The organism is Clostridium sp., assembly GCF_034179595.1.
Classification (GTDB): domain Bacteria; phylum Bacillota; class Clostridia; order Clostridiales; family Clostridiaceae; genus Clostridium.
This window is the reverse complement of the sequence record NZ_JAXFPT010000045.1, coordinates 57,672-115,342: the sequence shown is the minus strand read 5'-3', so window position 1 is coordinate 115,342 and position 57,671 is coordinate 57,672. Positions and strand designations below refer to the sequence as shown.

Below are 57,671 nucleotides of genomic sequence, written 5' to 3'. Positions count from 1 at the left end.
TAGTGAAGATCTTAAACATTTAATGCACGCATCAGATTATATTATTTCAAGAGCTGGTGCAAATTCAATATTTGAATTTCTTGCACTAAAAAAGCCAACTTTATTAATTCCACTTTCAAAAAATGCAAGTAGAGGAGATCAAATTTTAAATGCAAATTCATTTAAAAAAGAAGGATTCTCACTTGTAATGCAAGAAGAAGAACTTCAAAAAGAAGGAATTTTAAAAGGGATAAAAATGTTAAAAGAAAGTAAACAAGATCTTATAAATAATATGGATAAAAGTAATATGAATGATGGTGTAAAAGAAATCATAAATGTGATAAAATCTAGCATTCAAGGAATAAAATAATATAATTAATTCAATTATATTAAAACCAAAAAGTTATTATTAATAAACTTGCAAAATTAAAATAGTGTTATATAATAAAGGTGACAGTTTTCTTATAACAATATGTTTTAAGAAATGTTAAATATTATAACACTATTTTAATAGTTATGATATTGAATAAAATTATGTTTTATGGAGTTTTTTATAATATATAATTTTATTTTATATAGTCGCAAAAGTCTTTAATGACTTTTAATAAAAATTTATTTTTAATTTTTTATAATTAGAAAGAGGGGTCACGCGATGAGAAAAATGAAAACTATGGATGGTAATACCGCTGCTGCTCATATATCTTACGCATTTACAGAAGTTGCAGCTATCTATCCTATAACACCATCATCACCAATGGCAGAACACGTTGATGAATGGGTAGCCCAAGGAAGAAAAAATATATTTGGCCAACCTGTTAAGGTTATGGAAATGCAATCAGAAGCAGGTGCTGCTGGTGCAGTTCACGGATCATTACAAGCTGGTGCATTAACAACTACTTATACTGCATCACAAGGATTATTATTAATGATTCCTAACATGTATAAAATTGCAGGGGAATTACTTCCAGGAGTATTCCACGTATCAGCTAGAGCATTAGCTACTTCAGCATTAAACATCTTCGGAGATCACCAAGACGTTATGGCTGCAAGACAAACAGGTTTTGCAATGCTTGCTGAAGGATCAGTTCAAGAAGTAATGGATTTATCAGCTGTAGCTCACTTATCAGCTATAAAAGCAAGAGTTCCATTCTGTAACTTCTTCGATGGATTCAGAACTTCACACGAAATACAAAAGATCGAAGTTATTGATCAAGAAGAATTAAAACCATTAGTAGATATGGAAGCATTACAAGCATTCAGAGATAGAGCTTTAAACCCAAGCCATCCTGTAACTAGAGGTACTGCTCAAAACCCAGATATCTACTTCCAAGAAAGAGAAGCTGTTAACAAGTTCTACAATGCTGTACCAGATATCGTTGAAGGATACATGGCTGAAATAACTAAGTTAACAGGAAGAGAATACCACTGCTTCGATTACTATGGTGCAAAAGATGCAGATAGAGTAATCATAGCTATGGGATCATGTACAGATGTATGTGAAGAAACAATTGACTACTTAAATTCAAACGGACAAAAAGTTGGGGTTGTTAAAGTAAGACTTTACAGACCATTTGATGTTGAAAGATTAAAGAAAGCTATCCCATCAACAGTTAAGAAGATAGCAGTTTTAGACAAAACTAAAGAACCAGGATCAAATGGAGAACCATTATACCTAGATGTTATGAGCGCATTCTACGGAGAAGAAAATGCTCCAGTTATCATAGGTGGTAGATATGGATTAGGTTCAAAAGATCCAAATCCAGGTCACATTGCTGCAGTATATGAAAACTTAGCAAAAGACGAACCAAAGAACGGATTCACTATAGGTATAGTTGATGATGTAACAAACACTTCATTAGAAGTACACGAAGATATAGATGCTACTCCAGAAGGAACTACAGCATGTAAGTTCTGGGGATTAGGATCAGACGGTACTGTTGGTGCTAATAAGAGCGCTATCAAGATTATCGGAGACCATACAGACATGTATGCTCAAGGATACTTCTCATATGACTCAAAGAAATCTGGTGGTATAACAGTATCACACTTAAGATTTGGTAAAAAGCCAATCAAATCACCTTACTTAATAAATAAGGCAGATTTCGTAGCTTGTCACAACCAATCATATGTATATAAATACAATGTTTTAGACGGATTAAAGAAGAACGGAACATTCTTATTAAATACTATCTGGACTCCAGAAGAAGTAGAAGAACATTTACCAGCTTCATATAAGAGATATATCGCTGAAAACAACATTAAGTTCTACACTTTAAATGCTGTTAAGATAGCTCAAGAAATAGGATTAGGCGGAAGAATCAACATGATAATGCAATCAGCTTTCTTCAAGTTAGCTAACATTATCCCTGTAGAAGACGCTGTTAAATACTTAAAAGACGCTGTTGTAACTTCATACGGTAAGAAGGGTCAAAAAGTTGTTGATATGAATAATGCTGCTATCGATAAAGGAATTGATTCAATAGTAGAAATTAAAGTACCAGCAGAATGGAAAGACGCTAAGGATGAAGTTAAAGAAGAAGGAAGACCAAGACCAGAATTCGTTAAGAATATCGTTGATCCAATGAACAGACAAGAAGGATTCGAACTTCCTGTATCAGCATTCAACGGAATGGAAGATGGTACTTTCCAACAAGGTACTGCTGCATTTGAAAAGAGAGGTATCGCTATAAACGTACCAGAATGGGATAAGGATAAATGTATCCAATGTAACCAATGTTCATATGTATGTCCACACGCTACAATTAGACCATTCTTATTAAATGAAGAAGAAGCTAAGAATGCTCCAGAAGCATTAAAGCATGTTGCAGCTAGAGCATTAAAAACTGAAACTCCAATGGAATTCACAATAGCAGTAGATCCACTTGACTGTACTGGTTGTGGAAACTGTGCACAAGTTTGCCCAGCTCCAGGAAAAGCTTTAGTTATGAAACCAGCTCACACTCAAGAAGCTGAAATAGAAAACTGGGATTATGTAACTCATGAAGTTTCACATAAAGAAAACCCAATGAACAAAAATACTGTTAAAGGTAGCCAATTCGAACAACCATTATTCGAGTTCTCAGGAGCTTGTGCTGGATGTGGAGAAACTCCATATGCTAAGCTTATAACTCAATTATTCGGAGATAGAATGATGATAGCTAACGCTACTGGATGTTCATCAATCTGGGGTGGATCAGCTCCTTCAACTCCTTACACAACTAATGTTAAAGGACATGGACCAGCTTGGGCTAACTCATTATTCGAAGATAATGCTGAATTTGGATTAGGTATGTTCTTAGGAGCAAAAGCTATAAGAGAAAGATTAGTTGAAAAAGCTAACTCAGCTATCGCTTCATTAGAAGAAGGAGAAGCTAAAGAAGCTCTTAAAGATTGGGTTGCAAATGTAGAAGTTGGTGCTGGAACTAGAGATAGAGCAGATAGAGTAGTAGCTGCTTTAGAAGGTTTAGACAACGAATTTGCAAAAGATATCTTAAAAGAAAAAGACTTCTTAATCAAACCATCACAATGGATCTTTGGTGGAGACGGATGGTCATATGATATCGGATTCGGTGGAGTTGACCACGTATTAGCATCAGGAGAAGACGTAAATATATTTGTATTTGATACAGAAGTTTACTCAAATACTGGTGGTCAATCATCAAAGGCTACACCAACTGCTGCAATCGCTAAGTTCGCTGCATCAGGTAAGAAGACTAAGAAGAAAGACCTTGGAATGATAGCAATGAGCTACGGATACGTATATGTTGCTCAAGTTTCAATGGGTGCTGATAAGAACCAAACTCTTAAAGCTATAGCTGAAGCTGAAGCTTACCCAGGCCCATCATTAATCATCGGTTATGCACCATGTATTAACCACGGAATAAGATTAGGTATGGGTAACAGCCAATTAGAAGCTAAGAGAGCAGTTGAATGTGGATATTGGGGAATGTACAGATACAACCCACAATTAAAGGGAACTGATAAGAACCCATTCACTTTAGATTCAAAAGAACCAACAGCTGACTTTAAGGAATTCTTAATGGGAGAAGTTAGATACGCTTCACTTGCTAAGGCATTCCCAGAAGCTGCAGAAGCTCTATTTGAAAAGACTTACACAGATGCTATGGAAAGATTAGAAGGCTACAAGAAATTAGCTGGAAAATAGTAGTTATCTTTTATAAAACTCAGATGAGAATATCTCATCTGAGTTTTTTTATTTACAAATTTTATTAGTTGCTTAAAAATATTATGTAATTATAAAATAAATAAAAAATATATATTTTTATATAGATTTTAGTTGAATTTTATAAATATTATAAAGTATAATAAATTAGGAAATTATATATAAAATATATAAAGTAATCTTTAAAATAAAGAATAATTTTTATTAAATTTATGTAATAATGAGGTCATTATGCTAGATAAAATTTTACATTTAAATGATATAATAGATATAGATGTTTTTCAAAAGATACAAGATGATATTGCCGAAGCAACGGGAATTTCTATAATAACAGTTGATTGGAAGGGAAAGCCAGAAACTAAGCATAGTAAATGTAGCGAATTTTGCAATCTAATGAGAAAAAATGATACATATTCAAAATTATGCGAAAAATGTGATTCAAGAGGAGGTTTTGAAGCAGCTAGGCTAGAAAGTCCATATATTTATAGATGTCATAAAGGATTAATTGATTTTGCAACACCAATAATTGTCAATGGACATTATTTAGGTTCGTTAATGGCTGGACAAGTATTGACAAATAAAGAAGACAGTGACCTTGAATATATAGTATCAAATAAAAAAAATATGTTCTCTGATGTTGATGAAAAAGAGAGGGAAAAACTATTATCAGCATATAATAAACTTCCTATAGTTGGAATGGAAAAAATAAAGTCTATAGCAAATATGATGTTTCATATAAGCAATTATATAGTAGAAGAAGCTGTACTTAAAATAGCTCAAAAGGAATTAAATGAAAAAAATATTAAGTTTATTGAAGCTAAAAAAGAAAAAGCTGAATTAGAAAATGAGTATAAGGCTTGTAGATTAAAAGCATTACAATCTCAAATGAATCCTCATTTTTTATTTAATGTGTTAAATAGTATATCTTCACTTGCAATAATTGAAGAAGCACCAAAAACTCAAGAAGTTATATATGATTTATCTAATATGCTAAGATATACATTGAAAAAAGTAGATAAAATACTTCCTTTAGAAGAAGAATTAGATTATATAGAATTATATTTAAAATTACAAAAAGTAAGATTTGGGGATAGGTTAGAATATAGTATTAATATTAGTGATTCAATTAAAGATCAAAAGATACCATTTATGAGTATACAACCTTTTGTTGAGAATGCTATAATTCATGGCTTAGAAAAGAAAGAAAAATGTGGGAAAATAGAAATATTCTCTGAAGAAACAAATGATAGTTTAACTCTATTTATAAAGGATAATGGTACAGGAATAACAAGAGATGAACTAAACAATATAAGAGAAAGTTTGAAAGATAAATATAGTGATGATTTAGAAAAGATAGGCATAAATAATGTAAATAAAAGAATGGCTGATTATTATGGAAATAACTATAACATAGACATAGAAAGTAATATTAGAGAAGGGACTTTAGTTAAAATTACATTTGCAAAATAATAAGTAGCTTAGGGGTGGATAGAGATATGGCTAAGATAATGATTGTAGATGATGAGGTTTTAGAAAGAAATGCTTTAAAAGTTATACTTAAAAATTTAGAAAATATTGAGATAGTAGCTGAGGCATGTAATGGAAGAGAAGCTATAGAACTTGATAAGAAATATAATCCTGATTTGATAATAATGGATATAAAAATGCCAGGGATTGATGGGTGCAAGGCAACAGAGATAATAAAAAGTAATAATAAAGATAAAATTATAATTATGTTAAGTGCTTATGATGATTTTGATTTAGTTAGAAAAGCTTTAACATTAGGAGTTGATGAATATATTTTAAAACCATTTAATCCGCAAAAATTAAAGAACATTATCAATAATAATATTGTTAATTTAAAAATTAACAATAATAAAATAGAAAAATATATTAATAATACATATAAGGTTGATAAAGATGTAAATAAAGTTAATAACCCTATAGAAATTGCAGTTGATTATATTGATGAAAATTTTAGAGAGAATATTAATTTGAATATGATAGCATCTATATGTAATTTAAGTCCATGTTATTTTAGTAAACTATTTAAAAAGAAAATGGGCATTAATTATAATACTTACATAAATAATAAAAAAATAGATTATGCTAAAAAAATATTAGAAACTACAGATACTCCAATTTTAAACTTATCAATGGATTTAGGATTCGAAGATTGTGGGTACTTTATAAGAGTATTTAAAAAATTAGAAGGAGTTACTCCTAAGAAATATAGAGAAATAAATATTTAATATAAAAATATCCTAAAAATAAAAGATTATTATGATTTTTTATTTTTAGGATATTTTTTTATAACAAATTAATCATATGTAATCGTATAAGTTTAAATTTATTGTTATGTAGATATATTATTGTAGAAATTTGCACAAAGATTCACATAATTAACTTTTTGAACAAAAAAGTGCAATTTTACTTGATAAAAATTAAACAATATAATCCTAGAAGAAAACAATTTATTTTAATGGAATTTAATGAGTTTTGAATTAAAATGTATACATAGATAAGAAAATAACAAACATTACTGAAAATAAATTAAACTTATTTTAAGGGAGGAACTAAAAATGAAATCAAAAAGATTTGAAGTTTTAGCAAAACGTCCTATAAACCAAGATGGTCTTATTGGTGAATGGCCAGAAGAAGGATTAATTGCAATGCAAAGTCCAAACGATCCTAAATCTTCTATAAAGATAGAAAATGGTGTGGTTGTAGAACTAGATAGCAAAAAAAGAGAAGACTTTGATATGATTGATAGATTTATAGCAGATTATGCAATTAATTTAGATTATGCAGAAGAAGCTATGAAATTAGATTCATTAGAAATAGCAAAAAAATTAGTAGATGTAAATGTAGGAAGAGATGAAATTATTAAAATAACAACAGCGATTACTCCTGCAAAAGCAGTAGAAGTTATGACACATATGAATGTTGTTGAAATGATGATGGCACTTCAAAAGATGAGAGCTAGAAAAACTCCATCAAATCAATGTCACGTAACAAACTTAAAAGATAATCCAGTACAAATTGCAGCAGATGCAGCAGAAGCTGGTATAAGAGGTTTCTCAGAACAAGAAACAACAGTAGGTATAGTTAGATATGCTCCATTTAATGCATTAGCAATACTTATAGGTTCACAAGTAGGAAGACCTGGAGTATTAACTCAATGTTCAGTTGAAGAAGCTACAGAACTTGATCTTGGTATGAGAGGACTTACAAGTTATGCAGAAACAGTTTCAGTATACGGAACTGAAGCAGTATTTACAGATGGAGATGATACTCCATGGTCAAAGACATTCTTAGCATCTGCATATGCTTCAAGAGGACTTAAAATGAGATATACATCAGGAACAGGTTCAGAAGCATTAATGGGATATGCAGAAGGTAAATCAATGCTTTATTTAGAATCAAGATGTATATTTATAACTAAAGGTGCTGGAGTTCAAGGACTTCAAAATGGAGCAGTTAGTTGTATAGGTATGACTGGTGCAGTTCCATCAGGTATAAGAGCAGTCCTTGGAGAAAACTTAATAGCTGCAATGCTTGATTTAGAAGTTGCTTCAGCTAATGACCAAACATTCTCACATTCAGATATAAGAAGAACAGCAAGAACATTAATGCAAATGCTTCCAGGAACAGACTTTATATTCTCAGGATATAGTGCAGTTCCAAACTATGATAATATGTTTGCTGGTTCAAATTTTGATGCAGAAGATTTTGATGATTACAATGTACTTCAAAGAGATTTAAAGGTAGATGGTGGATTAAGACCAGTATCAGAAGAAGAAACAATAGCAATAAGAAATAAGGCTGCAAGAGCTATACAAGCAGTATTTAGAGAATTAGGATTCCCTAAAATAACTGATGAAGAAGTTGAAGCTGCAACTTATGCACATGGAAGTAAAGATATGCCAGAAAGAAATGTAGTTGAAGATTTAAAAGCTACAGAAGAAATGCTTAAGAAGAGAATAACAGGATTAGATATAGTTAAAGCACTAGCTGTTAGTGGATTTGATGACGTTGCAAATAGTATATTAGGTATGCTTAAGCAAAGAGTTACAGGAGATTATCTTCAAACTTCAGCTATACTTAACAGCGATTTTGATGTTATAAGTGCTGTTAATGATATAAATGATTACAAAGGACCAGGAACTGGGTACAGAATTAGTGAAGAAAGATGGGAAGAAATTAAAAATATTCCTAATGTAATTAAGCCAGAAGATATAGAATAGAGCTCAGAGAGGTGAGAATGATGGAAAACAAAACAAATGAATTTGTTATCAAAGATCTTACTATTGAAGAAGTAGGAGAGGCTAAAATTGGAACAAGATCAGATGAGGTCGTAATAGGAATTGCACCAGCATTTGAAAAATTCCAACATAAAACTTTAGTTGATGTAAAACATACTGACATATTAAGAGAACTTATTGCAGGTATTGAAGAAGAAGGATTACATGCTAGAGTTGTTAGAATATTAAGAACTTCAGATGTTTCATTTATAGCAAATGATGCAGCAAAGCTTAGTGGATCAGGAATCGGAATCGGAATACAATCAAAGGGAACAACAGTTATAACTCAAAAAGATTTACTTCCATTAAATAATTTAGAGTTATTCCCACAAGCACCATTGATAACTTTAGAAACATATAGATTAATTGGAAAAAATGCAGCTAAATATGCAAAAGGAGAATCACCAACTCCAGTTCCTACAAAGAATGATCAGATGGTAAGACCAAAATTTATGGCAATAGCAGCATTGTTCCATATAAAAGAAACTAAACATGTAGAAGTTGGTGCAAAGCCAATAGAAATAAAAGTTAAATTCTAATTTATAAGGAGAAGATGTTATGAAGCAAAGAATGACACCTAAAGATTATCCTTTAGCAACTAAGAGACCTGGAGATATAAATACACCAACAGGTAAAAATCTACAAGAGATAACTTTAGAAAATGTTTTAAATGGAAAAATTAAACCAGAAGATGTTAGAATATCACCTGAAACTTTAGAGATGCAAGCTGAAATAGCTGAAGGTATGAATAGAAATGCTATAGCTAGAAACCTTAGAAGAGCAGCTGAACTTATAAGTGTACCAGATGAAAGAATTCTTGAAATATATAATGCATTAAGACCATATCGTTCAACTAAAGAAGAGCTTTTAAATATTGCAGATGAACTTGAAAAGGTATATAGTGCGAAAGTAAATGCAGGCTTAGTAAGAGAAGCTGCTGAAGTATATGAAAAGAGCAATAAATTAAAACAAAATTAATTTACTCTTATTAGGAGGACACCATGAAAATAATTGCAGGAGTTGACATTGGTAATGCTACTACAGAGGTAGCATTATCAAGAGTTGAAGATAAAAAGATTGAATTCCTTTCAAGTGGAATAGTTCCTACAACGGGGATAAAAGGTACTGAAGAAAACATAGAAGGCGTTTTTGATTCTTTAAAGCAAGCACTTAAAAAAGTATCTTTAGAATTAAAAGATTTAGATTTAGTTAGAATAAATGAAGCTGCACCAGTTATTGGTGATGTTGCTATGGAAACTATAACAGAGACTATAATAACTGAATCAACTATGATAGGCCATAATCCTCAAACTCCAGGTGGTATTGGTATTGGTATTGGTAAAACTATATATATAGAAGACTTAGAAAATATAGATCCAGAAGAATCTAAAGATGAAAAATTTATACCACTTATACTAAGTAGAGTTAATTTTTTAGAAGCAGCAGCTAGAATAAATCATGCTACAAAAAAAGGCATTAATATTTCAGCAGCAATAGTTCAAAGAGATGATGGAGTACTTATAAATAATAGATTAGACAAAAAAATACCTATAGTTGATGAAGTAATGCTTTTAGAAAAAGTTCCTGTAGAAATGAAAGCTGCAGTAGAAGTTGCAGCACAAGGTGATGTAGTTGAAAATCTAGCAAATCCTTTTGGAATAGCAACAGTATTTGATTTATCACCAGAAGAAACTAAGATGATAGTACCTATATCTAGAGCGCTTATTGGAAACAGATCAGCTGTAGTTATTAAAACTCCAAAAGGAGATGTTCAAGAAAAGAAAATTCCTGCTGGATGCATAAATATAGATGGATTAAAGCGTAAAGAAAGTGTTAATGTAGAACACGGTGCAGAAAAAATAATGGATGCTGTAAAATTATGTGTTCCAATACAAGATGTTAAAGGTGAGCCAGGAACTAATGCTGGAGGAATGCTTGAAAGAGTAAGACAAGTAATGGCAAATCTTACAAACCAAAAAATAAGTGATATAAAGATACAAGATTTGTTAGCTGTAGATACCTTTATACCTCAAAAGGTTAAAGGAGGTCTTGCAGAAGAATTTTCACTTGAAAATGCTGTAGGAATTGCTGCTATGGTTAAAGCAGATAAGCTTCAAATGCAAATGATTGCAGATAAACTTGAAAACAAATTAAAGGTTCCAGTAGAAGTTGGTGGAGTAGAAGCTGATATGGCAATACGTGGAGCACTTACAACTCCAGGAAGTAGCACACCACTTGCAATACTTGATATGGGAGCAGGATCAACAGATGCTTCAATAATAAATAATAAGGGTGAAATATCATCAATTCATTTAGCAGGTGCCGGAAATATGGTAACTATGCTTATAAAATCTGAACTTGGACTTGAATCATTTAATTTAGCAGAAGATATAAAGAAATATCCATTAGCTAAAGTAGAAAGTTTATTCCATATAAGACATGAAGATGGAACAGTTGAATTTTTTAAAGAACCTTTAGATCCATCAGTTTTTTCAAAGGTTGTAATAATAAAAGATGGTATGTTAGTACCTATAAATGGGCAAACTTCCATAGAAAAGATAAGAGCTATAAGAAGAGGTGCTAAAGAAAAAGTATTTGTAACTAACTGTTTAAGAGCATTAACTATAGTTTCTCCAACTGGAAATATAAGAGATATTGAATTTGTCGTGTTAGTAGGAGGATCATCTTTAGATTTTGAAGTACCTCAATTAGTTACAGATTCTCTATCACAATATGGAGTTGTAGCTGGTCGTGGAAATATAAGAGGTACAGAAGGCCCAAGAAATGCTGTTGCAACTGGATTAATATTATCTTGTGAAGGAATGGAGTAATTATTATGGCAATGGTAGTTAAAGGATATGAATATGAAATACCTTGTATATACTTATATCATTCAAATATATTAGAAGATAAATCAAGATTTAATGAAATATTATGGGGAATAGAAGAAGAAGGAATACCTTATGAAGTTGAGGCTTTAGATTGTAATATTTCAGAAGAACTTAGTCATTTAGCATCTATGAAATCTAAATTAGCAGTTGGTATAGGTATAGATTCAGAAGGAAAGATAACTGTTACTTTTAATAAATTACATAAAGATAAACCTTTATTTACTGCACATTTAGATGACAGCCTAGATGTTTTAAGAGATTTAGGAGCAAATGCAGGAAGACTTGTTAAAGGGATAGCCTTTAAATAAATTAAAGGAGGAATAAGCTATGTATAAACTTTATACAAAGACTGGAGATAAAGGAACTACTGGATTATTTGGCGGAAGTAGAGTTGATAAAGATAGTTTAAAGGTAGAAGCTTATGGAACCGTAGACGAAGTTATATCACTCTTAGGGCTTGCTTATTCTAAAATAAATTCTGATGAATTAAAAAAAGAGATTAATAGTATACAAAAAAAATTATTTACTTTAGGTGGAGAGCTTGCAAGTGATGATAAAGGCATTGGATATTTGAAAGAATTAGTAAGTGAAACTGATGTAAAGAATTTAGAACACTTAACAGATAAATATATGGAAATTACAGGTCCTATAAATGAATTTGTTATTCCAGGTAAAAATGAATCTTCAGCAGTTATTCATGTAGCTAGAACTGTAGTTAGAAGAGCTGAAAGAAGAATAACAACTCTTGCTAGAGAAGAGAAAGTAAGAAAAGAAGTTAGTATGTATATAAATCGTCTATCAGATACACTTTTTGCAATGGCAAGATTTGAAGAAGAAAAATAAGGAGGATATTATAGTCATGAAAAAATTAAATGAATTTAAAGAATTAAGTTTAGATATAGTAAAAGAAATGGCAAAGGCTGCAGAAAAAAAAGCAGCTGAAATAAATGTTCCTGTTGTATTTGCAGCAGTAGATAAAGGCGCTAACTTAATGTTAATGCATAGAATGGAAAATGCACTTTTAACAAGTGTAGATATAGCAATAAATAAAGCATATACAGCTGCATGTTTAAAGCAAGGAAGCCATGAAATTGCTGAATCTGTACAACCAGGACAAAGTCTTTATGGTTTACAACTTAGTAATAATCAAAGAATAGTACCATTTGGCGGTGGATTTCCAATCATAGTTGATGGTCAAGTTGTTGGTGCTGTTGGAGTAAGTGGTGGAACTGTAGAAGAAGATATGTCTGTAGCACAAGCTGCAGTAGATGCATTTAACAAATAATAAAAAAGCAAAATATAAATTTTAATAATATAAATATAATATAAATTTTTGGAGGAAAATGAAATGAGTGAAATGAGAATGTATGATTATTTAGTACCAAGTGTTAATTTTATGGGTGCAAATTCAATATCAGTAGTTGGTGAAAGATGTAAAATATTAGGCGGAAAAAAAGCTTTAATAGTTACAGATAAATTCTTAAGAAGTATAAAAGGTGGAGCAGTTGAATTAACTGAAAAATACTTAAAAGAAGCAGGAATAGATGTTGCTTATTATGATGGAGTTGAACCAAATCCAAAGGATACAAATGTTAGAGATGGTTTAAAAGTATTCCAAGATGAAAATTGTGATATGATAGTTACAGTTGGTGGCGGAAGCTCACATGACTGTGGTAAAGGAATAGGTATTTCAGCTACTCATGAAGGAGATCTTTATGATTATGCAGGAATAGAAACTTTAACTAATCCTCTTCCACCAATCGTTGCAGTTAATACTACAGCAGGAACAGGAAGTGAAGTTACAAGACATTGTGTTATAACAAATACAAAAACTAAAGTTAAATTTGTTATAGTTAGTTGGAGAAACTTACCATTAGTTTCAATAAATGACCCTCTATTAATGGTTGGAAAACCTGCTGGACTTACAGCTGCAACAGGAATGGATGCATTAACTCATGCTGTAGAAGCATATGTATCAAAGGATGCTAACCCTGTAACAGATGCTGCTGCAATTCAAGCAATTAAATTAATATCAAATAATTTAAGACAAGCAGTTGCTTTAGGAACTAATTTAGAAGCTAGAGAAAATATGGCATATGCTTCATTATTAGCTGGTATGGCATTTAATAATGCTAATTTAGGATACGTACATGCTATGGCTCACCAATTAGGTGGATTATATGATATGCCTCATGGAGTAGCAAATGCTATGCTTCTTCCACATGTTGAAAAGTACAACTTAATAGCTAATCCACAAAAATTTGCTGATATAGCAGAATTTATGGGAGAAAACATTGAAGGATTATCAGTTATGGATGCTGCTCAAAAAGCAATTGATGCAATGTTTAGATTAGCAAGTGATGTAGGAATTCCTGCAAGACTTAGAGATATGGGAGTTAAGGAAGAAGATTTTGAATATATGGCTGAAATGGCATTAAAAGATGGTAATGCTTTCTCAAATCCAAGAAAAGGTAATGAAAAAGATATAGTTAATATATTTAAAGCTGCATTCTAATTTGTAATATTTAAAATTTAATAAAATTATATCTTTATATCTATATGTAAGCCTCTTTAACGATTTTAAAGGGGCTTATATTATTTTATATATAAATACTTTTTTATTAAAAATAATTGATTAAGTTATAGAAAAGTTTTAAATTTATCTTTTAATTTATAGTAAATAAGGGTACAATTAGACTATAATGTTAAGTAAAGCACTTAAGTATAAGGAGGAATTAAAATGGATAAAGAAAATAAATGTGGATGCAAAAATCACGAACACGAACATAATCATGAACACGAATGCTGTGGAGGTCACGGACATCACCATGAACATGATCATGAATGTGGATGTGGAGAAGCACATGGCGAACATGATAGCTTTGTTGTAGATTTAGTAGATGATGAAGGAAACACAATTTCATGTCCTATTATAGATGCTTTTGAATTTGAAGGAAATGAATATGTTTTAGCTAGAAATATGGAAGATGATTCTGTATATCTATTTAGAGCTTCAGAAGAAACTGAAGAACTAATAGTTCCAGAAGAAGATGAATTTGAAAGAGTTTCAACATATTATAATGAAACATTAGCAGAAGAATAGAGAATAAATAAAGAGAGTGGAAAATCCACTCTCTTTTGCAAATATAAATATATGGGTATAGTCATTTTATGGGTAAAGAAGGTGTGAAATATGAAATATGCAGATTTACATATACATTCTTCCTTTTCTGATGGCAAGCTAACACCAGAACAGATATTAGAGATTGCTTGTAAGAAAGAAATAAAATATATTTCTATAACAGATCATGATTCGATAGATTCTCAATATATAACAAGAGAAGCAAATGATAAAGTTACTATAATACCTGGTATTGAGTTAAGTAGTGAAATAGATGATTTTGAAATTCATATATTAGGGTATTTTATTAATATAGATGATGATAAACTTAATGAAACAGTAAATTCTTTAAAAAAGGAAAGAATTAAGAGAGTAGAGTTAATAATTGAAAAGCTTAAAGAACAAGGCGTATATCTAAACATTGAAGATATTATGAAAAATAACTTATGCATTGGTAGAGCTCATATTGCAAATGAAATAGTAAGGTGTGGATATGAAGAAAACTTTAAAAGTGCTTTTTTGAAGTATTTAATAAAAGGAAAGCCAGCTTATGTGAAAGGTAACAAGCTTACATATAAGAAAGCATTAAAAATAATTAATGATGCAAATGGAATTGCTGTGCTTGCACATCCAGGAAAGATATATAGAAGTATGTCTATTGAAAAAATAGTGAAGGAATTAAAATGTTATGGCTTAAAAGGTATAGAAGTATATCATCCAAGCCATACAAAAGAACAGGTTAATTTATTCTATAATTTAAGTAAAAAGTATAAACTATTAATAACTGGAGGCAGCGATTTTCATGATGAATCTAATAAAGAAATGAGTATAGGTTCTGATGGTATAAATGAGGTACTATTAAATAAACTACTTAATAGTAAATGTATTAAATAAAAGGGAGAAAAGGGTTATGAAATTATCTAAAAGAGAAAATATAATATCACCGTCAATAACTTTAGAAATTACAGCTAAGGCTAAGGAACTAAGAGAAAGTGGACTAAATGTAATTAGTTTTGGGGTTGGTGAGCCAGATTTTAATACTCCTTCAAATGTGATAGAAGAAGCTTATAAAGCTATGATTGAAGGAAAGACAAAGTACACAGAAGTAGCTGGCATAAAAGAACTTAGGGAAGAAATATGCAAGAAATTTAAAAGAGACAATGATTTAAATTATTCTATAGATCAAATAATTGTTTCAAATGGAGCAAAGCAGAGTTTATATAATTCTTTTATGGCTATTTTAGATGACGGGGATGAGGTTATAGTTCCAAAACCTTATTGGGTTAGTTATCCAGAATTAATAAAATTAGTAGGTGGAGTTCCTATATATTCAGATTCTAATGAAAAAGAAAATTTTAAGTATAATATTAAAGATTTAGAATCAAAAATAACAGAAAAAACAAAAGCTATAATAATAAATAGTCCTAACAATCCAACAGGTACAGTTTATACAAAAGAAGAACTTTTAGAAATTGCAAAGTTTTGTGAAAAGCATAATCTTATAATAGTTTCAGATGAGATTTATGAAAAGTTGATTTATGACAAACAAAACCATATAAGCATAGCATCATTAACTGAGTATGCTTATAATAATACTATTGTAATAAATGGTTTATCGAAATCTTCAGCAATGACTGGCTGGAGAATTGGTTATGCAGCTTGTGCAAATAAAAGAGTTATAAAATTAATGACAAGTATACAAAGCCATACTACATCTAATATAAATTCAATATCACAATATGCAGCAATTGAGGCTATAAAAAACTCAGAAAAAGATTTAAAGATTATGGTAAAAGAATTTGATAATAGAAGAAAGTATATGATAAAAAGGTTAGATGGTATTGAAGGTATACAATATATTGTTCCAAAGGGAGCGTTTTATGTGATGGTAAATATAAATAATTTCTTTGGAAAGAAAATAAATAATACAGTTATTAAAGATTCTTTAAGTTTCTCAAAAGAATTATTAGAAGAGGAAAAGGTAGCTGTTGTTCCTGGAATTGGTTTTGGAGTTGATGATTTTATAAGATTATCTTATGCAACTTCAAAAGAAAACATAGAAGAAGGAATGGATAGGATAGAAAAGTTTATTAAAAAATTAAGCTAATAAAAAGATGATTAGTCAAAAAGGCTAGTCATCTTTTTTATATATTATAAATCTTTTATAAATTAGTAATAAAAGATTAATCAGATGATTATAGAAATTGATTGTAAGGCTAATATATAATATAATAGGTAATAAAAATTATTTGGAGGAAAAAATGACAAAATTAGCGATATTTGATGTAGATTTTACTATAACAAAAAAAGAAACATTAATGCAATTTTTTAAATATATGGTGTATAAAGATAAAAAGAATATAAAATTTTTACCAAGAGCTATTTTTTCAGGATTATTATATGGTGTTGGAATTTATGATGAAAAAAGAGTTAAGGAATCATTTTTAAAGTTTATAGATGGTATTGATGAAGAAGAGCTAAGAATATTAGCAAAAGACTTTTATAAGGATGTTTTAAGCAATATTTTATATGATGATGCCATAAAGATGATGAAAGATTTAAAAAATAAAGGCTATAAGATATATCTAATATCAGCTTCACCTGAATTTTATTTAAATGAGTTTTATGAGTGTAAAGAGATAGATAAAATAATTGGAACTAAGTTTAAGTTTAAAGATAAAAAGTTTATTAGAGAAATGGATGGATCAAATTGCAAGGGTGAGGAAAAAGTTAGAAGGCTCATGGAAGAACTAAAAAAAGATAATATAGAAGTAGATTTTAAAGATTCATATATGTTTTCAGATTCTTTATCAGATAAGCCTTTACTTGATTTAGTAGGGCATCCGTATTTAATAAATTTTAAAAAGAAAAATGATATAGAAGTACTTAAATGGAAATAATAAAACATAAAAATAAGCCATGCTAAAATAAAGCATGACTTATTTTTTTAGTTATTCATTATTGAATTAGTAAGTGGTGGTATAACTTGTTTCTTTCTTGAAAGAACTCCTGCTAAAAATGCCATTGAATCTTCAAGTTTGATATCAAATGCTTTTTCAACTAATTCTGGTTTCTTTCCAGCTACAAGTATTTGTGAACCTTCGTTTAAGATATCAGTTAATAATAACATAACCATGTCATAACCGCATTTATCAGCTTCGTTATTCATGTGTATTAACATATCGTCTTTTAAAGGCATGAATCCATCAATATCCATTGTATTAACTTGAGCAACACCTATCTTTATATCACCCATAGTAAATGGTTTAAAGTCTTGGCTGAATATTTCTTCAACTGTTTTACCAGTTAATGAAGTACCGGCTTTAAACATTTCTTTTGCAAATTCTTCTAAGTTTATTCCTGCTATTTCAGCAAGTTTAGTACAAATTTGCTTATCTTGTTCTGTGCAAGTTGGACTTCTAAATAATAATGTATCAGAAATTATTGCTCCACATAATAAACCAGCTATTTCTCTAGATGGTGTAATTCCATTTTCAAAGTAGCATTTAGCAACTATTGAAGATGTACTTCCTATTGGTTCGTTTCTAAATAGTATTGGAGCATTTGTTTGAATATCAGCAACTCTGTGGTGATCTACTATTTCTAAAATTTCTGCATCTTCAAGTCCTGGAACTGATTGAGATTTTTCATTGTGGTCAACTTGAATAACTTTTTTCTTGAAGTTTGATATTAAGTGATATCTTGAAATTGTTCCGATAACTTTTCCTTCTGAATCAATAACAGGATAGCTTCTGTATCTAGTTTCAAGCATTGTTTCTTTAACATCTTCAACTAATTCATCAGTAGAGAATGAAACTAAGTTTTCTTTAACCATAACAAATCTTACAGGTACACTTTGCATTATAAGTCTTGATGCTGTAAATGAATCATGAGGAGTTGAAATTACAGTTATTCCAGCTTCTTTAGCTTCATTTAATAATTCATCACTTAAAGTGCTTGAACATGCTAAAATCATTAAAGAAATCTTTTCGTTTATAACTTCTTTTTGTATTTCAGGTCTATCGCCAACTATTACGATATCACCTTCTTCAACATGTTGTCTTACTGAATCAGGTTGCATAGCAGCAACACATATTTTCCCAGGGAAAGTATGAACATTTTCGTTTACATAAAGAGTATTTGCAGATAATGCATCTACTATGTTTTCAATACCTGTTTCACTTTTGCTTAAAATCTTGTTATCATGGAAATCTAGACATGATTCTGCTAAGTTAGAAACTGATAATATTCCTATAAGATGATCATTTTCATCACTAACAGGAATTGATTGTATGTTCTTATCTTTCATTATGTTCCAAGCCATTTTTAAAGATATACCAGGTGATATAGCTTTTATATCATCTATTTTTAAATCTTCAACTTTTAATTTTACTGTCTCTAAAAACTCAGGCGCTTTAACATTAAAGTAATCTAAAATGAATTGAGTTTCTCTATTAACGTTTCCTAATCTAACTGGAACAGCTGGTATATTTCCTATTTTATTTTTTAATTCAGCATATGAAATAGCAGCACAGATTGAATCTGAATCTGGATTTCTATGTCCAGTAACATATACTACGTTTTTCAAAGACATTACCTCCTTTATCTTAAAAAATTACAGTATTAATTGTACGACCTAAATAAAAAAATGTAAAGTAAGTTATAGCAAAACTTTTCATAAGTTAGTAACTTTTAAATATATATATATAAGAATGCTTAAAAAGGGGGAATTATTAAAGTGATACAGGAACAAAATATGATTCCGGGACTTACAACTAAAGAAGCCGAAAAAAGGATTAAAAGTTTTGGTCTAAATGAGCTTAAACATAAAAGTAAGGCATCTCCATTTAAAATCTTTTTATCACAATTTAATGATTTTATGGTATGGGTGCTTATAGGCGCTACTATAATATCAGGATTTATGGGAGATACTGCAGATGCAATAACTATACTTATTATAGTTATAGTGAATGCACTTTTAGGATTTTTTCAAGAATTTAGAACTGAAAAATCTTTAGAAGCTTTAAAGGATATGGCAGCACCGACTTGTAAGGTATATAGAGATGGTAGAATAAGCGTAATAAATTCAAAATATCTTACAATAGGGGATATTGTTATATTAGAATCTGGAGATAGAATACCAGCAGATGGAGAATTTTTAGAAGCTTCTGGAGTAGTTGTGGATGAATCTCTTTTAACTGGAGAATCAGTTGGGGTAAGCAAGGATACTACTAAAGGACATAATTTAGGTTTCATGGGGACAAATCTTTTAAAGGGTAAAGGTCTTTTTAGAGTTGTACAAATTGGAATGAATACAGAAATGGGTAAAATTGCAGACCTTCTACAAAATATCGAAGCAGAAAAGTCACCACTTAAAGAAAAGTTAGAATCACTTGGAAAAATACTTGTAATATTATGTTTAGCTATATGCATTATAGTTACAGTTTTGGGAATAATGAGAGGAAACGAAGCTGGAGAGATGTTTATGCTAGGTGTTTCTTTAGCAGTAGCTGCAATTCCAGAAGGGTTAGCTGCTATAGTTACAGTTGCATTAGCGCTTGGAGTTTCAAAGATGTTAAAGAGAAATGCATTGGTTAGAAAGCTTCCAGCTGTTGAAACATTAGGATGTACTTCTGTAATATGTTCAGATAAAACAGGAACACTAACGCAAAATAAGATGACTGTTAAAGAGATATATATTAATGGAAAAACTATAGAGTTACAAAAAGAAAATATAAATAATATAAAAGGTATAGAAAAATTAAAGAGCGCATTTGTACATTGTAATGATTGTCAATTAGATAAAAAGAGCAATAAGATTGATAAAGCATTATTTGGTGATCCAACAGAAACAGCTTTAGTTAGAATGTTTTTTGATAAGGTAATAGATGTAAAAGAATTTACTAAAGATGTTAAGAGAGTATTTGATATACCTTTTGATTCAACTAGAAAAATGATGTCTGTAATAGTTAAGGAAAACAATAAAGAAGTATGTTATATAAAAGGAGCTCCAGAGAAAATAATTGAAAAGAGTAACTATATATATGAAGACGGCATTGTAAAACCTTTAACTTATCAAAAGAAAAAGCTTATATATAACTCTTTAGAAGCTATGTCTTCAAGGGCTTTAAGATGTATAGGAGCTGCATATAAAAGTGAAGGACTTGTAAAAAATGAAAGTCTTGAAAATGACTTGATATTTATAGGTCTTGCAGGAAGCATAGATCCTCCAAGAAAAGAGGCAAGAGATGCAGTATTAAAATGTAAACTTGCTGGTATAAAGCCTGTTATGATTACAGGAGATCATAAAAATACAGCTCTTGCAATTGCAAAATCTTTAAACATATGTAAAAGTGAAGATCAAGTTTTAATTGGAAAAGAAATAGAAGAGATGACAGATAAAGAACTTTACAATAGAGTTAGTAATGTTCGTGTATTTGCAAGAGTATCTCCTAATCATAAATTAAGAATTGTTAAAGCTTTTAAAGCAAGAGGTAATATAGTTGCAATGACTGGAGATGGTGTAAATGATGCACCAGCAATTAAAGAAGCTGATATTGGAATATCTATGGGTATATCAGGAACTGATGTAACTAAAGAAGCTTCTTCTATGATACTTATGGATGATAATTTTAGTACAATTGTAGCTGCTGTAGAAGAGGGTAGAACTATATATGATAATATAAGAAAATTTATAAGATATCTTTTATCTTGTAATTTAGGTGAAGTTTTAACAATGTTTTTAGCAACACTATTTACGTTGCCAAATCCACTTACACCTATACAAATATTATTTGTAAATTTAGCTACAGATGGACTTCCTGCAATAGCTTTAGGGGTGGACCCAGCAGATAGTGATATAATGAGGCAACAACCTAGAAATAAAAAGGAAGGTATATTTGCAAGAGGGCTTACAGAAAAAATACTTATAAGAGGAACGCTAATTGGTATATGCACTCTTCTTTCATTTATGGTAGGTAGATATTATAGAATGGACCTTGAAACATGTAGAACAATGGCACTTTCAACACTTATAATGTCACAATTATTCCATGTATTTGAATGTAGGTCAGAAAGACATTCAATATTTGAAATTAAATTATTTACTAATCCTTATTTAGTTGGAGCTGTAAGTATATCTATAACAATGCTTCTTGCAATACTATATATCCCATTTTTAAGAGGTATATTCCATACAGTTCCATTGATGATAAATCATTGGGCAATAGTAGTATTCTTCTCAGGCGTAATAGCATTTATAAATAGTGTATATTTATTTATAAAAACAAAATAGATATAAAAAAAGACTGATTTTTTATCAGTCTTTTTATCTTTGTCTCATTCTTGTTGCCGTTTGTCTAGCTTTTTTAATTTGTGAATGATCTATAGGGACTAAATCTTTTTTAGTAGTTAAGTTAAGTATGTTTTGAATTTGGATTATTTCAGAATCCTTTTTACCTTTAACTCCTTTAAGTCCCATTATTATAACTTTATGTCCTTTATTTAATTGAATAAATTCAGGTTTTTTAAACCATCTATTTCTCTTATATCTGCATTTTATAGCACTTCTACCTGCATCAGGTTTAATTATTATGTTAACTATTAATTTATGAAAAATTACATAATTTTTTTCTTCGGTCTTAACTGACATAACAGTTCCTTGAGCGCTTGTTATTCTATCGCCATATTTTTGGAAATAAGAATCTCTAAAATATTTATCAAATTTATCTTTTAATCCCATAAAAAATTCTCCTTCTAAAAAATAAGTCAGTTTTGGATAAATCCACTATAACATCTAGTATTATAACATAAATGAAAAATTAATAAAATATAAAATTATCTAAGCTATTTGTAAATAGCTTATTAAAGCAATTAAAGAATATTTTTAAATTCCATAAAGGAATAAATTTAAACTTGAAATAATAAAGAATTTATATAGAAAAGTTTGAGTAGAAGTCTTTTTAAGGAGGGGAGTAAATGCATGATTTTAACAAAATAAATATAAGCTCTAATGAATTAATAAAGATAGCAAAAGAAATGAAAAATCAAAAGAATAGGCTAGTAATAATAAACGGATATATAAATGAAGATAAAGAAAATGTTGTGTGCTATAACTTTGATATTAATGGAAAAATAGACACATATACTATAGTAGGAGAAGATAAAATACCAACAATAACGACAATATATGGGGAAGCTGCTAGATGGTGTGAAGAGGAAATAGAAGAATTAATGAAGGTAGAGTTTATGGGGCTAAATAGAAGTGGAAGATTATTTTTGCCAGAGGAATTTAAAGATGGGGAGGGGCAGATATTAGTTATGCCTTTAAAAGAGCTTAAAAAATTAAAAGAAAAATAGGAGGTGTATAAATGAGTTATATTGTACCACTTGGTCCATACCATCCATCGCTTGAAGAACCTATACATGTAAAACTATTTACTGAAGGTGAAATTATAAAAAATTCAGAAGTTTATATTGGATATAATCACAGGGGAATAGAAAAGCTTTGTGAAGAAAAAAATCACATACAAACTATAACTTTAGTAGAGAGAGTTTGTGGAATTTGCTCACATTCTCATACATTAGCGTATTGTTTAGCGCTAGAGAAGATTTTAGATATGAAGGTTCCAAAAAGAGCTGATTATATAAGAGTTATAATTTGTGAACTTGAAAGATTACATTCACATTATTTATGGCTTGGACTTGCAGCACATATAATTTCATTTGATTCATTATTTATGATGTGTTTTAAGACAAGAGAAAGAATAATGGATATATTAGAAGAAGTATCAGGAAATAGAGTAAATTATGCGATGAATGTTATTGGCGGATCTAGAAGAGATATAGATAAAGATAAAATTTCAAATATTAAGAATATGCTAGAGAAAGTAAAAGAAGAGCATAAAAAAATAACTTATATATATAGCGAAGATAAAGTTGTAAGTCTTAGGACTAAGGGAGTAGGTATACTTACTAAAGATGAGGCTATAAATTATGATGCCTGCGGACCTCATGGGAGAGCATCAGGGATTTATGATGATGCAAGAATTAAAGATCCTTATTGTTCTTATGAAGATTTTGATTTTAAAGAAATAGTATTACAAGATGGAGATGTATTTTCTAGAGTGCTTTTAAGAATACTTGAAATTGATGAAAGTATAAAAATAATAGAACAAGCACTAGAAAATTTGCCAGATACAGAAATAAATTTAGGAATTAAGATGCGAAAAATTCCTAAGGGGGAATATATGTCAAGGATTGAAGCTCCAAGGGGAGAACTGACTTATTATGTAGTATCAAATGGTGGACAAACAAATGGAAGAGTTAGTATACATGTGCCGACATTTAAAAATGCAGCAACAGTGCCTGTAATGCTAAAAGAAAATACTATTAGTGAAGCAGGTCTTATAGTAGCAAGTATTGATCCATGCTTCTCATGTTTAGATAGGTGAAAATTTATGCATGAGCTTTCAGTAACTAAAAGTATATTAAATATCTGCAAAGAACAAGCAAAAATAAGATCATTTAAAAAAATAAAAAAGATAAATTTATGTGTTGGAGAAATAACAGGTTTAGTTCCAAATTGTATAGATTATTATTTTAATATTATAAGCAAAGGTACGATTGCAGAAGGAGCTTTGATAAATATAGATAAGATAAAGCTTAGGATAAAGTGCTTAGAATGTAATTATGAAGGTGAAATGGATAAGAATGATTATGTGTGTCCAAGTTGTAGCGGTATAAATTTTAATATATTAAATGGAAATGAATTTTATTTAGAAAGTATCGAGGTGGATTAGATGGAGATAAAGGTTATAAAGCAAATAATGGATTGGAATAAAGAATGTCATGATGAATTAATAGGTAAGTTAAATGATAATAAGGTAACTATGATAAATGTTATGGGGTCTCCTGGGGCTGGAAAGACTACATTTATATTAAATCTTTTAAATGAATTTAAAAAAGAAGGTTTAAAAGTTGGTGTTATAGAGGGAGATATTGCAGGAAAGGTAGATGCTGAAAAAATTGCAAAGGAAGGCATTCAAGTGGTGCAATTAAACACAGATGGAGCATGTCATATTGAAGCAGAATCAATAAAAAATATTCTTCCAAACTTTGATTTAAAAGATTTAGATTTAATTATAGTAGAGAATATAGGTAATTTAGTTTGTCCAGCTGAATTTAATATAGGAGAACACTTAAAAATTGCCTTATTATCAGTTCCAGAAGGTGATGATAAGGTTCAAAAATATCCATTAATGTTTGCAAATTCAGATGGATTAGTGATAACAAAAAGTGATTTAAAGGATTATTTTGAATTTGATTATACTAAAATTTTTGATGATGCAATAAAGAGAAATCAAAAAATAAGAATATTTGCAGTTAATTCAAAAGTTGATGGATGTTTATCCGAAGTAAAAGAATGGATCTTAAGTAAGATGAAGAAGGCTTAGGAGGATATTATATATGAGTAAATTTAAAAAGGTAATATCTGTTTGGATTATTTTATTTTTGTTTTGGATTGGATTTACTCTTCAAGATTTTAAATTTACAGATATAAATATAACAGAAATATTAGTTGGGCTTGTAATTTCTTTGTTAGTTAGTATGGTAAGTGCTTTATATTTATTTAAGGATGTTTCGCTTAGATTTAAGAAAAAAGGTGTATTTATAGGAATAGTTAGATTTATACCAATTTATATATTAGAACTTATTAAAGCAAATATAGATGTAGCTAAAAAAGCTTTATCTATAAATATAGAAATATCACCAGGGATAGTTAAGTATAATAGTGATTTAAAGTCAGATATCGGACTATATGTATTATCAAATTCAATTACATTAACGCCTGGAACAATAACAATGGATATAGATAAAGAAGATTTTAAAAACAACCTTTATATACATTGCATAGATTTAAAAGATAAGGATAATGTCATAAAAAGCATAAAGAATAAGCTAGAAAACAATATTAGGAGGTTTTTAGATTGATAGATTCAGTAATTATAGTAATTCAGATATTGTTATGCTTATTATCTGTTCTTCTTTTATTTAAGGTTTTTAAAGGACCAACAATTATAGATAGAGTAATGTGTACTGATTGTATAGATATAATACTTGGAGTTGTTATGGTTTTACATGGAGCAAAAGAGGAAAGAGCATTATTTATAGATTTAGGACTTGTAGTAACTTTATTAGGCTTTATAGGAACAGTTTTAATATGCAAGTATTTGGAGGGAAAATTATGACTATAAATATTGTAATTATTGCATTGATTTTTATTGGAACGTTCTTTATATTTTCAGGAGTAATTGGAATATTTAGATTTAAAGATATTTTTTGTAGGCTACAATCTTCAACTAATATATCTACGTTAGGAGCAATATCAGTTTTATTAGCCATTTCTATATATGGATTTTTAGGTCATAATATATCCCTTGGTATAAAATGTATCATAATAACAATATTTTTATTAATAACAAATCCAGTTGCATCTCATGTAATGGCAAAAGCAGCTTATAAAAATAAAGCTAAATTATGTGATGAAACTATATTTGATGAGTATGGTGGAAGGAAGTAGTGTTATGAATTGGTTTAGCATATTAAATTTTATAATTATGCTTGGGATAATTATAACAGGAGTAATTATATATTTTCTTGATGAAATGCTCCCATGTATTATTGCTATGGCTGTTTTAGGAACCTTTGTAGCATTAGAATTTTTAGTATTAGGTGCTCCAGATGTTGCTATAGCAGAAGGGGCAGTTGGAGCTATACTAACTCCATTAATTTTTATTGTAACTCTTAAAAAAGTAGGAGGAGATAAAAAATGAAAAAGATCTTAACTGTTATTTCGTTTTTTATAATATCTTTTAGTTTTATGTGGGTAGCTATGGATATGAGTGGGATGAAATCAACATATGATGGAGTTGGAAAAGTTATAGTTAAAAACACTATTGAAAAAACAGGTGCTATAAATGCTGTTACAGCAACAGTATTTGATTTTAGAGGATATGATACATTAGGTGAGTCTTTTGTTCTTTTTACTGCAATTTGTGGGACAACGGTAGTTCTTAGAAAATCTTCAAAAAAAGGAGATGAATCTCATGGATAATAAAGAAAAAGATATCATTGTGAAGATATGTGCAAGTATAACACTTCCTTTAGCATTATTGCTTGGAATATATATTGTATTGCATGGTCATTTAAGTCCAGGAGGAGGTTTTCAAGGAGGCGTAATAATTGCAAGTGCTGTATTAATATTTTATATAGCATATGGAAGAGAGAAAACTTTAAATATATTTAGTAAGAGTAAGTTTAGTAAAATAGAAGAAGTTGGTGCATTGACATTTATTTTTGTTGCATCTTTAGGAATTATTTATGGGGTTTCATTTTTCTCAAATGTACTAAATAAGGGGAGTTTAGGAAATATATTTTCTTCAGGAACTATATTTTTTATGAACTTTGCAGTTGGATATAAAGTATTAGCTGGTATATCTGTTTTAATACTTGTTATGATTTCATGCTTAAAGGAAGGAGAGAAGAGAGATGGTTTTTAATTATTTAGGAAGCTTTCTTCTTATTATACTAGGATTATTAATTATAGTTTCTAAGAAGAATTTAATAAAGATAGTTATTGGTATGAGCCTTTTAGATTATGGTATAAATCTTATACTTATAAGCATTGGATATAGATTAAATGGAACAGCTCCTATATTTTTAAATGGATTAAAAGATAATAGTGTATTTGTTGATCCTGTACCACAAGCATTAACACTTACAGCTATTGTTATAGGAGCTTGTGTAACAACTCTTTCTCTTGCAATTATAATAAAGATAAAAAAACACTATAATTCAATAAATGCAGATGATATTAGGAGGCTTAGAGGATGAGTATAAATTCTAATTTACCGATTATGGCCATAATAATTCCATTTACTGCTACATTTATAATTGGACTTATAAAAGAAAAATATATAAATCTAAAAAGACTTATTTCTGTTATAGGCTGTTTTTTATCGCTTATAGTTACTTTTATGATGATAAAGCCAATCTTTATAGATAATAAGATAATTGAGTATTGGATGGGTGGATGGAAGCCGATAAGTAATATAGCATTTGGTATATCGTTAAGAGTTGATGCATTTTCATTGTTTGTTGGAATAATAATTATAATAGCATGTCTTATATCATCAATTTATTCTATTAAGTATATGGAAAATGATAATGCATTATCTAAATATTACATGTTATTTATGTTACTAACAGGTAGTATGATAGGTTTTGTATTTACTGGTGATTTATTTAACATGTACGTAATGCTTGAAATAATGACTATAGCTGCTATATCACTTACTGCATTTAGAAATGAAAAAGGCAAAACTCTTGAAGCTAGCTTTAAATATATAGTTATTGGTGGAATAGGATCATCATTTATATTGCTTGGAACTATTCTTTTATATATGGAAACACATACTTTAAATATATTAGAAATATCAGAAATTCTATTAAGAAATGGTGGAGTTTTTAGCAGTGTAAGTTTATTAGCTTTTGCTATGCTTTTAACTGGATATGCAGTTAAATCATTTATGGTACCATGTCATACTTGGCCACCAGATGCTCATATGTGTGCACCATCTTCAATTTCAATGTTATTATCAGGCATTATGAGCAAAACAGGAATCTATGCAGTTATTAGAATTTTATTTTTGATATTTTCTATTAATGGAAATAATAAAATAGCTTACTTAATAATAGGATGGGGAATTATAACAATGGTTCTTGGAGTAAGTATGGCATTACTTCAAAATGATTTTAAGAGGCTTTTAGCATTTCACTCAATATCTCAAATAGGATATATAATAGTTGGAATTGGGATTAGCTTATATTCTAGTGATTTAAATGGTGATTTAGGTCTTGTAGGTGCTTTATTTCATATGATAAATCATGCTACATTTAAAAGTTTATTATTCTTATGTGCTGGAGCAGTTCTTTTTAGGACAAATACTACTAATTTAGATGAAATATCTGGATTAGGAAAAAAGATGCCGTTTACTATGTTTGTATTTATTATAGGGGCTTTATCTATAAGCGGAATTCCGCCATTTAACGGATTTAATTCAAAATGGCTTATTTACTATTCAAGTTATAGTGCTAAAATGCCAATAGTAACAACTATATGTCTTATTGTTTCAGTTGTGACATTAGCTTCTTTTGTTAAAGTATTTTATACAATTTTTATGGGAACTCCATCAAAAAATATACTTAAAGTAAAAGAAGTACCTCTTACAATGAAATTACCTATGGGTTTTCTTGCTTTAGTTTGCTTATGTTTAGGATTATTCTCAGAAAATATAATCAAAAACTTTTTAAATAAGATTATAAATACTATAAGAGGAAACGAAATAATATTAAATTATGTTTCTCCATATAACCCTATTATGTTTTTAATATTACTTTTTATATTAATAGTATTAGTTATGCTAATTATTAATCTTAGAAAAAATAATCAAAATAAGAATGTAGAAGATGAAAAGTTTGAAGTTTTTTCTGGAGGAGAATTAAATTATAACTCTAAATTAGGTTCTCATGATATGTTTTGGGGAATAAAATATGAGTTTAGAAAATACTTTAGTATAATAGGAAATCTTCATAATGGATGTGTAAATGATTATGCACTTTGGGTAGTTTTAACATTAAGCTTTATTATTATATATTCTTTTATGTTTATGTAGAAGAGGTGATAATATGGAATTTTTAAAGTTACTATTTAATATTCTTATATTTCCAGGTGGTTTATTTTTGATATTTATATCCTTATTAATCTCAGGGATTGATAGAAAATTAGTAGCAAGAATGCAAAGAAGAATTGGACCACCTATATTACAGCCTTTTTATGACATGCTAAAACTTTTCAAAAAAGAAGTAATAATACCTAAAGATTCAAATAAAAAGATATTTAAGATTGCTCCTATAATTGGTTTATTAAGCGTTTGTATTATTCCTATATTTATTCCTATATTCAGTAACACATATATAAATTTTAATGGGGATATAATCTTTATAATATATTTACTAACTATTTCAGCAATTTCATTAATTGCATCTGGAATAAATTCATCATCAGTGTTTGGAGATATAGGTGCATCAAGAGAAGTCGTACTTCTTTCAAGCTTAGAATTACCTATGGTGATATCGATTTTAGCAGTATGTATTTTCTCAGGAAAAGTTTTAAATATAAGTGATTCATTTTTAATGAATAATATATATATTGCTCAATTAAATCAAGGCAGTTTTTTATTTACATTAAAATTGATACCAGCAGCAATAGGATTTTTTATGGTAATACCAGGAGAAACAGGTGTGCTTCCTTTTGATATGGCAGAAGGAGAGATGGAAATATGTGAAGGAGCACTTGTAGAATATTCAGGAGTGTATTTAGGAATTTTAAAACTAGTACAAATTACAAAAGGCTTTATTATGTCAGCTTTATTTGTTTCTTTATTTTTAAGTAATAACATTAGTGATTTTATGATTATTAATATTCTTGTATTTTTAATAAAAACTTTTGTAGTTATGTTTTTCTCTATAACTATAGTTAGAACTATTTTTGCTAGGCTTAGAATAAATCATGCATTAAAATTTTATTGGACAATACCAACAATATTATCATTAATTAGTTTAATATTAGTTAATTATTTTTAGGAGGAAAAATGGGGATTTTAAAAAAAGGTATTGAAAAATCGCCTTGGGTATATCATATAAATACTGGATCATGTAATGGGTGTGATATTGAGTTAGTTGCTCTTTTAGGACCTAGTTATGATATTGAAAGATACGGTGTGAAATTAGTAGGAAGTCCAAGGCATGCAGATATAGTAATAGTAACAGGCCCAGTTACATCACAATCAAAAGATAGAATGTTAAAAGTTATATCTCAAGTTCCAGATCCTAAAGTTATTGTTTCATTAGGGTCATGCCCTATGTCTTGCAATGTATTTAAAGGAAGTTATTCTGTTGATGGCCCTTTAGATAAATGGGTAGATGTAGATGTTTCTGTTGGTGGATGTGCACCAAAGCCTGAAGCTATAATTAAGGCTTTGAAAAAAGCTGTTGATATATTAAGTGAAAAAAGGAGTATGGTATAAAATGAAAGTTCCTTTTTTAAAAGAAGCATTTAAAAACTTATTTAAATCACATAATACAAAAAAAGATGAAGATACAAACGAAAATCCAGTTGGGTATAGAGGAAAAATAGAATTTGATAGTGAAAAATGTATAGGATGTGGACTTTGTACTAGAGTTTGCTCACCATGTGCTATAACAAAGACTACAAGGCGTATAGATGATGAAACTCAAGAAATAACATTATTATTTGACTTAGCAAGTTGTACTTTTTGTGGAACATGTAGTGATTTTTGTGCTAAGAATGCAATAACATTAACTAGAGATTCTGATATTGTAACTTCTGATAAAACAGAGCTTATAGTTAAAGGAAGCTTTATCAAAACTATTCCTAAAAAAGTTAAAAAATAAAATAGATTTAAAAAACTAATTCAAAAACTTGAATTAGTTTTTTGCTTTAATTAGTATAATTTTTATATTTATTTATTAATATAAAAAGAAAGGACATTTAGCCACACTATTGACATAAATAAATGGTATAATAAAAACATAAAGATTTAAGTTTGTATAATTGTTTAAAATTAAAAGAGAGGAATATTATGAATAATTTATTACATGAAATTACAAATAAAGTAATAGAAAACTATAAGTTAGTAAAGAATAAACTGAGATTTGATGGAGAATATATAAATCATTTTGCATCATTAATATTTGGAGAAGACAATAAAGAGATAGATATAAATAAGATAAAGCAAATTAGAAAATATATAAAATTAAATACTAATAAAATGTCAAGTTTTAGAGGCGATATGTTATATATGCTTTCTATACTAATAAGTAAAGAGGAAAACTATGTTGAGTTTTCAAATAGAATCATAAAGATAAGTGAAAAATTAAAAGATAACGATTTCAAAGATGGAAATATTTTAGTTCTTTCAGCCTATGCTTTAGCTAAGCATTCTAAAGATGAACAGGAAGAAACAATAATAAAAGATATGAAAAGAATTTATATTTCACTAAAAAATCAATATAGTGAATTTACTAATGAAGAAGATTATTTAATTTGTGCACTTATTGCAATTGAAGCTAATAAAAATAAAGTTAATATAGAAGACAGCAAAATGTATATACAAAATATATTTGATTATTTATCAGATTTAGATAATTATTCAAAAAATGATTTACAAGGGATAGCGGGTAGTTTGCTTTTAAACAATAATTCATCAGCACAATATGAAATTAAAAAGCTTATAAAAGTTTTTAATAATGAAGATATGAAAATTGGAGATGAAGTTTTACCCTTAATAGGAGCAGTTTCAAGAGAAGAAAATCCTTATGAATACTTAAGAAAGGTTAAGCAGGTTACAAAATATCTTTGTGAAGAAGAAGGAGAATATGCTTTTTATATGGATAAAACTTTTAGAACATTAATTTCTATAGTTATAGTGGAAATGTATGAAAGATATAATAATTTTATTTCAAATGAGTATCTAGAAGAATTATTATGTTTTACTGTGTATTCTTTTCTTGTTAGCAAGAAACAAGGATTGTTTGAAGAAGTTTTAGCCTAAAGTTTGGAGCAACTTTAATGGAAAAAATAATTTTACATGTTGATATGGATGCTTTTTTTGCAGCTGTTGAACAAAAAGATAATAAAGAACTTAAGGGTAAACCTGTAATAGTTGGAGGGCTTAGTGAAAGAGGAGTAGTTTCTACTTGTTCTTATGAAGCAAGAAAATATGGTGTACATTCAGCAATGCCAGTTTTTATAGCAAGACAAAAATGCCCAAATGCAATATTTGTTAAGCCGAGGTTTTGGAGATATAAAGAGATATCAAATAAGGTATTTGATATATTTAAAGAATTAACTCCTTTAGTTGAACCTCTTTCTATTGATGAAGCTTATTTAGATTTATCAAAAGCAAAAATAAAAGATGGTAAAGCTGCCGCATTATATATAAAAAGAAGAGTGTTTAAGGAATTAGGATTAACTTTATCTATAGGTATTTCTTATAATAAGTTTTTAGCAAAGCTTGCTTCAGATTGGAATAAACCAAATGGAATCATGGAAATTACAAAAGAGATGATACCAGATATTTTACTTAAGCTTCCTATATCGAAAATATATGGCCTTGGATCTAAATCAGTATCTAAGTTAAATAATATGGGATTTTTTTATGTAGAAGATTTATATACAGTATCTAAAGAATTTTTATATGAGTATTTAGGAAAGCAAGGCATAGATATATATGATAGGATAAGAGGGATAGATAAAAGAGAAGTCAAAGTTATAAGAGATAGAAAATCAATAGGGAAAGAAAGAACTCTTAGAAATAACACAAAAGATAAAGAAGAGCTTTTAAAATATTTACAAGAGTTTTCAAAAAGTATATCTAATCTTTTAAGAGAAAAAAATAAATCTATAAAAACTATAACTCTTAAATATAAGACTAGCTCTTTTGAAAATCATACTAGAAGTAAGACTTTAAAAGATTATGTAAATGAGGAAGAAGATATAATAAAAGTAGCTAATGAGATTTTAAATGAAGAGGAATTTTTTGAAGACATAAGACTTATAGGTCTTAGTGTATCTTCTTTTAAGGAAAACTTAGAAGAACAAATTTCGTTATTTTAATTATTATAAATATATTATTTGACAAATATAGGTGAAAAAAATTATAATTTCCTTAGATATATTATGTAAGGGGATAGAGATAATGGATAAAAAACAATTAGCAAAAATGATAGACCATACTATTTTAAAACCAGAAGCAACAAGTGAGGAAATTAAAAAGTTATGTGAAGAAGCATTAAAATATAATTTTGCGTCAGTATGTGTAAATCCTACAAGAGTTAAAGAAGCATATGAAATATTAAAAAATAGTGATGTTAAAGTTTGTACTGTTATAGGATTTCCTTTAGGAGCTACAACTACAAATGTTAAAGTGTTTGAAACTAAAGATGCTATAGAAAATGGAGCAACTGAAGTTGATATGGTTATAAACATAGGAAGACTTAAAGAAAAGGATTATGATTTTGTAAAAGAAGATATAAAAGGTGTAGTAGATGCTGCAAAAGGAAAAGCTTTAACAAAAGTTATAATTGAAACTTGTTTATTAACAGATGAAGAAAAAGTAGTTGCATGTAAGCTTGCAAAAGAAGCAGGAGCAGATTATGTTAAAACTTCAACAGGTTTTTCAACAGGTGGAGCTTTAAAAGAAGATATAAAACTTATGAGAGAAACAGTAGGACCAGAACTTGGAGTTAAGGCATCAGGTGGTGTAAGAACATTAGAAGATGCAGAGGCTATGATAGAAAATGGTGCTACAAGAATAGGTGCTTCAGCATCTATAAAAATATGTGAAGGTTAAGAAATTAATTTAATAATATATTTAAAATACCTAAGGGATTTATTTTCCTTAGGTATTTTTTATTATAAAATAATCAAACTTATTTAGATTAAATTAAAAAAGTATATCTAAAATCAAATAAATAGAATATTAATATAGTATATAAGTATAAAGGTGAGGAGGAATTAAACTAAATTTACTGATAAATGAATAAAGGTAAATTTAGAGAAATTATTATATGAAGAGAGAATTAACTCAAAATGAAATAATTTATGATGTGGAATATTTAAAAGAAGAAAAGGAAGTAAACTTTAAGGAAATTCCAGAGGTAAAAGCACCTTATAATGAGATAAAGAGAGCTCTTAATATAAAAAAATCTGGGTACAATTTATATATAATAGATTCATTTTCAAATGATAAGATAAATGGGTTAGTTAATTTCATAGATAATGAATATAAAGCATTAGAACCTCCTTCAGATATATGCTATGCAACTTTAAGAGATAGTAAAAAACCATTCCCTTTATTTATATCTAATGGAAGAGGAAAAGAACTTAAAAAAGAAATTAAAACATTAAAAGAAGAATATACTATAAATTTCTTAGAATTTTTCAATACATCTTCAAATCAGGAAAAAGATGATATATTAGAAAATATTCATATTAAAAGAAACAAATATATTGGTGAACTTGTAGAAGTTGCAAAGATAGATGGATTTGATGTAAAGGCTACTTCAGGAGGCTTTGCATTTATTCCTTTAAATGAAGGCGAGGTTATGACAGAAAAAGAATATGATGAACTAGATATAGGAGAAAGAGAAGGAATTCTTCAAAAAGCTGGTAAATTAAAACAAAGAGCAGAAGTTATATTAGATGATCTTAAAGAGTTAGAAGTAGGATCTATGGAAAGATTAAGAGTGATCTTAAAAAAATATATTGATGAACATATGGAAAACATAAAAGATGAATTATTATTAGAATTTATAAGAGATGATGATGTATACAATTATCTAGAAAATTTATATAAAAACATAGAAGAAGATTTAATTGAAAGTTATAGCATTGATTTAGATGATGAGGATACAAAAGTTAGTGAAATATTGAGCAAATATAATGTAGAAGTCTTAGTAGATAATTCAGAAAATAATCATCCAAAAGTTATATATGAAGATGATCCAAGTTTAATAAATCTATTAGGAAATATAGAATATGAAAGCCAAAATGGAAATTATACAACAGATCTTTCATATATAACTCCGGGTTCTTTATTAAAATCAAATGAAGGATGTATAGTTATTAGACTAAATAGACTTATCCAAAATCCAAATAGCTATTATCACTTAAAGAAAACATTAATGTCAGGAAAGCTTAATTTTGATAGCAATAGAAATTATTTAGAGCTTTTATCTATAAATGGGTTAAAACCAGAGCCTGTTCCAATAAAGGTAAAGGTTATATTAGTTGGAGATTATGAAAGTTACACTATACTTTATAATAATGATGACGATTTTAAAAATCTATTTCCTTTAAAATGTGAATTTAAAGATGAGATTAAAGATCCTAAAAATATAGCTAATATATTAAAGAAATTTATAATAGAAAAAGCTACAAAAAATAACTTATTAAAAATAGAAGAAGAAGGGATTAAATCTATAATAAGATATTTAGTTAGAGAAACTTCTAGTAGAGAAAAAATAAATATAGATCAATATAGAATTGATAATATATTAGTTAAAGCTGATACTGTTGCAAGAGAACAGAAAAAAGATGTTATAAGCAAAGAAGATATAGAAAATATAATATACGAAAAAGACAGCATTTTAGAAGGATATACAGATATGTATAAAGAAAATAAGATATTTATAAAAACTGAAGGGAAATTAGTTGGAAATATTAATGGACTTGCAGTTATTGATACTGGAATATTTTCATTTGGTAAGCCACTTAGAATAACTTGTTTAGCTTTAAAAGGAAGCGGAAATGTTATAGATATTCATAAAGAATCAAAGCTAAGTGGTAAGATACACGAAAAATCTATACAAACATTAACAGGCTTACTATATAATATAGTAAGTCCATATAAGAAGCTTCCGGTAGATCTTCATTTAAGCTTTGAACAAAGTTATGGAGTGATTGAAGGCGATAGTGCATCAGTAGCTGAAATGATAGCAATGTTATCTGCTATAAGCAAAAAAGGAATAAAACAAAATATTGCTGTAACAGGTTCATTAAATCAATTTGGTGAAGTTCAGGCAATTGGAGGAGTAAATGAAAAGATAGAAGGGTTCTTTAATATATGTAAGGAAACTTCAACTTATAAAGGAAAGGGAGTATTAATTCCATCTAGCAATAAAGATGAATTAGTATTATCTCCTGAAGTAGAAAAAGCAGTTAAGGCAGGAGATTTTCATATATATGAAATGGAAGTTTTAAATGATGCTATTGAAACTTTGATTTTAGAAGATAATGAAACGCTAGAAGATTTTAATAAGGCTATAAATGAAGAAATAGAAAAATATAAATAAGTATATTAAAAGCTATTGCATTTAAAATTAAAACTTATATGCAATAGCTTATTTATTTATGACTAAATAGATAACAAAAATTTCTATAAAAAATATCAACTGAATTGACTTTATGAATAAATATATGTTAAAATATGGAAGAAAATTACAGTGAAAATGGGAGGTGAATTACTCTAAAGTAAACTTTAGGGTAACTTGTATGTATCTTAAGTTTGAAAGAATTAATGAAGCTTTAGTTGTTCATTTATTAGGGGAATTAGATCATCATAGTGCAGAAGAAGTAAGAGTTAAGATTGATGATAGAATAGAAAGAGATAACATAAGAAAAGTTATATTAAATTTTAAAGGCGTAACATTTATGGATAGTTCAGGAATTGGAGTAGTTGTAGCAAGATATAGAAAAGTTATGAGTAATGGCGGAAATATTTGCGTAGCTGATGTTAATGAAAGTGTAAATAGAGTTTTTGAATTATCAGGATTATTTAAAATTATTAAAAAATTTAATACTGTAGATGAGGCAGTAAGATGCATTTAATGGAGGGGTTTTAATGTATGATAATAAAGTAAGTATTGAATTTTTAAGCAAATCTCAAAATGAGGCCTTTGCAAGAGTAGCAGTTGCAGCTTTTGTTTCACAATTAGATCCTACAATAGAAGAGATAACAGATGTAAAAACTGCAGTATCTGAAGCTGTAACAAATTCTATTATTCATGGATATGAAAATAGAGAAGATGGAAAAGTTAGAATTGATGCATCTATAATAGAAAATGAGATAGAAATAATTATATCTGATTTTGGAAGAGGAATTAAAGATATAGAAAAAGCAAAAGAGCCATTATATACTTCAAGACCAGACCTTGAAAGATCAGGTATGGGATTTACTGTTATGGAGAGTTTTATGGATAGCTTAGAAGTTTATAGTGAAGAAGGAAAAGGAACAAAGGTGGTTATAAAGAAAAAATTTGATACTGAATTAGGTTAGGGGAATATTATGAATATTGAGAATTATAAAAGAGAGGAATTTAATTATGATGATAATTCTGAGCTTTTACCTTTAGCTAAAAGTGGTGATCAAAAAGCTTTAGATAGACTTATAGAAATGAATCTTCCTTTAGTAGCATCTATTAGTAAGAAATTTTTAAATAGAGGATATGAATATGAAGATATTTATCAAATAGGTTCAATTGGGCTCGTTAAAGCTATAAAGAATTTTGATGACTCATTTAATGTTAAATTTTCAACATATGCAGTTCCAATGATAATTGGTGAGATAAAGAGATTTTTAAGAGATGACGGAATGATTAAGGTAAGCCGTAATGTCAAAACTTTAGCTAGAAAAATTCATTATTGTAAGGAAGAGCTTACAAAAAATCTTAATAGAGAACCTACAATTGATGAATTAGCAGAGTACTCTAAAATAGATAAAGAAGAGATAATTGTTGCTATTGAAGCGTCATCTAGCATGCAATATTTATATGATACTATTCATCAAGATGATGGTGCGCCTGTTCTTTTAATAGATAAGATAAGTCAAAAAGGAGAAGATGATTCTTCTATGATTGATAGAATAGCTTTAAAAGAAGCAATAGGAACATTAGATGTTAAGTCAAGGCAAATTATAATGCTTAGGTATTTTAAAGACAAAACTCAAGTTCAAGTAGCTAAGATGCTTGGAATAAGTCAAGTTCAAGTCTCTAGAATAGAGAAAAAAGTATTATTAAAAATGAAAGAAAAATTAAAAGAATAAAAAAGAAGGATTTTAAATATCCTTCTTTTTTATTAGTTTAAAATATATATATTTTCCAGTTTTTTATTTAAATTTTTACAAATACTATTTATACAGATTAGAAAGGAGTTGTAATTTTGAGCACAGAAAAAGTTAAGGTTAAAGAGGAAGCAGTAAAGAAAAGATTTAAAATTCTTTCAAAAGAAAGCGAACCTAAACCACAGCTTACAAAAAACTGTATTAGGGCTTTTTTAGTAGGTGGATTTATTTGTGATATAGGAGAATTAATATCAAATATATTTTTACAACTTGGATTTCAAAAAGATCAAGTTTCAAGTATTTCAGTAATAATAATGGTATTTTTAGGAGCATTACTAACAGGCGTAGGTATATATGATAAAATTGCAAGTTATGCAGGAGCTGGGACTGTAGTTCCTATAACTGGATTCGCAAATGCTATAGTTGCACCAGCTATAGAATTTAAGAAAGAAGGCTTTGTTTTTGGGGTAGCTGCAAAAATATTTACAATAGCAGGGCCAGTTTTAGTTTATGGTATAGGAAGTTCTGTCATCATAGGATTTATTTATTACTTGAAAAATTTGTTTTTCTAAAATGAGGAGTTGGATTTAAATGAATGAAAAGATTAAAAAAATTGGAGGGCAAACAATAAAATTAGAAAATCCTCCAAGGATAATATCTGCTTTTTCAATTGTAGGTCCAAAAGAAGGAGAAGGTCCTTTAAAAGCATATTTTGATGAGGTTTTAAGTGATGAAACTTGTGGAAAAGATAGCTATGAAAAAGCAGAAAGTGAAATGATGTATACAGCTATTTCACAAGCTATAAAGAGAGCAAATCTAGAAGAGAAAGATATAGATTATATGTTTGCAGGAGATTTATTAAATCAAATAATTTCTTCAGGGTTTGCAGCAAGAAAGCTTAATATACCGTTTTTTGGACTTTATGGAGCTTGTTCTACTATGTCTGAATCCTTAAGTCTTGCATCTTTAATAATAGATGGTGGATTTGCAAATCATGTTGTTGCAGCTACTTCATCACATTTTTGTGCAGCTGAAAGGCAGTTTAGATTTCCACTAGAATATGGTTCGCAAAGAAGTAAGACAGCTCAATGGACAGTTACAGGCTCAGGTGCTATGGTTCTTGGAAAAGAGGGAGATGAATATCCAAAGATTACACATGTTACAACTGGAGTAGTTAAAGATTATGGAATAATGGATGCAAATAATATGGGAGCTGCAATGGCACCAGCTGCGGTAGATACTTTATATAAACACTTTAAAGATACAGGAAGAGATCCTAAAAGCTACGATATAATAGCAACTGGAGATTTGGGGAAAGTAGGAAAAACTATATGCGATAAGCTTATATTAGAATATGGATATGATATAAGGGAAAATCATGTAGATTGTGGGGATATTATATTTAATAATGAAGCACAAAAAACTGACTCTGGTGGAAGTGGATGTGGATGTTCTGCTGTAGTAACTAGTGGATACATATATAAAAAGATGATGAGAAAAGAGATAAAAAGTGCTTTAATAATTTCTACAGGAGCACTTATGAGTACTACATCATCTTTACAAGGCGAAAGTATTCCAGGTATAGCTCATGCTGTATCTCTAGAAATGGATTAAAGAAAGGAAAATGTATATATGGATTATGTAAAAGCATTTGTTGTAGGTGGTATTATATGTGTTATAGCTCAAATACTTATGGATAAAACAAAGCTTACACCAGCTAGGATTTTAGTTTTATTTGTTACATTAGGTGCTATATTTGGAGCTTTTGGAATATATGATAAGCTTGTTGACTTTGCAGGAGCAGGTGCTACAATTCCCTTACCTGGATTTGGGAATACACTTGCAGTCTCAGTAATAGAAGAAGTAAACAAAGAAGGATTAATTGGTATATTTACTGGAGGAATAAAGGGTACAGCAGCTGGTATTACGGCTGCAATCTTCTTTGGGTATTTAATGGCAGTTATATTTAATCCTAAAAGTAAATAAAGGTATAATAAGTACATATATATGTCTATAATTACTTATGAGGTGATAAGGTTATGAGAGTATTTGAAATAGGAAAAGTAAAATTACCTATTTTATATATAGCTATAACATTTCTTATTAGTAGTTTGTATTATAGATATTTTGATAAAGATTTATGGCTAGCTTTTATCTTAGTTAGCCTTTTATTTTTGTGGGTATTTTTAAAAGAAGGAGCTGAATTTTTATTATTCATAATACTTATATTTGTGCTTGGAATAGCAATAAATCATAATTATTATAATTTAAATCTCAGTAATTATGAAAAAATAAAAATAGAAAAAAACTATTCTTATAGTGGTAGTGGGAAAATAAATGGTAGAAAGGTATATTTAAAAGGAAATTTAAAAGGTTTAAGAGAAGGAGAAGTCATATATGCTAATGGGAACTTTAATAAAGATATAAAGAAAGATAGGGGAACTATTGGCGAATATGAAATAAAGAAATATAAGCTTGATAAAAATAATATTTTTACTAGATTATCTAATATTAAAACAAAATTTAAAGATAAGCTAACAGAAAATATAGGAATAAGAAAAGCTTCTTTAGTTACATCTATAGTATTTGGAAGAGATAATTCTTTAGATAATGAAGATAAAGAATATATGAGTAGATTTGGAGTTATACATGCACTTAGTGTATCAGGATTGCATGTAGGAATTATATTTTTAATATTTAAAAAGCTTTTAAATGAAAAGATATCGCTTCTAATAACATTTATGTATGTAATGATGACAGGAATAGCTTTTTCAAGTCTTAGAGCATTTATCATGCTGTTATTTTCTAATTTAGGATTTATGTTAAGAAGAAGATATAATCCTATAGGGGGAATAGCTATAAGCATTATAATAATATTTTTACTTTCTCCATATTGTATTTTTAATATAGGATTTTTACTATCGTTTAGTTCGACTATAGGCATATTATTATATAGTAAAAAGATAAAGAGAAAGTTATATAAAATACCAGAATTTTTATTAGATACAATAAGCATATGTCTTGCAGCTCAAATATTTACATTTCCATTGCTTATAATATATTTCAATGAATTCTCTATTGGCTTTATAGTAGGAAATATTATATTGATTCCAATAATAAATCTAATTCTTATAATTGGAGTTATTAATATTTTGATGATAGGCTTTAGCGAGGTGTTTGATTTTTTAAGTTTTGCATTAAATATTCTTATAGATATTTTAGATTATCTAACAAATATGCTTTCAAATTTTGTGCCAGAGATACTAAATATAACTTCAGAATATGCATACTTTTATATAAGCCTTTTAATTACATATTATTTATATAATAAGGGAGTTAAAAAAATAATAGTATTACCTATTTCATATATAGTTTTTATTGCTATTAGCTTATATAGTTTTAATCCTAAGATAACCTATATAAAAAATGGGGGATTATTAATATCTTATAAAGGTAACAGAATAGTGGTTTCTAATGAAGGGGTTGATATTGATAAGTTAAAAAGCAAGACAGCAGCTTTAAAAGGGTATAAAAACTTTAATAAAATAAATATATCTAATGAAAACTCTTTAAAAAAGCAAGGCAAAGATTATATATTAAATGCTAGTGGAAATAACTATTATTTAAACATGTCTAATAAAAATAAAAAGGATTTGAAATATGATATAATAAACTTCAAAGATAATGAAGCAAGTGAGATTATTATATTAGGAAAATATTTGCTTATAAAGTAAATTACGTTTGAAAGGTGATTAATTTGATAAATTATGAAACATTAGAGAAAGACATAAAAAATCAAAAGATTAGTAATTCGTATATTTTTTGTGGAAGTGATGAAGAATTAATTAAAGAGTCTATAGATAAATTAATAAATCCATATATAGATGAAAATCTTAAGGACTTAAACTTTATTAAGTTTGATGGGGTAAAATGTACTTTTGATGAAATTATGAATGCATGTGAAACTCTGCCATTTATGGCTGATAAAAAAGTAGTTTTAGTTTATAGATGTGCATTTTTAAAAAGTAAATTAGATTCGCAAAATAGAAGCTTATATGAAAATATTAAAGAATATCTAAAAGATGTGCCACAAGATACTATATTAATTTTATATCATGTATTTGATGATAAAAGAGATAATGTAAAGAAAAATAAAAATATAATGGCATTAGATAAATTAACAACTATAGTTCAAATAGATAAGTTAAAAAGAGATAGCTTTTATAAAAGAGTTGATCATATGTTTAATGAAAATAATAAAAGTATAAATAAGATAGAGCTTAGATATCTTTGTGAAAAGCTACCTATGAATTTAGATATAGCAAAAAAAGAAGTTTCAAAAATAGTTGATTATGTTAGAGAGCGTGACATAACTAGAAAAGATATTGATTTATTAATTCCAAATAAAAGTGAAGATGATGTTTTTGATTTAGTAGATTTAATATCACAAAGAAAAATTGAAAAAGCACTTGATATATTAAATGAGCTTTTATTTAAGGCAGATCAACATATGCTTATAATTTCAACTATAGAAAATCAATTTAAAAGATTATATGATATAAAGATTGGATTGTTAAGTGGGAAAAATGTACAAGATTTTATGTCTGAATTTAGAATTCCACAATTTGTTGTTGAAAAACTAATAATGCAAAGTAAAAAATTTTCAAAAGGACAACTTGAAAAGATATTAAGGTTATGTATAGATACAGAGAAAAATCTAAAAAATAGCTCAACAGATAAAAAAGCAGATCTTGAGTTATTTCTTTTAAATATGGCGATGGTTAAAAAATAAAAGTACCTCACTAAATTCTAGTGAGGTACTTTTTTATAAGTGCCTTCAGTAAAAAACTTACTAAAAGTAAATAACCGACCATTAAGGTCGGTTTATGTTACTATGCCATAGCATTTAACTTTGCAGCTAATCTTGATTTCTTTCTAGCAGCCATGTTCTTGTGTATAACTCCTTTTGAAGCAGCCATATCTAAAGATTTAGTAGCTTTAACGAATAAAACCTTAGCTTCTTCAGCGTTGTTAGCAGCGATAGCAACTTCTAATTTCTTTATAGCAGTTTTTAAAGCTGATTTAACCATTCTATTGTTTAAAGTTTTCTTTTCAGTAACTTTAATTCTTTTCTTTGCTGATTTTATATTTGCCATTAATTTCACCCCCTCTAAATTTTATAGGGCCTCATAACAGTATTCACAGGGAATCTGTGTACGAGTTTACATTCAACAAACCATATTATAGCATTGAAGTTTATTATATTCAAGTATTAAATTTAAACAAAGAGGAAAAATAATTTAGAATAGACAGTAAAATTTGAGAAAATACGAGGTGATAATATGATAAATGTTAGAACAGACCTTGCAATTGAAGCAAAGGAGGATTATTCAAAAGTTCATGAAGATGAGATTGATGGTGTTATTGTAGATAAAGATACCATAAATGATACAAAAGTGACAAAAGTTACAATAAAAAATGAGGATGGAGCTAAAAAATTAGGAAAACCTGTAGGAAATTATATAACTATAGATATTCCGGATTATACTGTATATGATGGTGAAATAATGGAAAATGTATCTGAAGTTGTTGGAAAAACAATGAAAGCATTAGTAAATATGACACAGGATAAAACTGCTCTTGTTGTTGGACTTGGAAACTGGAAGGTTACTCCAGATGCTTTAGGACCTAAGGTTGTTGAAAAAATAATGGTAACAAGACATTTAAAAGATGTTATGCCAGAAGCTATTGATGATTCTATAATACCAGTTTGTGCTATTTCTCCAGGTGTTTTAGGAATTACTGGTATAGAAACAGGAGATGTTATAAAAGCTTTAGTAGAAAAAATAAAACCAGATTTAGTTGTATGTGTTGATGCCTTAGCATCTAGAAGGATTGATAGAGTTAATAAAACAATTCAAATAAGTGATACTGGAATATCACCAGGTGCTGGTGTTGGAAATCATAGAATGAAGATAAATGAGGAAACATTAGGGGTTAAAGTTGTAGCAGTTGGTGTACCGACAGTAGTAGATGCTGCAACAATTGCAAATGATAGTATAGACTTAGTTATGGATGAATTTATAAGTAAATCAGAAAAAGGTTCAGAATTTTATAATATGATAAAAAGCATAGATAAAAATGAAAAAGAAATTCTTATAAAAGAACTATTAAATCCATATGTTGGAGATCTTATGGTAACTCCAAAGGAAGTGGATTTAGTTATAGATTCATTATCAAAAATAATTGCAAATGGGATAAATATATCGCTTCAACCTAACTTAGATATGGATGATATAAATAAATTTATGAATTAAAAAAGTAACTTTCTAAAAGAATAATTATGTAAATCTCCTCATATAAATGAAAAAGTGAGGAGGGGATAATGTGGTATTTAAAAATAAAAGAAAAAAGATGAATAGTTCAATGGATATAGGAATCACAGTTTTACTTATTTTTATAGTCATATTCTTTGGAAGATGTATTCATATATTAAAAAATAATAATGAAAGAGGTGGGCTTGCATACGTAGAACTATTGAATTTTTCTATGCCACTAATAGAAACTCAAGTTTATAATGAAGGTGCATATTATGAAAGTAATGTATCATTAAAAAGTATAGCGTTAGAAGCTGTTGGACTTTCAGATATTAGTTTAACAAAGTTAGTAAATAATGAAGTTCCAATATTTAAATTAAATAATAAATCAGGTGATGGTTATGAAAAGGTACAATATGAAAAGGTACAAGAATATACACCATTTGAATTAAGTGATGGATCTATATTAAAGTATACAGATGATGAAAAAAGCAACCTATATAATCCAAAGCTAAAAAAAGAACTTAATAAATCAAATCCAGAAGTCTTAATATACCATACACATACAGGAGAAAATTATATTGAAACAGAAAAATCAACAAATGATCAGAGATATAATGTTGTTGGAGTTGGAAATGTAATCAAACAAGAGCTTGAAGAAAAGTATGGTATATCAGTTATACATGATAAAACTATACACGATACTTCATATAATGATAGTTATAATAGATCAAGAGAAACTGTAAAAAAATATGCAGAAAAATATAATGATAGTTTTAAGCTTGTAATTGATATTCATAGAGATGGGGTTGACCTTAAGAGAGCAACAGAAAAAACTAAAAGTTTATTTAAAACAGAGATAAATGGTGAAAGTGTAGCAAAGTTAATGTATGTAAATTCAAGAAATAGTTCTAAATTTACAGCTAATTCTAAGGTAGAACAAAAATTAACTGCAATTACTAATGAATTATATCCAGGTCTTTTAAGAAAAACATATACTTATAATCATGGTATAAATGCGTTTAACCAAGATATATTTAGTAATTCAATATTAATTGAAGTAGGAGCAAACACAAATACATCAAAAGAAGCTATGACATCAGCTAAATATCTTGCTAGAATAATTGCTGAATATATAAATGGAAAATAAGATTTGAATAAAAATAGTTAAAGTGGGTATATTTAAAGATAAAATTTTAAAGAGGTGCCCACTTTATGAAAAATAAAAGATATGCAATAATATTTTTAAGTTTAGTATCAATAGTAGTTATTTTGCAATTAACAAAGATAAATATTATAAATACAAAGGCTTTATCCCCAGTTGGAAATACAGATGATAACAAAAAACTTGTAAATACAGAGTTTGGAGAAGATTTTAATAGCTTTATTCAAGACAATTCAAACATAAAGATATATGAAAATGAGAATGAAAAAGGTTATTTAGTAACCATAAATGATAATAAAATAAAAATAAAAGAAGAATCCTATTTAGTAAATGTAATAAAAAAAGGTTTTTTATTAATAGGTAATGTTTCACATAAACTAATAAATCAAATAGAAATTCTTTTCGAAAAAATTATATATTAGAATAAATAAGCAGTTATACTAACCTATTAAATTATTGACACTTTCTACATAAAGTGTGATATAATTTAGCTTGACTTTAATATATGGGGGTGAAATAGCTGCTTTTACATATAGAAGGGCAGTTTTATATATGAAAAATGATAGACAAAAATTTATTAGAAATTTTTCAATAGTAGCACATATAGATCATGGGAAATCAACATTAGCAGATAGATTATTAGAAATTACAGGTACTTTAACAAAAAGAGAAATGGAAGAACAAGTACTTGATAATATGGAAATAGAAAGAGAAAGAGGAATAACAATTAAGTCTCAAGCTGCAAGACTTATATATAGAAGAGAAAATGGAGAAGAATATATATTAAATCTTATAGATACTCCAGGACATGTAGACTTTACATATGAAGTATCAAGAAGTTTAGCAGCTTGTGAAGGTGCAGTATTAGTTGTTGATGCAACACAAGGAATACAAGCGCAAACATTAGCAAATTGTTATTTAGCTTTAGATAATGATCTAGAAATAACTCCTGTTATAAATAAAATAGATCTTCCATCTGCAAGAGCTGATGAAGTTAAACAAGAAATTGAAGATGTAATAGGAATTCCAGCTGATGAAGCACCAATGATATCAGCTAAGACAGGATTAAATGTAGAAGATGTTTTAGAAGCTGTAGTGCGTGATATACCAGCTCCAAATGGAGATGAAAATGCTCCTCTTAAAGCATTAGTTTTCGATTCATATTATGATGCTTATAAAGGTGTTGTAAGTTATGTAAGAATCAAAGACGGTACAGTTAAAAGAGGAACTAAGATAAAGTTTATGGCAACTGATAAGGTTTATGATGTTACTGAAGTTGGAGTATTTACACCAGGACTTTTCCCAGTAAATGAATTAAAAGCAGGGGATGTTGGATATATTACTGCATCTATTAAGAATGTAAAAGATGCTAGAGTTGGTGATACAATAACTGAAAGCGGAAGGGAAACTAAAGAGCCACTTCCAGGTTATAAACCAGCTATCCCAATGGTTTATTCAGGTATATATCCAGTAGATGGAGCAAAATATGAAGAATTAAAAGAAGCACTTGAAAAGCTTCAAATAAATGATGCTGCGTTAAATTTTGAACCTGAAAGCTCAATTGCATTAGGATTTGGATTTAGATGTGGTTTCTTAGGATTATTACATATGGAAATAATTCAAGAAAGAATAGAGAGAGAATTTAATCTAGATATAATCACAACTGCACCATCTGTTATATATAAAATAAAGAAAACTGATGGAGAAGTTTTAGATATTACAAATCCAACTAACCTTCCAGAAATGAGTGAAATAGCTTATATGGAAGAACCTGTTGTTAAAGCATCTATAATAACTCCAACTGAATATGTAGGATCTGTTATGGAACTTTGCCAAGAAAGAAGAGGAACATATATTGATATGCAATATATGGAGGAAACAAGAGCTGTTATAAATTATGATATTCCTTTAAATGAAATAGTTTATGATTTCTTTGATACTTTAAAATCTAAAACAAGAGGATATGCATCATTAGATTACGAATTTAAGGGATATGAAAAAGCAGATCTTTGTAAGCTTGATATTCTTCTAAATGGAGATATAGTAGATGCACTTTCAATGATAGTTCCAAAAGAAAGAGCATACCATAAAGGTAGAGGAATAGCAGAAAAACTTAAAGAAATAATTCCAAGACAACTTTTTGAAGTGCCAATACAAGCAGCAATAGGATCAAAAATCATAGCAAGAGAAACTGTTAAAGCTATGAGAAAAGATGTTCTTGCTAAGTGTTATGGTGGGGATATATCAAGAAAGAGAAAGCTTCTTGAAAAGCAAAAAGAAGGTAAAAAGAGAATGAGACAAGTTGGATCAGTTGAAGTTCCACAAGAAGCATTTATGTCAATCTTAAAGGTAGATTAATAATTAATTAAAAGAAATCCTAAAGTTTTTAGGGTTTCTTTTTTTATATAAATATCAAGAATTAATTTACTAGTATTGAATATATATTAATATTAATAAATTAATGAGGTGTTTATTAAATGATACAAATAAATAGAAGAAATTCTAATATAAAGTGTAAAAAATTAAGAAGACAAGGTCTTATAACAGGAACATTAAGAAGACGTAATGGAGATATAATTCCTATAAGTTTAAAAGGAAGCAGTGTAGATACTTTTGTTAATAAAAATGGATTAAATGAAGAACTTATTGTTCTTTTTGAAAATAGTGAAATAAAGACAAGAATATATAAAGTTCAAAGAAATCTTATTTTTCATAATATAGATAATATAGATTTAATAGAAAAGATTTAATTTTTTATATATAAAAGGGGAATTTTATATGTTTTTGAAAGAACTTAGTCATAAAGAAGCAGTTGCATTTACGAATTTACTAAATCAATTTGCAAGTATTGATAACATAATAAACAAAAAAGAAAAGAGGCTTATACGTGATTATATAAATGAATTAGGTATAAATAATTCTAAAATAGAATCAATGTCTTATGAAGAGATAATAAATGCATTAAGAAATAGCAAAGAAAGAATAAAAAGAATAATATATTTTGAATTGATTGGCTTAGCTTTAGTTGATGGAAACTATGGGGATGTAGAAATAGATTATTTAGATAAAGTTGCAATAGACCTTGATATAAATAGATCTGAAAAGATAGCATTTGCAAACTTTTTTTATAATTTTAAAGAAATTCATGATTTTTCTGTAATAGAAACTGAGAATAAAAGATTAAAGCATCTTGAAGAAGAAGCAGAAGCTTTATTATAAAAATATAAAGAAGATTTTAATAAGTTAAGATTAGAATCTTCTTTTTTGTTATAATATTTAAAAACAAATAAGAGGTGAAGTAAGATGAAAGAAATTGCGTTATATGTACATATTCCATTTTGTAAGCAAAAATGTTTATATTGTGATTTCCCATCATATGCAGGAAAAGAAAAATTAGAAGATGATTATATAGATGCATTAATTAAAGAAATAAATATAAAGTGTAGCAAAAGTATTATAAGAAGTTTATTTATTGGAGGTGGAACTCCATCATATTTAAGTGAAAAAAATTTAGAAAAACTACTAAATACATTAAGTAAGCTAAATTATATTGATGATGCAGAAAAAACTATTGAATGTAATCCTGGTACGTTAATAGAAGAAAAACTTAAAATAATGAAAGATTATGGAATAAATAGAATAAGTTTAGGGCTTCAAACAACTCATAATAATCTACTTAAAGATATAGGTAGGATACACACAATAGAAGAATTTAATGAAAATTATAGAAAAATTAGAGATTTTGGCTTTGAAAATGTAAATATAGACATTATGTTCGGTTTGCCAAATCAAAGTGTTTTAGATTATAAAGAAACATTAAGTGACATAATTAAATTAAATCCAGAACATATATCATGCTATAGCCTAATTATTGAAGAAGGAACACCTTTTTACACTATGTATGAAAAAGGCCTTCTTGATTTGCCAAAAGAAAATGATGAAAGAGAAATGTATAAATTAACAAAGTATATTTTAGAAGCTAATGGATATCATCAATATGAAATTTCTAATTACGCAAAAGATAATATGGAATGTTACCATAATAAAGTCTATTGGAAATGTGATGAATATTTAGGGGTGGGAACATCAGCTAGTTCATATATAGATGAAAAGAGAATAAAAAATATAGATAATATATCAGAATATATAGAAAAAATACGTAATGGAGAGGAGGTATATGATGAAGTATTAGAAAATACTATAAAAGAAGATATGGAAGAATTTATGTTTTTAGGTCTTAGAATGATTAAAGGCATAAGTAAAGATGAATTTAAGAAAAGATTTAAAAAAGATATATATGATGTATATGGAAAAGTAATTCAGGATAATATAAAGAAGGGACTCTTAAAAGAAGATGAAAAAGATATTTCTTTAACAGAAAAAGGAATAGAGGTATCTAATTGGGTAATGAGTGAATTTATATTATAGATTTAAAAACAGAAGCAAATGAAAGAAAATAAGAGATAATATTGTTTAGTTTATAAAAATTAGTATAAAAAAGAAAAAAATTCTCGTTGACAAAAATAATCAACGAGAATATTATTTAAATATAGTCGTTAGCACTCGTTAATGGTGAGTGCTAATAATTAGAGGTGATGATATGGTTATTGATGATAGAAAAATAAAAATATTAGAAGCTATTATCAATGATTACATTAAAACTGGAGAGCCAGTAGGTTCTAGAACAATAGCAAAAAATCATAACTTAGGAGTTGGATCTGCAACAATCAGAAATGAAATGGCAGACCTTGAAGATATGGGTTATTTAGAGCAACCTCATACCTCTGCAGGAAGAATTCCATCAAGCAAAGGATACAGATTATATGTAGATAGCTTAATGGAAAAGTCACTTTTAAGTAAAGAAGAAGATTTAAAGATAAAAGAGTATGTTATAAACTCGGCAATGCTAGAAGTTAATAAGATAGTTAAAAATGCAAGTGCCTTACTTTCAGAGCTAACTCATCTTACATGCATTGTAAAAACACCTTCTATAAGTATGAGTTGTTTAAAATCAGTTCAAGTTATGAATCTTGATGAAAACAGTCTTTTAGCAGTAATTGTTACTGATGGAGGCCTTATTAAAAATCAAATAATTAGAATTAATAAGCCACCTTCTATAGAAGTTTTAAACAAGATAAATTACATTTTAAATAAAAGATTATTACATCTTTCAATAAATGAAATTAATTTAGAAGTTATAAACAATCTAAAATCAGATTTACAAGGATATGAAGAAGTATTTGATGCAATGCTTCCAGCATTATATCAATGTTTAAAGGAAGATGATACTTCTAGAGTATTTATGGAAGGGGCAACAAATATTTTAAACTTTCCAGAATACAATGACATAGATAAAGCGAAAGAAATATTGTCACTTCTTCATAATAAAGATTGTATTGTTGAACTTATAGAACCTGAAAATGATATAACGATAAGAATTGGTGAGGAAAATTATATTCCAGAGGCAAAAGAATGTAGCGTTATATCAGCTGAATACTCGCTAGGTGATAGTGCAAAAGGAACTATTGGCCTTATAGGGCCTAGAAGAATTGACTATTCTAAAGTAATCGCAATAATGGCGCAAGTTATGAAAGAATTAAATAAAACATTAAAAAAACAATCTAAAAGTTAAAAGAAAAGGGGTGTTTTAAAGGCATGGTAGAAAATAATGAAAACTTAGAAAATGAAATCAAAGATGATGAACAAAACATAGCTAATGAAGATGTAAAAGAAACTACAGAAAAAGAAGATGTTGAAGAAACATCAAAAGAAGAGTCTCAAGAAAATGCTGATAGCAAAAAAGAAGAGGATGAGTTAGAAATGTTTAAAAAGACTAAGGAAGAAAACAAAAAGTTAACTAACGAACTTGAGGCTTTAAAAGATAGACTTTTAAGAGTTACAGCTGAATATGAAAATTACAGAAAAAGAACAGCTAAAGAAAAAGAGGGTATTTATACAGATGCTTGTATAGATGTACTAAAAGAAATAGTACCAAATCTTGATAACTTAGAAAGAGCAGTTGAAGCTAATGGTAGTGTTGAAGACATGAAAAAAGGTGTTGAAATGACACTAAAAGGTTTCCAAACAGCTCTAGAAAAGATAGGTGTTGAAGAAATAGAAACATCAGAAGGATTTGATCCAAATCTTCATCAAGCAGTAATGCATGTTCAAGATGAAAACTTCGGCCCAAATTCAGTTGCTGAAGTATTCATGAAGGGTTATAAAAGAGGAGATAAAGTTATAAGACACTCTGTTGTTAAAGTAGCTAATTAAAAGATAATATAATTTAAATAGAAATTAATAACAAACGAGAGTTTGCAATAAGGAGGAATAAATTATGTCAAAAATAATAGGTATTGATTTAGGAACTACAAATTCATGTGTAGCAGTTATGGAAGGTGGAGAACCAGTTGTTATAACTAACTCAGAAGGTTCAAGAACAACTCCATCAGTTGTTTCATTCCAAGCAAATGGAGAAAGATTAGTAGGTCAAGTTGCTAAAAGACAAGCAATTACTAATCCAGATAAGACAATAATCTCAATAAAGAGACATATGGGAACTGATTATAAAGTTGATATAGATGGTAAACAATACACACCACAAGAAATATCAGCAATGATACTTCAAAAATTAAAAGCAGATGCGGAAAGTTATTTAGGAGAAAAGGTTACTCAAGCAGTTATAACTGTACCAGCTTACTTTAATGATGCTGAAAGACAAGCAACAAAAGATGCTGGTAAGATTGCAGGACTTGAAGTACTTAGAATAATAAACGAACCAACAGCTGCATCATTAGCATATGGTTTAGAAAAAGCAGACCACGAAGAAAAAGTATTAGTATATGACTTAGGTGGTGGTACTTTCGATGTATCTATCCTAGAACTTGGTGATGGAGTATTTGAAGTATTATCAACAAACGGAGATACAAAGCTTGGTGGAGATGACTTCGATAACAAGATAATGGATTACATTGCAGAAACATTCAAAGCTGAAAATGGAATTGATTTAAGACAAGATAAGATGGCTCTTCAAAGATTAAAAGAAGCTGCTGAAAAAGCTAAGATAGAATTATCATCATCAACACAAACAAACATCAACTTACCATTTATAACAGCTGATGCAACTGGTCCAAAGCACATAGATATGAACTTAACTAGAGCTAAGTTTAACGAATTAACTCATGATTTAGTTCAAAGATCAATTGAACCAATGAAGAAGGCAATAGCTGATGCAGGAATATCAGTAAATGATATAGATAAAGTATTATTAGTTGGTGGATCAACAAGAATACCAGCTGTTCAAGAAGCAGTTAAAAACTTCACAGGAAAAGAACCTTCAAAGGGAATAAACCCAGATGAATGTGTTGCAATCGGTGCAGCTATTCAAGCAGGTGTATTAACAGGAGAAGTTAAAGATGTATTATTACTAGATGTTACACCATTAACTCTTGGAATCGAAACTTTAGGAGGAGTTGCAACTCCACTTATAGAAAGAAATACAACTATTCCAGCTAAGAAGAGTCAAACATTCTCAACAGCTGCAGATGGTCAAACATCAGTTGAAATTCACGTAGTTCAAGGTGAAAGACAAATGGCTGCTGATAACAAGACATTAGGAAGATTCACATTATCAGGAATAGCACCAGCTCCAAGAGGAATCCCTCAAATCGAAGTAACATTTGATATAGATGCTAACGGTATTGTTAAAGTATCTGCAATGGATAAAGGAACTGGAAAAGAAGCTAACATCACAATTACTGCTTCAACAAACTTAACAGAAGACGAAGTTGAAAAGGCAGTAAAAGAAGCTGAAAAGTTCGCTGAAGAAGATAAGAAGAGAAAAGAATCAATAGAAGTTAAGAATAATGCTGATCAAGTTGTATATCAAACTGAAAAGACATTAGAAGAACTTGGAGATAAAGTTTCAGCTGACGATAAAGCAAAAGTTCAAGCTAAATTAGAAGAAGTTAAGAAGATTAAAGATGGTGATGATATAGAAGCTATCAAGAAAGCTATCGAAGAATTAACTCAAGAATTCTATGCAATATCATCAAAGATATACCAAGAAGCAGGAGCACAACCAGGAGCTCAAGGATTTGATCCAAACAACATGGGTGGAGCACAAGGAACTAATGAAGCACCACATGATGACAATGTTGTAGATGCAGATTTTAAAGTAGAAGACGATAAATAGTTGTAAGTATACTATAATCTCTTATATAATACAAAGAGGGAAGGCAAGTGTCGTCTTCCCTTTTGTAAAATGTGTGAAATTAAAGAAAATTTGGTGGTGAAGATAGATGGCACAAAAAGACTATTATGAAGTCCTTGGTTTAGAAAAAGGTGCAAGTGATGCAGAGATAAAAAAAGCCTTTAGAAAGCTAGCTATAAAATACCATCCTGATAAAAATCAAGGAAATGCTGAGGCTGAAAAGAAATTTAAAGAAATTAATGAAGCTTATCAAGTACTTTCAGATCCTGAGAAAAAAGCTAGATACGATCAATTTGGAACGGCTGATTTCGATGGAAGTGGATTTGGAGCAGGAGCAGGTGGATTCGGTGGCTTTGACTTCTCAGACATGGGCGGATTTGGAGATATATTTGACTCATTCTTTGGAGGCGGTGGAAGTTCAAGAAATAATAATGGACCAAGAAGAGGCGCTGATATAGAATATACAGTTAGATTAACTTTTGAAGAAGCAATAAGTGGAGTAGAAAAAGAAATATCTGTTACAAGAAGCGAAAATTGTGAAACTTGTCATGGATCAGGTGCTAAACCTGGAACAACTCCAAAAACATGTCCATCATGTCATGGTTCAGGACAAATAAGAGTACAAAGACAAACTCCACTTGGAAGCTTTGTAAGTACTACAACTTGTGATCAATGTCATGGAACAGGAAAAATTATTGAAGAAGCATGTCCAACATGTAAAGGAAAAGGTAAAGTTAGAAAGAACAGAAAGATTAAAGTTAATATACCAGCAGGTGTTGATAGTGGAAACATAATCCCACTTAGAGGACAAGGTGAAGATGGTACAAACGGTGGACCAGCTGGAGATCTTTATGTAAATATAATTGTTGCACCTTCTAAGAAATTTACAAGAAAGGGTATTGATATATATGTAGATGCACATATATCAATAGCAAAAGCAGCACTTGGAACAGAAATAACTGTTGAGACAGTAGATGGTAATGTTAAATATACAGTACCAGCAGGAACTCAATCAGGAACATTATTTAGGTTAAAGGGTAAGGGTGTTCCAAGAGTTAATGGAAGTGGAAGAGGAGATCAATATGTTAAAGTCATAGTTGATATTCCAAAGAAGCTTAATGAAAAGCAAAAAGAAGCTCTTAATATGTTCATGGAAGCATCAGGTGAAAGTGTTGAGGAATCTCATGGACGTCATAAAAAAGGAATAAAGGATTTCTTTAAGAAAGATTAATAGATTTAATAAGATAAAACTTAAAGGCTGCTTTTAGCAGCCTTTTTTCTAAGTAAAAAAGAATATCAAGTAATTAATGATAATAAATAGAGAAATATATTATTTGTCTAGACTTTATAGTTTTCTTGACAGATTTCATTTAAAAAGGGTAAAATTATTTATTAGTTCATTAAAATGAAAGAGAAAGGAATGAATTTCATGGAAGGATCATGGATTGAGGTAAAAGTAATTACAACAAGCGAGGCACTTGAACCTATAGAAGGAATTTTTTATATATTAGATTGTAAGGGTGTATCAGTTGAAGATCCTAATGATATATTAGGTAGAGATCAAGGACCATTAACTTGGGATTTTGCAGATATAAATGTATTAGAACATAAAGGAAAATATGCTGTAGTTAAAGGATATTTCTCAGAAGAAGATAATATAGATGAAGTTGTTACATATGTAAAAGAAAAAGTAGAAGAAATAAGAGAAATGGGCTTCAATGTTGGTGAAGGAAGGGTAGAAGTTACTAAAACTCATGAAGAAGATTGGGCAAATAACTGGAAAAAATACTATAAGCCTTCAAAAGTTGGAGAAAAGATTGTTGTTAAACCAATATGGGAAGAATACAAACAAAATGAAGGTGAATTAGTAGTTGAATTAGATCCAGGTATGGCATTTGGAACAGGGGATCATGAAACAACAAAGATGTGTATTCAAGCTTTAGAAAAATATGTTGAAAAAGATAGCACTGTATTTGACGTTGGTACAGGATCTGGTATACTTGCAATAGCAGCAGCTAAACTTGGTGCTAAAAAAGCTGTAGGTGTTGATTTAGACCCAGTTGCAGTAGAATCTGCTAAGGAAAATGTAGAATATAATAATCTAGATAATATAGAAATACTTTATGGAAACTTAGTTGAAGTAATAGAAGGAAAAGCTGATATAGTTGTTGCAAACATTATTGCTGAAGTAATATGCATATTAATCGATGATGTTAAGAGAGTATTAAAAAACGGTGGAATGTTTATAACATCAGGAATAATACATGAAAGAGTAAAAATGGTTACTGATAAATTAGAAGAATCAGGTTTTGAAGTTATAAAGATAAATAAAGATGGTGAATGGAACTGTATCATAGCAAAAGCAAAATAAGGGTTAGGTGAAGAATGAATGCATAAATTTTTTACCCCATCAAACTACATATCTGATAATAAAGGAAAGATAGTTGGGGAAGATGTTAAACATATTTATAAAGTTTTAAGGCTAACTGAGGGTGAAGAAGTAATTTTAAATAATTGCGAAGGAATTGAGTATTTAGCTAAGATAAATGAAGTAACAAAGAGCGAAGTTACATTAGATATAATTGAAAAATTAGATATAAATAATGAAAGTGATGTTGAAATAGTGTTATTTCAAGGGATGCCTAAAGCTCAAAAGATGGATTTGATAGTTCAAAAAGGTACAGAACTTGGTATAGGTAAATTTATTCCTGTTATAACAGAAAGAGTTGATGTTAAGCTTAAAGGTGATTTTAAAAAGCTAGATAGATTAAATAGAATAGCACTTGAAGCTTGTAAGCAAAGTAAGAGAAGCATAATACCAGAAGTTTTAAAACCTATCGAATTTGAAGAATTATTAGACCAAATAAATACATTTGACTTAGTAGTAGTGCCATATGAAAATAGAGAAGACTATGGAATCAAAGCTCTTATGAAAGATATAGATAAGAAAAGTATCAAAAGGATTGGTATAATAGTAGGTCCAGAGGGTGGATTTGAAGAGGAAGAGATTGAAAGATTGAAGGATGCTAAAGCTTTTATAATAACTTTAGGAAAAAGAATACTTAGAACAGAAACAGCAGGCTTTGTGGCTACTTCATTACTTCAATATGAGTTAGGAGATCTAGGAGGAATGATTTAATGAAAGTTGCATTTGCTACATTAGGATGTAGAGTAAACATGTATGAATCAGAAGCTATGACTGAAAAGTTTGTAAGAGAAGGATATGAAGTTGTAGACTTTTCAGAAGTTGCTGACGTTTATGTTATAAATACATGTTCAGTTACAAATATGGGAGATAAAAAATCAAGACAAATAATAGGTAGAGCAAGAAGATTAAATGAAGATGCTATAATTGCAGTAGTTGGATGTTATTCTCAAATTGCACCTAAGGAAGTATCAGAAATAGAAGGGGTAGACGTTGTTCTTGGAAGCAGAAATAAGGGAGAAGTAGTTTATTATGTAAATAAGGCTATGGACGAGAAAAAACCACAAATACAAGTTGGTGGAGTTCTTAAGAACAAAAACTTCGAACAATTAAAGATAGAAGAATATAGAGATAAAACTAGAGCGTTCTTAAAAATACAAGATGGATGTAATAGATTTTGTGCATATTGCTTAATACCATATACAAGAGGAGCTGTTTGTTCAAAAGACTACAATAATGTTCTTGATGAAGTAAAACAACTTGCAAGTCATGGATTTAAGGAAGTAATATTATCAGGTATACATACAGC

General features: G+C 28.7%; 61 protein-coding genes (2 of these 61 cut by a window edge). 58 read left to right on the top strand and 3 right to left on the bottom strand.

Annotation, left to right across the window (positions count from 1 at the left end):
- From SPJ33_RS05360 to SPJ33_RS05285, 16 genes are all read left to right on the top strand, one after another.
- Positions 1-349, top strand: the end of a protein-coding gene (locus tag SPJ33_RS05360; RefSeq protein ID WP_414627208.1) for an undecaprenyldiphospho-muramoylpentapeptide beta-N-acetylglucosaminyltransferase. It extends 710 nt beyond the left edge of the window; only the last 349 of its 1,059 coding nucleotides appear in the window; its start codon lies off the left edge, out of view; the stop codon is at positions 347-349.
- A gap of 282 nt (positions 350-631) precedes the next feature.
- Positions 632-4,144 carry a pyruvate:ferredoxin (flavodoxin) oxidoreductase gene (gene nifJ, locus SPJ33_RS05355; protein WP_321116938.1) on the top strand — a complete coding sequence of 1,171 codons (3,513 nt, stop codon included), beginning with the start codon at positions 632-634 and terminating at the stop codon, positions 4,142-4,144.
- A gap of 249 nt (positions 4,145-4,393) precedes the next feature.
- Positions 4,394-5,632, top strand: a complete 1,239-nt coding sequence (locus SPJ33_RS05350) for a PocR ligand-binding domain-containing protein (RefSeq protein WP_321116937.1) — start codon at positions 4,394-4,396, stop codon at positions 5,630-5,632.
- Between the two features lie 26 nt (positions 5,633-5,658).
- Positions 5,659-6,414, top strand: a complete 756-nt coding sequence (locus SPJ33_RS05345) for a response regulator (protein WP_321116936.1) — start codon at positions 5,659-5,661, stop codon at positions 6,412-6,414.
- A 330-nt stretch (positions 6,415-6,744) separates the two neighbouring features.
- Positions 6,745-8,409 carry a propanediol/glycerol family dehydratase large subunit gene (locus SPJ33_RS05340; RefSeq protein WP_321116935.1) on the top strand — a complete coding sequence of 555 codons (1,665 nt, stop codon included), beginning with the start codon at positions 6,745-6,747 and terminating at the stop codon, positions 8,407-8,409.
- Positions 8,410-8,429: 20 nt separating this feature from the next.
- Complete coding sequence (locus SPJ33_RS05335) at positions 8,430-9,005, top strand: propanediol/glycerol family dehydratase medium subunit (RefSeq protein ID WP_321116934.1); 576 nt, start codon at positions 8,430-8,432, stop codon at positions 9,003-9,005.
- Positions 9,006-9,024: 19 nt separating this feature from the next.
- Positions 9,025-9,444, top strand: coding sequence for a diol dehydratase small subunit (locus SPJ33_RS05330; protein ID WP_321116933.1), 420 nt, complete (start codon positions 9,025-9,027; stop codon positions 9,442-9,444).
- Between the two features lie 23 nt (positions 9,445-9,467).
- Positions 9,468-11,297, top strand: coding sequence for a diol dehydratase reactivase subunit alpha (locus SPJ33_RS05325; RefSeq protein ID WP_321116932.1), 1,830 nt, complete (start codon positions 9,468-9,470; stop codon positions 11,295-11,297).
- 5 nt (positions 11,298-11,302) lie between these two features.
- Complete coding sequence (locus SPJ33_RS05320; RefSeq protein WP_321116931.1) at positions 11,303-11,665, top strand: glycerol dehydratase reactivase beta/small subunit family protein; 363 nt, start codon at positions 11,303-11,305, stop codon at positions 11,663-11,665.
- A gap of 19 nt (positions 11,666-11,684) precedes the next feature.
- Positions 11,685-12,200 carry a cob(I)yrinic acid a,c-diamide adenosyltransferase gene (locus SPJ33_RS05315; protein WP_321116930.1) on the top strand — a complete coding sequence of 172 codons (516 nt, stop codon included), beginning with the start codon at positions 11,685-11,687 and terminating at the stop codon, positions 12,198-12,200.
- A 16-nt stretch (positions 12,201-12,216) separates the two neighbouring features.
- Entirely contained in the window at positions 12,217-12,642 is a 426-nt protein-coding gene (locus SPJ33_RS05310; RefSeq protein ID WP_321116929.1) for a GlcG/HbpS family heme-binding protein, read from the top strand.
- A 72-nt stretch (positions 12,643-12,714) separates the two neighbouring features.
- Positions 12,715-13,872 carry a 1,3-propanediol dehydrogenase gene (gene dhaT / locus SPJ33_RS05305; protein ID WP_321116964.1) on the top strand — a complete coding sequence of 386 codons (1,158 nt, stop codon included), beginning with the start codon at positions 12,715-12,717 and terminating at the stop codon, positions 13,870-13,872.
- A 225-nt stretch (positions 13,873-14,097) separates the two neighbouring features.
- Complete coding sequence (locus SPJ33_RS05300) at positions 14,098-14,460, top strand: DUF1292 domain-containing protein (RefSeq protein ID WP_321116928.1); 363 nt, start codon at positions 14,098-14,100, stop codon at positions 14,458-14,460.
- Between the two features lie 90 nt (positions 14,461-14,550).
- Positions 14,551-15,372: a PHP domain-containing protein gene (locus SPJ33_RS05295; protein ID WP_321116927.1), complete on the top strand. Its 822-nt coding sequence runs from the start codon at positions 14,551-14,553 to the stop codon at positions 15,370-15,372.
- Positions 15,373-15,388: 16 nt separating this feature from the next.
- On the top strand, positions 15,389-16,585 hold the full coding sequence (locus SPJ33_RS05290) for a pyridoxal phosphate-dependent aminotransferase (protein ID WP_321116926.1): 1,197 nt from the start codon (positions 15,389-15,391) through the stop codon (positions 16,583-16,585).
- A gap of 154 nt (positions 16,586-16,739) precedes the next feature.
- A complete protein-coding gene (locus SPJ33_RS05285; protein ID WP_321116925.1) occupies positions 16,740-17,378 on the top strand; it encodes an HAD-IB family hydrolase in 639 nt (212 codons plus the stop codon).
- A 47-nt stretch (positions 17,379-17,425) separates the two neighbouring features.
- Here SPJ33_RS05285 and SPJ33_RS05280 read toward each other — a convergent pair whose 3' ends face one another.
- Entirely contained in the window at positions 17,426-19,066 is a 1,641-nt protein-coding gene (locus tag SPJ33_RS05280) for a putative manganese-dependent inorganic diphosphatase (protein ID WP_321116924.1), read from the bottom strand.
- 168 nt (positions 19,067-19,234) lie between these two features.
- Between SPJ33_RS05280 and SPJ33_RS05275 the strand changes: the two genes are divergently transcribed.
- A complete protein-coding gene (locus SPJ33_RS05275; protein ID WP_414627207.1) occupies positions 19,235-21,772 on the top strand; it encodes a calcium-translocating P-type ATPase, SERCA-type in 2,538 nt (845 codons plus the stop codon).
- Between the two features lie 33 nt (positions 21,773-21,805).
- Here SPJ33_RS05275 and SPJ33_RS05270 read toward each other — a convergent pair whose 3' ends face one another.
- Positions 21,806-22,219: a hypothetical protein gene (locus tag SPJ33_RS05270; protein WP_321116922.1), complete on the bottom strand. Its 414-nt coding sequence runs from the start codon at positions 22,217-22,219 to the stop codon at positions 21,806-21,808.
- A 236-nt stretch (positions 22,220-22,455) separates the two neighbouring features.
- On the opposite strand from SPJ33_RS05270, the gene SPJ33_RS05265 reads away from it, so the two are divergent.
- The 27 genes from SPJ33_RS05265 (at position 22,456) to holA (ending at position 43,035) form a co-directional block, all read left to right on the top strand.
- A complete protein-coding gene (locus SPJ33_RS05265) occupies positions 22,456-22,836 on the top strand; it encodes an NADH-quinone oxidoreductase subunit C (protein WP_321116921.1) in 381 nt (126 codons plus the stop codon).
- Between the two features lie 11 nt (positions 22,837-22,847).
- Complete coding sequence (locus tag SPJ33_RS05260) at positions 22,848-23,930, top strand: nickel-dependent hydrogenase large subunit (RefSeq protein WP_321116920.1); 1,083 nt, start codon at positions 22,848-22,850, stop codon at positions 23,928-23,930.
- Between the two features lie 6 nt (positions 23,931-23,936).
- The gene (gene hypA, locus SPJ33_RS05255) at positions 23,937-24,278 is read left to right on the top strand and encodes a hydrogenase maturation nickel metallochaperone HypA (RefSeq protein ID WP_321116919.1); all 342 of its coding nucleotides are present in this window, start codon (positions 23,937-23,939) and stop codon (positions 24,276-24,278) included.
- On the top strand, positions 24,279-24,932 hold the full coding sequence (gene hypB, locus SPJ33_RS05250) for a hydrogenase nickel incorporation protein HypB (protein ID WP_321116918.1): 654 nt from the start codon (positions 24,279-24,281) through the stop codon (positions 24,930-24,932).
- 13 nt (positions 24,933-24,945) lie between these two features.
- A complete protein-coding gene (locus SPJ33_RS05245; RefSeq protein ID WP_321116917.1) occupies positions 24,946-25,470 on the top strand; it encodes a Na+/H+ antiporter subunit E in 525 nt (174 codons plus the stop codon).
- Positions 25,467-25,727 carry a monovalent cation/H+ antiporter complex subunit F gene (locus SPJ33_RS05240; protein WP_321116916.1) on the top strand — a complete coding sequence of 87 codons (261 nt, stop codon included), beginning with the start codon at positions 25,467-25,469 and terminating at the stop codon, positions 25,725-25,727. Before SPJ33_RS05245 ends, SPJ33_RS05240 begins: the two co-directional genes overlap by 4 nt.
- Positions 25,724-26,059 (top strand): monovalent cation/H(+) antiporter subunit G, encoded by a 336-nt coding sequence (gene mnhG, locus SPJ33_RS05235; RefSeq protein ID WP_321116915.1) that lies wholly within the window; start codon positions 25,724-25,726, stop codon positions 26,057-26,059. Before SPJ33_RS05240 ends, mnhG begins: the two co-directional genes overlap by 4 nt.
- Positions 26,060-26,063: 4 nt before the next feature.
- The gene (locus tag SPJ33_RS05230; RefSeq protein ID WP_321116914.1) at positions 26,064-26,312 is read left to right on the top strand and encodes a hydrogenase subunit MbhD domain-containing protein; all 249 of its coding nucleotides are present in this window, start codon (positions 26,064-26,066) and stop codon (positions 26,310-26,312) included.
- A complete protein-coding gene (mbhE, locus tag SPJ33_RS05225) occupies positions 26,309-26,593 on the top strand; it encodes a hydrogen gas-evolving membrane-bound hydrogenase subunit E (RefSeq protein WP_321116913.1) in 285 nt (94 codons plus the stop codon). The genes SPJ33_RS05230 and mbhE overlap by 4 nt, the downstream gene beginning before the upstream one ends.
- A complete protein-coding gene (locus SPJ33_RS05220) occupies positions 26,586-27,038 on the top strand; it encodes an MnhB domain-containing protein (protein WP_321116912.1) in 453 nt (150 codons plus the stop codon). The genes mbhE and SPJ33_RS05220 overlap by 8 nt, the downstream gene beginning before the upstream one ends.
- On the top strand, positions 27,028-27,372 hold the full coding sequence (locus SPJ33_RS05215; RefSeq protein WP_321116911.1) for a sodium:proton antiporter: 345 nt from the start codon (positions 27,028-27,030) through the stop codon (positions 27,370-27,372). The genes SPJ33_RS05220 and SPJ33_RS05215 overlap by 11 nt, the downstream gene beginning before the upstream one ends.
- Complete coding sequence (locus SPJ33_RS05210; protein ID WP_321116910.1) at positions 27,369-29,213, top strand: proton-conducting transporter membrane subunit; 1,845 nt, start codon at positions 27,369-27,371, stop codon at positions 29,211-29,213. Before SPJ33_RS05215 ends, SPJ33_RS05210 begins: the two co-directional genes overlap by 4 nt.
- Positions 29,214-29,226: 13 nt before the next feature.
- Positions 29,227-30,183, top strand: coding sequence for a complex I subunit 1 family protein (locus SPJ33_RS05205; protein WP_321116909.1), 957 nt, complete (start codon positions 29,227-29,229; stop codon positions 30,181-30,183).
- 8 nt (positions 30,184-30,191) lie between these two features.
- The gene (locus tag SPJ33_RS05200; protein WP_321116908.1) at positions 30,192-30,626 is read left to right on the top strand and encodes an NADH-quinone oxidoreductase subunit B; all 435 of its coding nucleotides are present in this window, start codon (positions 30,192-30,194) and stop codon (positions 30,624-30,626) included.
- Position 30,627: 1 nt separating this feature from the next.
- Positions 30,628-31,014 (top strand): 4Fe-4S dicluster domain-containing protein, encoded by a 387-nt coding sequence (locus SPJ33_RS05195; RefSeq protein ID WP_321116907.1) that lies wholly within the window; start codon positions 30,628-30,630, stop codon positions 31,012-31,014.
- Positions 31,015-31,202: 188 nt separating this feature from the next.
- Complete coding sequence (locus SPJ33_RS05190) at positions 31,203-32,174, top strand: DUF4003 family protein (protein ID WP_321116906.1); 972 nt, start codon at positions 31,203-31,205, stop codon at positions 32,172-32,174.
- A 17-nt stretch (positions 32,175-32,191) separates the two neighbouring features.
- Entirely contained in the window at positions 32,192-33,238 is a 1,047-nt protein-coding gene (locus tag SPJ33_RS05185; RefSeq protein ID WP_321116905.1) for a DNA polymerase IV, read from the top strand.
- An 82-nt stretch (positions 33,239-33,320) separates the two neighbouring features.
- Positions 33,321-33,974 carry a deoxyribose-phosphate aldolase gene (gene deoC, locus SPJ33_RS05180; RefSeq protein WP_321116904.1) on the top strand — a complete coding sequence of 218 codons (654 nt, stop codon included), beginning with the start codon at positions 33,321-33,323 and terminating at the stop codon, positions 33,972-33,974.
- 217 nt (positions 33,975-34,191) lie between these two features.
- Positions 34,192-36,477: an AAA family ATPase gene (locus tag SPJ33_RS05175; protein ID WP_321116903.1), complete on the top strand. Its 2,286-nt coding sequence runs from the start codon at positions 34,192-34,194 to the stop codon at positions 36,475-36,477.
- A gap of 199 nt (positions 36,478-36,676) precedes the next feature.
- The gene (gene spoIIAA, locus SPJ33_RS05170; RefSeq protein ID WP_321116902.1) at positions 36,677-37,012 is read left to right on the top strand and encodes an anti-sigma F factor antagonist; all 336 of its coding nucleotides are present in this window, start codon (positions 36,677-36,679) and stop codon (positions 37,010-37,012) included.
- Positions 37,013-37,025: 13 nt separating this feature from the next.
- Positions 37,026-37,460 (top strand): anti-sigma F factor, encoded by a 435-nt coding sequence (gene spoIIAB / locus SPJ33_RS05165; protein WP_321116901.1) that lies wholly within the window; start codon positions 37,026-37,028, stop codon positions 37,458-37,460.
- Positions 37,461-37,469: 9 nt separating this feature from the next.
- Positions 37,470-38,225 carry an RNA polymerase sporulation sigma factor SigF gene (gene sigF / locus SPJ33_RS05160; protein ID WP_321116900.1) on the top strand — a complete coding sequence of 252 codons (756 nt, stop codon included), beginning with the start codon at positions 37,470-37,472 and terminating at the stop codon, positions 38,223-38,225.
- A 116-nt stretch (positions 38,226-38,341) separates the two neighbouring features.
- Positions 38,342-38,815, top strand: coding sequence for a stage V sporulation protein AC (gene spoVAC, locus SPJ33_RS05155; protein WP_321116899.1), 474 nt, complete (start codon positions 38,342-38,344; stop codon positions 38,813-38,815).
- Between the two features lie 19 nt (positions 38,816-38,834).
- A complete protein-coding gene (gene spoVAD / locus SPJ33_RS05150; RefSeq protein WP_321116898.1) occupies positions 38,835-39,857 on the top strand; it encodes a stage V sporulation protein AD in 1,023 nt (340 codons plus the stop codon).
- Between the two features lie 18 nt (positions 39,858-39,875).
- A complete protein-coding gene (gene spoVAE, locus SPJ33_RS05145; RefSeq protein WP_321116897.1) occupies positions 39,876-40,229 on the top strand; it encodes a stage V sporulation protein AE in 354 nt (117 codons plus the stop codon).
- Positions 40,230-40,282: 53 nt separating this feature from the next.
- Complete coding sequence (locus SPJ33_RS05140; RefSeq protein ID WP_321116896.1) at positions 40,283-41,977, top strand: ComEC/Rec2 family competence protein; 1,695 nt, start codon at positions 40,283-40,285, stop codon at positions 41,975-41,977.
- A 23-nt stretch (positions 41,978-42,000) separates the two neighbouring features.
- Complete coding sequence (gene holA / locus SPJ33_RS05135) at positions 42,001-43,035, top strand: DNA polymerase III subunit delta (protein WP_321116895.1); 1,035 nt, start codon at positions 42,001-42,003, stop codon at positions 43,033-43,035.
- A gap of 100 nt (positions 43,036-43,135) precedes the next feature.
- On the opposite strand, the gene rpsT is transcribed toward holA, so the two are convergent.
- The gene (gene rpsT / locus SPJ33_RS05130; RefSeq protein WP_321116894.1) at positions 43,136-43,399 is read right to left on the bottom strand and encodes a 30S ribosomal protein S20; all 264 of its coding nucleotides are present in this window, start codon (positions 43,397-43,399) and stop codon (positions 43,136-43,138) included.
- A gap of 186 nt (positions 43,400-43,585) precedes the next feature.
- Here rpsT and gpr point away from each other — a divergent pair, with 186 nt between their 5' ends.
- From gpr to mtaB, 14 genes are all read left to right on the top strand, one after another.
- Positions 43,586-44,560, top strand: coding sequence for a GPR endopeptidase (gene gpr, locus SPJ33_RS05125; RefSeq protein WP_321116893.1), 975 nt, complete (start codon positions 43,586-43,588; stop codon positions 44,558-44,560).
- Positions 44,561-44,630: 70 nt separating this feature from the next.
- Positions 44,631-45,710, top strand: a complete 1,080-nt coding sequence (locus tag SPJ33_RS05120) for a stage II sporulation protein P (RefSeq protein WP_321116892.1) — start codon at positions 44,631-44,633, stop codon at positions 45,708-45,710.
- Positions 45,711-45,775: 65 nt separating this feature from the next.
- On the top strand, positions 45,776-46,147 hold the full coding sequence (locus tag SPJ33_RS05115) for a hypothetical protein (RefSeq protein WP_321116891.1): 372 nt from the start codon (positions 45,776-45,778) through the stop codon (positions 46,145-46,147).
- Positions 46,148-46,277: 130 nt separating this feature from the next.
- Positions 46,278-48,083, top strand: a complete 1,806-nt coding sequence (gene lepA / locus SPJ33_RS05110; RefSeq protein WP_321116890.1) for a translation elongation factor 4 — start codon at positions 46,278-46,280, stop codon at positions 48,081-48,083.
- A 119-nt stretch (positions 48,084-48,202) separates the two neighbouring features.
- Complete coding sequence (locus SPJ33_RS05105; protein WP_321116889.1) at positions 48,203-48,475, top strand: hypothetical protein; 273 nt, start codon at positions 48,203-48,205, stop codon at positions 48,473-48,475.
- A gap of 28 nt (positions 48,476-48,503) precedes the next feature.
- Positions 48,504-48,944 (top strand): hypothetical protein, encoded by a 441-nt coding sequence (locus tag SPJ33_RS05100; RefSeq protein ID WP_321116888.1) that lies wholly within the window; start codon positions 48,504-48,506, stop codon positions 48,942-48,944.
- Between the two features lie 84 nt (positions 48,945-49,028).
- A complete protein-coding gene (hemW, locus tag SPJ33_RS05095) occupies positions 49,029-50,153 on the top strand; it encodes a radical SAM family heme chaperone HemW (protein WP_321116887.1) in 1,125 nt (374 codons plus the stop codon).
- 172 nt (positions 50,154-50,325) lie between these two features.
- Positions 50,326-51,357, top strand: coding sequence for a heat-inducible transcriptional repressor HrcA (gene hrcA / locus SPJ33_RS05090; protein WP_321116886.1), 1,032 nt, complete (start codon positions 50,326-50,328; stop codon positions 51,355-51,357).
- 23 nt (positions 51,358-51,380) lie between these two features.
- Positions 51,381-51,998: a nucleotide exchange factor GrpE gene (grpE, locus tag SPJ33_RS05085; RefSeq protein WP_321116885.1), complete on the top strand. Its 618-nt coding sequence runs from the start codon at positions 51,381-51,383 to the stop codon at positions 51,996-51,998.
- 64 nt (positions 51,999-52,062) lie between these two features.
- Positions 52,063-53,919, top strand: a complete 1,857-nt coding sequence (gene dnaK, locus SPJ33_RS05080; protein WP_321116884.1) for a molecular chaperone DnaK — start codon at positions 52,063-52,065, stop codon at positions 53,917-53,919.
- Positions 53,920-54,025: 106 nt separating this feature from the next.
- Positions 54,026-55,168 (top strand): molecular chaperone DnaJ, encoded by a 1,143-nt coding sequence (gene dnaJ, locus SPJ33_RS05075; protein ID WP_321116883.1) that lies wholly within the window; start codon positions 54,026-54,028, stop codon positions 55,166-55,168.
- Between the two features lie 198 nt (positions 55,169-55,366).
- Positions 55,367-56,308: a 50S ribosomal protein L11 methyltransferase gene (gene prmA, locus SPJ33_RS05070; protein WP_321116963.1), complete on the top strand. Its 942-nt coding sequence runs from the start codon at positions 55,367-55,369 to the stop codon at positions 56,306-56,308.
- Positions 56,309-56,326: 18 nt separating this feature from the next.
- Entirely contained in the window at positions 56,327-57,076 is a 750-nt protein-coding gene (locus tag SPJ33_RS05065; RefSeq protein ID WP_321116882.1) for a 16S rRNA (uracil(1498)-N(3))-methyltransferase, read from the top strand.
- A protein-coding gene (gene mtaB, locus SPJ33_RS05060) for a tRNA (N(6)-L-threonylcarbamoyladenosine(37)-C(2))-methylthiotransferase MtaB (RefSeq protein WP_321116881.1) crosses the window boundary here: on the top strand, positions 57,076-57,671 show its 5' end (the start). It continues 712 nt past the right edge of the window; the window shows 596 of its 1,308 coding nt (coding positions 1-596); its start codon is at positions 57,076-57,078; its stop codon lies off the right edge, out of view. Before SPJ33_RS05065 ends, mtaB begins: the two co-directional genes overlap by 1 nt.

Coding starts and splice junctions, on each gene's coding strand:
- nifJ (WP_321116938.1), top strand. CDS start 632: ATGAGAAAAATGAAAACTATGGATGGTAATACCGCTGCTGCTCATATA.
- SPJ33_RS05350 (WP_321116937.1), top strand. CDS start 4,394: ATGCTAGATAAAATTTTACATTTAAATGATATAATAGATATAGATGTT.
- SPJ33_RS05345 (WP_321116936.1), top strand. CDS start 5,659: ATGGCTAAGATAATGATTGTAGATGATGAGGTTTTAGAAAGAAATGCT.
- SPJ33_RS05340 (WP_321116935.1), top strand. CDS start 6,745: ATGAAATCAAAAAGATTTGAAGTTTTAGCAAAACGTCCTATAAACCAA.
- SPJ33_RS05335 (WP_321116934.1), top strand. CDS start 8,430: ATGGAAAACAAAACAAATGAATTTGTTATCAAAGATCTTACTATTGAA.
- SPJ33_RS05330 (WP_321116933.1), top strand. CDS start 9,025: ATGAAGCAAAGAATGACACCTAAAGATTATCCTTTAGCAACTAAGAGA.
- SPJ33_RS05325 (WP_321116932.1), top strand. CDS start 9,468: ATGAAAATAATTGCAGGAGTTGACATTGGTAATGCTACTACAGAGGTA.
- SPJ33_RS05320 (WP_321116931.1), top strand. CDS start 11,303: ATGGCAATGGTAGTTAAAGGATATGAATATGAAATACCTTGTATATAC.
- SPJ33_RS05315 (WP_321116930.1), top strand. CDS start 11,685: ATGTATAAACTTTATACAAAGACTGGAGATAAAGGAACTACTGGATTA.
- SPJ33_RS05310 (WP_321116929.1), top strand. CDS start 12,217: ATGAAAAAATTAAATGAATTTAAAGAATTAAGTTTAGATATAGTAAAA.
- dhaT (WP_321116964.1), top strand. CDS start 12,715: ATGAGAATGTATGATTATTTAGTACCAAGTGTTAATTTTATGGGTGCA.
- SPJ33_RS05300 (WP_321116928.1), top strand. CDS start 14,098: ATGGATAAAGAAAATAAATGTGGATGCAAAAATCACGAACACGAACAT.
- SPJ33_RS05295 (WP_321116927.1), top strand. CDS start 14,551: ATGAAATATGCAGATTTACATATACATTCTTCCTTTTCTGATGGCAAG.
- SPJ33_RS05290 (WP_321116926.1), top strand. CDS start 15,389: ATGAAATTATCTAAAAGAGAAAATATAATATCACCGTCAATAACTTTA.
- SPJ33_RS05285 (WP_321116925.1), top strand. CDS start 16,740: ATGACAAAATTAGCGATATTTGATGTAGATTTTACTATAACAAAAAAA.
- SPJ33_RS05275 (WP_414627207.1), top strand. CDS start 19,235: ATGATTCCGGGACTTACAACTAAAGAAGCCGAAAAAAGGATTAAAAGT.
- SPJ33_RS05270 (WP_321116922.1), bottom strand. CDS start 22,219: ATGGGATTAAAAGATAAATTTGATAAATATTTTAGAGATTCTTATTTC.
- SPJ33_RS05265 (WP_321116921.1), top strand. CDS start 22,456: ATGCATGATTTTAACAAAATAAATATAAGCTCTAATGAATTAATAAAG.
- SPJ33_RS05260 (WP_321116920.1), top strand. CDS start 22,848: ATGAGTTATATTGTACCACTTGGTCCATACCATCCATCGCTTGAAGAA.
- hypA (WP_321116919.1), top strand. CDS start 23,937: ATGCATGAGCTTTCAGTAACTAAAAGTATATTAAATATCTGCAAAGAA.
- hypB (WP_321116918.1), top strand. CDS start 24,279: ATGGAGATAAAGGTTATAAAGCAAATAATGGATTGGAATAAAGAATGT.
- SPJ33_RS05245 (WP_321116917.1), top strand. CDS start 24,946: ATGAGTAAATTTAAAAAGGTAATATCTGTTTGGATTATTTTATTTTTG.
- mnhG (WP_321116915.1), top strand. CDS start 25,724: ATGACTATAAATATTGTAATTATTGCATTGATTTTTATTGGAACGTTC.
- SPJ33_RS05230 (WP_321116914.1), top strand. CDS start 26,064: ATGAATTGGTTTAGCATATTAAATTTTATAATTATGCTTGGGATAATT.
- mbhE (WP_321116913.1), top strand. CDS start 26,309: ATGAAAAAGATCTTAACTGTTATTTCGTTTTTTATAATATCTTTTAGT.
- SPJ33_RS05220 (WP_321116912.1), top strand. CDS start 26,586: ATGGATAATAAAGAAAAAGATATCATTGTGAAGATATGTGCAAGTATA.
- SPJ33_RS05215 (WP_321116911.1), top strand. CDS start 27,028: ATGGTTTTTAATTATTTAGGAAGCTTTCTTCTTATTATACTAGGATTA.
- SPJ33_RS05210 (WP_321116910.1), top strand. CDS start 27,369: ATGAGTATAAATTCTAATTTACCGATTATGGCCATAATAATTCCATTT.
- SPJ33_RS05205 (WP_321116909.1), top strand. CDS start 29,227: ATGGAATTTTTAAAGTTACTATTTAATATTCTTATATTTCCAGGTGGT.
- SPJ33_RS05200 (WP_321116908.1), top strand. CDS start 30,192: ATGGGGATTTTAAAAAAAGGTATTGAAAAATCGCCTTGGGTATATCAT.
- SPJ33_RS05195 (WP_321116907.1), top strand. CDS start 30,628: ATGAAAGTTCCTTTTTTAAAAGAAGCATTTAAAAACTTATTTAAATCA.
- SPJ33_RS05190 (WP_321116906.1), top strand. CDS start 31,203: ATGAATAATTTATTACATGAAATTACAAATAAAGTAATAGAAAACTAT.
- SPJ33_RS05185 (WP_321116905.1), top strand. CDS start 32,192: ATGGAAAAAATAATTTTACATGTTGATATGGATGCTTTTTTTGCAGCT.
- deoC (WP_321116904.1), top strand. CDS start 33,321: ATGGATAAAAAACAATTAGCAAAAATGATAGACCATACTATTTTAAAA.
- SPJ33_RS05175 (WP_321116903.1), top strand. CDS start 34,192: ATGAAGAGAGAATTAACTCAAAATGAAATAATTTATGATGTGGAATAT.
- spoIIAA (WP_321116902.1), top strand. CDS start 36,677: ATGTATCTTAAGTTTGAAAGAATTAATGAAGCTTTAGTTGTTCATTTA.
- spoIIAB (WP_321116901.1), top strand. CDS start 37,026: ATGTATGATAATAAAGTAAGTATTGAATTTTTAAGCAAATCTCAAAAT.
- sigF (WP_321116900.1), top strand. CDS start 37,470: ATGAATATTGAGAATTATAAAAGAGAGGAATTTAATTATGATGATAAT.
- spoVAD (WP_321116898.1), top strand. CDS start 38,835: ATGAATGAAAAGATTAAAAAAATTGGAGGGCAAACAATAAAATTAGAA.
- spoVAE (WP_321116897.1), top strand. CDS start 39,876: ATGGATTATGTAAAAGCATTTGTTGTAGGTGGTATTATATGTGTTATA.
- SPJ33_RS05140 (WP_321116896.1), top strand. CDS start 40,283: ATGAGAGTATTTGAAATAGGAAAAGTAAAATTACCTATTTTATATATA.
- rpsT (WP_321116894.1), bottom strand. CDS start 43,399: ATGGCAAATATAAAATCAGCAAAGAAAAGAATTAAAGTTACTGAAAAG.
- gpr (WP_321116893.1), top strand. CDS start 43,586: ATGATAAATGTTAGAACAGACCTTGCAATTGAAGCAAAGGAGGATTAT.
- SPJ33_RS05115 (WP_321116891.1), top strand. CDS start 45,776: ATGAAAAATAAAAGATATGCAATAATATTTTTAAGTTTAGTATCAATA.
- lepA (WP_321116890.1), top strand. CDS start 46,278: ATGAAAAATGATAGACAAAAATTTATTAGAAATTTTTCAATAGTAGCA.
- SPJ33_RS05105 (WP_321116889.1), top strand. CDS start 48,203: ATGATACAAATAAATAGAAGAAATTCTAATATAAAGTGTAAAAAATTA.
- SPJ33_RS05100 (WP_321116888.1), top strand. CDS start 48,504: ATGTTTTTGAAAGAACTTAGTCATAAAGAAGCAGTTGCATTTACGAAT.
- hemW (WP_321116887.1), top strand. CDS start 49,029: ATGAAAGAAATTGCGTTATATGTACATATTCCATTTTGTAAGCAAAAA.
- hrcA (WP_321116886.1), top strand. CDS start 50,326: ATGGTTATTGATGATAGAAAAATAAAAATATTAGAAGCTATTATCAAT.
- grpE (WP_321116885.1), top strand. CDS start 51,381: ATGGTAGAAAATAATGAAAACTTAGAAAATGAAATCAAAGATGATGAA.
- dnaK (WP_321116884.1), top strand. CDS start 52,063: ATGTCAAAAATAATAGGTATTGATTTAGGAACTACAAATTCATGTGTA.
- dnaJ (WP_321116883.1), top strand. CDS start 54,026: ATGGCACAAAAAGACTATTATGAAGTCCTTGGTTTAGAAAAAGGTGCA.
- prmA (WP_321116963.1), top strand. CDS start 55,367: ATGGAAGGATCATGGATTGAGGTAAAAGTAATTACAACAAGCGAGGCA.
- SPJ33_RS05065 (WP_321116882.1), top strand. CDS start 56,327: ATGCATAAATTTTTTACCCCATCAAACTACATATCTGATAATAAAGGA.